This is a genomic window from Lacrimispora amygdalina (assembly GCF_900205965.1).
GTDB classification, from domain to species: domain Bacteria; phylum Bacillota; class Clostridia; order Lachnospirales; family Lachnospiraceae; genus Lacrimispora; species Lacrimispora amygdalina_A.
The window spans coordinates 173,015-230,685 of sequence record NZ_OAOF01000007.1 but is presented as its reverse complement, the minus strand read 5'-3'; the positions used below and the strand labels follow the sequence as shown (position 1 = coordinate 230,685).

Annotated in this window: 59 protein-coding genes and 1 riboswitch (2 of these 60 running past the window's edge); of the genes, 5 read left to right on the top strand and 54 right to left on the bottom strand. The window is 41.2% G+C overall.

Features of this window, described 5'->3' with window-relative positions:
* The 9 genes from CRO04_RS12175 to CRO04_RS12140 all read right to left on the bottom strand — a co-directional run.
* On the bottom strand, positions 1 to 143 hold the start of the coding sequence (locus CRO04_RS12175; protein WP_097004512.1) for a YciI family protein. It extends 163 nt beyond the left edge of the window; 143 of the gene's 306 nt are visible here — the first part of the coding sequence; the start codon lies at positions 141 to 143; its stop codon lies beyond the left edge, outside the window.
* Between the two features lie 36 nt (positions 144 to 179).
* Complete coding sequence (locus CRO04_RS26255) at positions 180 to 341, bottom strand: hypothetical protein (RefSeq protein ID WP_166432542.1); 162 nt, start codon at positions 339 to 341, stop codon at positions 180 to 182.
* Positions 328 to 606 carry a MarR family winged helix-turn-helix transcriptional regulator gene (locus CRO04_RS12170; protein WP_141400977.1) on the bottom strand — a complete coding sequence of 93 codons (279 nt, stop codon included), beginning with the start codon at positions 604 to 606 and terminating at the stop codon, positions 328 to 330. Before CRO04_RS12170 ends, CRO04_RS26255 begins: the two co-directional genes overlap by 14 nt.
* Positions 607 to 741: 135 nt before the next feature.
* Entirely contained in the window at positions 742 to 1,563 is an 822-nt protein-coding gene (locus CRO04_RS12165) for a sugar nucleotide-binding protein (RefSeq protein ID WP_097004510.1), read from the bottom strand.
* Positions 1,560 to 2,165: a GNAT family N-acetyltransferase gene (locus tag CRO04_RS12160; RefSeq protein ID WP_097004509.1), complete on the bottom strand. Its 606-nt coding sequence runs from the start codon at positions 2,163 to 2,165 to the stop codon at positions 1,560 to 1,562. The genes CRO04_RS12165 and CRO04_RS12160 overlap by 4 nt, the downstream gene beginning before the upstream one ends.
* A gap of 179 nt (positions 2,166 to 2,344) precedes the next feature.
* The gene (locus CRO04_RS12155; RefSeq protein WP_097004508.1) at positions 2,345 to 3,397 is read right to left on the bottom strand and encodes a Gfo/Idh/MocA family protein; all 1,053 of its coding nucleotides are present in this window, start codon (positions 3,395 to 3,397) and stop codon (positions 2,345 to 2,347) included.
* A gap of 21 nt (positions 3,398 to 3,418) precedes the next feature.
* Positions 3,419 to 4,384 carry a sugar phosphate isomerase/epimerase family protein gene (locus tag CRO04_RS12150; RefSeq protein WP_097004507.1) on the bottom strand — a complete coding sequence of 322 codons (966 nt, stop codon included), beginning with the start codon at positions 4,382 to 4,384 and terminating at the stop codon, positions 3,419 to 3,421.
* A 21-nt stretch (positions 4,385 to 4,405) separates the two neighbouring features.
* Positions 4,406 to 5,152 carry a sugar phosphate isomerase/epimerase family protein gene (locus tag CRO04_RS12145; protein ID WP_097004506.1) on the bottom strand — a complete coding sequence of 249 codons (747 nt, stop codon included), beginning with the start codon at positions 5,150 to 5,152 and terminating at the stop codon, positions 4,406 to 4,408.
* Positions 5,153 to 5,170: 18 nt separating this feature from the next.
* Positions 5,171 to 6,244 carry a Gfo/Idh/MocA family protein gene (locus tag CRO04_RS12140; RefSeq protein ID WP_097004505.1) on the bottom strand — a complete coding sequence of 358 codons (1,074 nt, stop codon included), beginning with the start codon at positions 6,242 to 6,244 and terminating at the stop codon, positions 5,171 to 5,173.
* A 155-nt stretch (positions 6,245 to 6,399) separates the two neighbouring features.
* Here CRO04_RS12140 and CRO04_RS12135 point away from each other — a divergent pair, with 155 nt between their 5' ends.
* Positions 6,400 to 7,281: a helix-turn-helix domain-containing protein gene (locus CRO04_RS12135; protein WP_097004504.1), complete on the top strand. Its 882-nt coding sequence runs from the start codon at positions 6,400 to 6,402 to the stop codon at positions 7,279 to 7,281.
* A gap of 110 nt (positions 7,282 to 7,391) precedes the next feature.
* Here the strand turns inward: CRO04_RS12135 and CRO04_RS12130 are convergent, their stop codons facing one another.
* The 7 genes from CRO04_RS12130 to CRO04_RS12100 all read right to left on the bottom strand — a co-directional run bounded on the left by CRO04_RS12130 (position 7,392) and on the right by CRO04_RS12100 (position 13,693).
* On the bottom strand, positions 7,392 to 8,957 hold the full coding sequence (locus CRO04_RS12130) for a nitrite/sulfite reductase (RefSeq protein WP_097004503.1): 1,566 nt from the start codon (positions 8,955 to 8,957) through the stop codon (positions 7,392 to 7,394).
* 93 nt (positions 8,958 to 9,050) lie between these two features.
* On the bottom strand, positions 9,051 to 9,590 hold the full coding sequence (locus CRO04_RS12125) for a flavodoxin family protein (RefSeq protein ID WP_097004502.1): 540 nt from the start codon (positions 9,588 to 9,590) through the stop codon (positions 9,051 to 9,053).
* Between the two features lie 74 nt (positions 9,591 to 9,664).
* Complete coding sequence (locus CRO04_RS12120; RefSeq protein ID WP_097004501.1) at positions 9,665 to 10,525, bottom strand: damage-control phosphatase ARMT1 family protein; 861 nt, start codon at positions 10,523 to 10,525, stop codon at positions 9,665 to 9,667.
* A 4-nt stretch (positions 10,526 to 10,529) separates the two neighbouring features.
* The gene (locus tag CRO04_RS12115; RefSeq protein ID WP_097004500.1) at positions 10,530 to 11,066 is read right to left on the bottom strand and encodes a GNAT family N-acetyltransferase; all 537 of its coding nucleotides are present in this window, start codon (positions 11,064 to 11,066) and stop codon (positions 10,530 to 10,532) included.
* A 37-nt stretch (positions 11,067 to 11,103) separates the two neighbouring features.
* Complete coding sequence (locus tag CRO04_RS12110) at positions 11,104 to 12,384, bottom strand: S41 family peptidase (protein WP_097004499.1); 1,281 nt, start codon at positions 12,382 to 12,384, stop codon at positions 11,104 to 11,106.
* A gap of 46 nt (positions 12,385 to 12,430) precedes the next feature.
* Positions 12,431 to 12,838: a VOC family protein gene (locus tag CRO04_RS12105; protein ID WP_097004498.1), complete on the bottom strand. Its 408-nt coding sequence runs from the start codon at positions 12,836 to 12,838 to the stop codon at positions 12,431 to 12,433.
* 24 nt (positions 12,839 to 12,862) lie between these two features.
* Positions 12,863 to 13,693 carry an aminoglycoside phosphotransferase family protein gene (locus CRO04_RS12100; protein ID WP_097004497.1) on the bottom strand — a complete coding sequence of 277 codons (831 nt, stop codon included), beginning with the start codon at positions 13,691 to 13,693 and terminating at the stop codon, positions 12,863 to 12,865.
* Between the two features lie 258 nt (positions 13,694 to 13,951).
* Here CRO04_RS12100 and CRO04_RS12095 point away from each other — a divergent pair, with 258 nt between their 5' ends.
* The gene (locus tag CRO04_RS12095; RefSeq protein WP_097004496.1) at positions 13,952 to 14,971 is read left to right on the top strand and encodes a ComEC/Rec2 family competence protein; all 1,020 of its coding nucleotides are present in this window, start codon (positions 13,952 to 13,954) and stop codon (positions 14,969 to 14,971) included.
* A 51-nt stretch (positions 14,972 to 15,022) separates the two neighbouring features.
* On the opposite strand, the gene CRO04_RS12090 is transcribed toward CRO04_RS12095, so the two are convergent.
* From CRO04_RS12090 to CRO04_RS12055, 8 genes are all read right to left on the bottom strand, one after another.
* Positions 15,023 to 15,523, bottom strand: a complete 501-nt coding sequence (locus CRO04_RS12090; RefSeq protein ID WP_097004495.1) for a GNAT family N-acetyltransferase — start codon at positions 15,521 to 15,523, stop codon at positions 15,023 to 15,025.
* A gap of 42 nt (positions 15,524 to 15,565) precedes the next feature.
* Positions 15,566 to 16,240: an HAD family hydrolase gene (locus CRO04_RS12085; RefSeq protein ID WP_097004494.1), complete on the bottom strand. Its 675-nt coding sequence runs from the start codon at positions 16,238 to 16,240 to the stop codon at positions 15,566 to 15,568.
* A gap of 77 nt (positions 16,241 to 16,317) precedes the next feature.
* Positions 16,318 to 16,839 (bottom strand): adenylate kinase, encoded by a 522-nt coding sequence (locus tag CRO04_RS12080; RefSeq protein ID WP_097004493.1) that lies wholly within the window; start codon positions 16,837 to 16,839, stop codon positions 16,318 to 16,320.
* 15 nt (positions 16,840 to 16,854) lie between these two features.
* Positions 16,855 to 17,637 (bottom strand): sugar phosphate isomerase/epimerase family protein, encoded by a 783-nt coding sequence (locus CRO04_RS12075; RefSeq protein ID WP_330400841.1) that lies wholly within the window; start codon positions 17,635 to 17,637, stop codon positions 16,855 to 16,857.
* Positions 17,638 to 17,780: 143 nt separating this feature from the next.
* Complete coding sequence (locus CRO04_RS12070; RefSeq protein WP_097004492.1) at positions 17,781 to 18,473, bottom strand: MBL fold metallo-hydrolase; 693 nt, start codon at positions 18,471 to 18,473, stop codon at positions 17,781 to 17,783.
* A gap of 132 nt (positions 18,474 to 18,605) precedes the next feature.
* Positions 18,606 to 18,815, bottom strand: a complete 210-nt coding sequence (locus tag CRO04_RS12065) for a hypothetical protein (RefSeq protein ID WP_097004491.1) — start codon at positions 18,813 to 18,815, stop codon at positions 18,606 to 18,608.
* 301 nt (positions 18,816 to 19,116) lie between these two features.
* The gene (locus tag CRO04_RS12060) at positions 19,117 to 19,416 is read right to left on the bottom strand and encodes a nucleotidyltransferase domain-containing protein (protein WP_207654441.1); all 300 of its coding nucleotides are present in this window, start codon (positions 19,414 to 19,416) and stop codon (positions 19,117 to 19,119) included.
* On the bottom strand, positions 19,400 to 20,548 hold the full coding sequence (locus CRO04_RS12055; RefSeq protein WP_207654440.1) for an HNH endonuclease signature motif containing protein: 1,149 nt from the start codon (positions 20,546 to 20,548) through the stop codon (positions 19,400 to 19,402). The genes CRO04_RS12060 and CRO04_RS12055 overlap by 17 nt, the downstream gene beginning before the upstream one ends.
* A gap of 482 nt (positions 20,549 to 21,030) precedes the next feature.
* On the opposite strand from CRO04_RS12055, the gene CRO04_RS12050 reads away from it, so the two are divergent.
* On the top strand, positions 21,031 to 21,744 hold the full coding sequence (locus CRO04_RS12050; protein WP_097004489.1) for a ferric reductase-like transmembrane domain-containing protein: 714 nt from the start codon (positions 21,031 to 21,033) through the stop codon (positions 21,742 to 21,744).
* Here the strand turns inward: CRO04_RS12050 and CRO04_RS12045 are convergent.
* On the bottom strand, positions 21,719 to 23,056 hold the full coding sequence (locus CRO04_RS12045; protein WP_097004488.1) for a hypothetical protein: 1,338 nt from the start codon (positions 23,054 to 23,056) through the stop codon (positions 21,719 to 21,721). The genes CRO04_RS12050 and CRO04_RS12045 overlap by 26 nt on opposite strands.
* Positions 23,057 to 23,178: 122 nt before the next feature.
* Complete coding sequence (locus tag CRO04_RS12040; RefSeq protein WP_097004487.1) at positions 23,179 to 23,442, bottom strand: CD3324 family protein; 264 nt, start codon at positions 23,440 to 23,442, stop codon at positions 23,179 to 23,181.
* Positions 23,443 to 23,770: 328 nt separating this feature from the next.
* On the opposite strand from CRO04_RS12040, the gene CRO04_RS12035 reads away from it, so the two are divergent.
* Positions 23,771 to 24,490 carry a GntR family transcriptional regulator gene (locus CRO04_RS12035; RefSeq protein ID WP_097004486.1) on the top strand — a complete coding sequence of 240 codons (720 nt, stop codon included), beginning with the start codon at positions 23,771 to 23,773 and terminating at the stop codon, positions 24,488 to 24,490.
* A 54-nt stretch (positions 24,491 to 24,544) separates the two neighbouring features.
* Here the strand turns inward: CRO04_RS12035 and CRO04_RS12030 are convergent, their stop codons facing one another.
* From CRO04_RS12030 to CRO04_RS11895, 28 genes are all read right to left on the bottom strand, one after another.
* On the bottom strand, positions 24,545 to 27,196 hold the full coding sequence (locus CRO04_RS12030) for a translation factor GTPase family protein (RefSeq protein ID WP_097004485.1): 2,652 nt from the start codon (positions 27,194 to 27,196) through the stop codon (positions 24,545 to 24,547).
* Between the two features lie 91 nt (positions 27,197 to 27,287).
* Entirely contained in the window at positions 27,288 to 27,728 is a 441-nt protein-coding gene (locus CRO04_RS12025; protein ID WP_097004484.1) for an N-acetyltransferase, read from the bottom strand.
* A 100-nt stretch (positions 27,729 to 27,828) separates the two neighbouring features.
* A complete protein-coding gene (locus CRO04_RS12020) occupies positions 27,829 to 28,452 on the bottom strand; it encodes a DUF4397 domain-containing protein (RefSeq protein WP_097004483.1) in 624 nt (207 codons plus the stop codon).
* Between the two features lie 74 nt (positions 28,453 to 28,526).
* Entirely contained in the window at positions 28,527 to 29,345 is an 819-nt protein-coding gene (locus CRO04_RS12015) for a GGDEF domain-containing protein (protein WP_097004482.1), read from the bottom strand.
* Positions 29,338 to 29,970, bottom strand: a complete 633-nt coding sequence (locus tag CRO04_RS12010) for a chemotaxis protein CheC (RefSeq protein WP_097004481.1) — start codon at positions 29,968 to 29,970, stop codon at positions 29,338 to 29,340. The genes CRO04_RS12015 and CRO04_RS12010 overlap by 8 nt, the downstream gene beginning before the upstream one ends.
* Positions 29,957 to 30,337, bottom strand: a complete 381-nt coding sequence (locus CRO04_RS12005; RefSeq protein WP_097004480.1) for a response regulator transcription factor — start codon at positions 30,335 to 30,337, stop codon at positions 29,957 to 29,959. Before CRO04_RS12005 ends, CRO04_RS12010 begins: the two co-directional genes overlap by 14 nt.
* A gap of 206 nt (positions 30,338 to 30,543) precedes the next feature.
* Complete coding sequence (locus tag CRO04_RS12000) at positions 30,544 to 31,374, bottom strand: undecaprenyl-diphosphate phosphatase (RefSeq protein ID WP_097004479.1); 831 nt, start codon at positions 31,372 to 31,374, stop codon at positions 30,544 to 30,546.
* A 169-nt stretch (positions 31,375 to 31,543) separates the two neighbouring features.
* The gene (locus CRO04_RS11995; protein ID WP_097004478.1) at positions 31,544 to 33,505 is read right to left on the bottom strand and encodes a methyl-accepting chemotaxis protein; all 1,962 of its coding nucleotides are present in this window, start codon (positions 33,503 to 33,505) and stop codon (positions 31,544 to 31,546) included.
* Between the two features lie 99 nt (positions 33,506 to 33,604).
* Complete coding sequence (locus CRO04_RS11990; RefSeq protein ID WP_242974448.1) at positions 33,605 to 34,801, bottom strand: Acg family FMN-binding oxidoreductase; 1,197 nt, start codon at positions 34,799 to 34,801, stop codon at positions 33,605 to 33,607.
* Positions 34,802 to 34,806: 5 nt separating this feature from the next.
* Entirely contained in the window at positions 34,807 to 35,460 is a 654-nt protein-coding gene (locus CRO04_RS11985) for a TetR/AcrR family transcriptional regulator (protein ID WP_097004477.1), read from the bottom strand.
* A 62-nt stretch (positions 35,461 to 35,522) separates the two neighbouring features.
* On the bottom strand, positions 35,523 to 36,323 hold the full coding sequence (gene thiD / locus CRO04_RS11980) for a bifunctional hydroxymethylpyrimidine kinase/phosphomethylpyrimidine kinase (RefSeq protein WP_097004476.1): 801 nt from the start codon (positions 36,321 to 36,323) through the stop codon (positions 35,523 to 35,525).
* Complete coding sequence (gene thiE, locus CRO04_RS11975) at positions 36,320 to 36,958, bottom strand: thiamine phosphate synthase (protein WP_097004475.1); 639 nt, start codon at positions 36,956 to 36,958, stop codon at positions 36,320 to 36,322. The genes thiD and thiE overlap by 4 nt, the downstream gene beginning before the upstream one ends.
* Positions 36,939 to 37,769 carry a hydroxyethylthiazole kinase gene (gene thiM, locus CRO04_RS11970; RefSeq protein WP_097004474.1) on the bottom strand — a complete coding sequence of 277 codons (831 nt, stop codon included), beginning with the start codon at positions 37,767 to 37,769 and terminating at the stop codon, positions 36,939 to 36,941. Before thiM ends, thiE begins: the two co-directional genes overlap by 20 nt.
* Positions 37,770 to 37,835: 66 nt before the next feature.
* A riboswitch (TPP riboswitch) is annotated at positions 37,836 to 37,942 on the bottom strand.
* A gap of 42 nt (positions 37,943 to 37,984) precedes the next feature.
* Complete coding sequence (locus tag CRO04_RS11965; protein ID WP_097004473.1) at positions 37,985 to 40,474, bottom strand: HD domain-containing phosphohydrolase; 2,490 nt, start codon at positions 40,472 to 40,474, stop codon at positions 37,985 to 37,987.
* 177 nt (positions 40,475 to 40,651) lie between these two features.
* Positions 40,652 to 41,821: an aldo/keto reductase gene (locus tag CRO04_RS11960; protein WP_097004472.1), complete on the bottom strand. Its 1,170-nt coding sequence runs from the start codon at positions 41,819 to 41,821 to the stop codon at positions 40,652 to 40,654.
* A 74-nt stretch (positions 41,822 to 41,895) separates the two neighbouring features.
* Positions 41,896 to 42,333 (bottom strand): RbsD/FucU family protein, encoded by a 438-nt coding sequence (locus CRO04_RS11955; RefSeq protein ID WP_097004471.1) that lies wholly within the window; start codon positions 42,331 to 42,333, stop codon positions 41,896 to 41,898.
* A gap of 54 nt (positions 42,334 to 42,387) precedes the next feature.
* The gene (locus tag CRO04_RS11950; RefSeq protein ID WP_097004470.1) at positions 42,388 to 43,515 is read right to left on the bottom strand and encodes a substrate-binding domain-containing protein; all 1,128 of its coding nucleotides are present in this window, start codon (positions 43,513 to 43,515) and stop codon (positions 42,388 to 42,390) included.
* Between the two features lie 53 nt (positions 43,516 to 43,568).
* On the bottom strand, positions 43,569 to 44,555 hold the full coding sequence (locus CRO04_RS11945; RefSeq protein WP_097004469.1) for an ABC transporter permease: 987 nt from the start codon (positions 44,553 to 44,555) through the stop codon (positions 43,569 to 43,571).
* Positions 44,536 to 46,059, bottom strand: coding sequence for a sugar ABC transporter ATP-binding protein (locus CRO04_RS11940; RefSeq protein ID WP_097004468.1), 1,524 nt, complete (start codon positions 46,057 to 46,059; stop codon positions 44,536 to 44,538). Before CRO04_RS11940 ends, CRO04_RS11945 begins: the two co-directional genes overlap by 20 nt.
* A 124-nt stretch (positions 46,060 to 46,183) precedes the next feature.
* Positions 46,184 to 47,158 carry a substrate-binding domain-containing protein gene (locus CRO04_RS11935; RefSeq protein ID WP_097004467.1) on the bottom strand — a complete coding sequence of 325 codons (975 nt, stop codon included), beginning with the start codon at positions 47,156 to 47,158 and terminating at the stop codon, positions 46,184 to 46,186.
* Positions 47,145 to 48,911, bottom strand: a complete 1,767-nt coding sequence (locus CRO04_RS11930; RefSeq protein ID WP_097004466.1) for a cache domain-containing sensor histidine kinase — start codon at positions 48,909 to 48,911, stop codon at positions 47,145 to 47,147. The genes CRO04_RS11935 and CRO04_RS11930 overlap by 14 nt, the downstream gene beginning before the upstream one ends.
* Entirely contained in the window at positions 48,901 to 50,493 is a 1,593-nt protein-coding gene (locus CRO04_RS11925; RefSeq protein WP_097004465.1) for a response regulator transcription factor, read from the bottom strand. Before CRO04_RS11925 ends, CRO04_RS11930 begins: the two co-directional genes overlap by 11 nt.
* 136 nt (positions 50,494 to 50,629) lie before the next feature.
* The gene (locus tag CRO04_RS11920; protein ID WP_097004464.1) at positions 50,630 to 51,637 is read right to left on the bottom strand and encodes an aldo/keto reductase; all 1,008 of its coding nucleotides are present in this window, start codon (positions 51,635 to 51,637) and stop codon (positions 50,630 to 50,632) included.
* A 20-nt stretch (positions 51,638 to 51,657) separates the two neighbouring features.
* Positions 51,658 to 52,539, bottom strand: a complete 882-nt coding sequence (locus tag CRO04_RS11915; RefSeq protein ID WP_097004463.1) for an aldose 1-epimerase family protein — start codon at positions 52,537 to 52,539, stop codon at positions 51,658 to 51,660.
* 2 nt (positions 52,540 to 52,541) lie between these two features.
* Positions 52,542 to 53,477 carry a 1-phosphofructokinase gene (gene pfkB / locus CRO04_RS11910; protein ID WP_097004462.1) on the bottom strand — a complete coding sequence of 312 codons (936 nt, stop codon included), beginning with the start codon at positions 53,475 to 53,477 and terminating at the stop codon, positions 52,542 to 52,544.
* Positions 53,478 to 53,486: 9 nt separating this feature from the next.
* A complete protein-coding gene (locus tag CRO04_RS11905) occupies positions 53,487 to 54,533 on the bottom strand; it encodes a galactitol-1-phosphate 5-dehydrogenase (RefSeq protein WP_097004461.1) in 1,047 nt (348 codons plus the stop codon).
* Positions 54,530 to 56,056 carry a xylulokinase gene (locus CRO04_RS11900; RefSeq protein WP_097004460.1) on the bottom strand — a complete coding sequence of 509 codons (1,527 nt, stop codon included), beginning with the start codon at positions 56,054 to 56,056 and terminating at the stop codon, positions 54,530 to 54,532. Before CRO04_RS11900 ends, CRO04_RS11905 begins: the two co-directional genes overlap by 4 nt.
* A gap of 18 nt (positions 56,057 to 56,074) precedes the next feature.
* Positions 56,075 to 56,926: a class II fructose-bisphosphate aldolase gene (locus CRO04_RS11895; protein WP_097004459.1), complete on the bottom strand. Its 852-nt coding sequence runs from the start codon at positions 56,924 to 56,926 to the stop codon at positions 56,075 to 56,077.
* 190 nt (positions 56,927 to 57,116) lie between these two features.
* On the opposite strand from CRO04_RS11895, the gene CRO04_RS11890 reads away from it, so the two are divergent.
* Positions 57,117 to 57,671, top strand: partial view of an AraC family transcriptional regulator gene (locus tag CRO04_RS11890; protein ID WP_097004458.1) — the 5' portion only. The gene runs 318 nt beyond the window's last position; 555 of the gene's 873 nt are visible here — the first part of the coding sequence; it begins with the start codon at positions 57,117 to 57,119; its stop codon lies off the right edge, out of view.

Genomic DNA, 57,671 nt, shown 5'->3' with positions numbered 1-57,671 from the left:
GCTTTAGGTCCTGAGGCAAGAATGAATTTTTCCTCAAACCCCTTATCCAAATATACAAGATGATCTGCAATCGCTATCTGCAATTCGCTTTTATCAATGGTAATCGTATCTCTAAATGTTCCTTCTACAACAAAATATCTCATAATGAACCTTCCTTTCAAAATAAACTTTATTATTTTTTATTCATAGTTGCTGTCTGCTATTGTTATTTTCTTTAAACATAAAAAAAGAATGATTGCGATAAATCCAGATAAATAAAAAGGTGCTCTTATATTATCTAAGGCTCCTGACATAACCGTTATTAATGAGAGCGACAGAATAACGATTTTAACTTTCTTCATGTGGCTCACCTCTATTCATAATTTTTGCGTTGTTTGCCATTAACATCAGATTATCAATGATAAACTCCACCATCTCCTTGTCCATACCAATGGATAATATCTCTGTCCAGTGTTTCAGCTTGTCTATTATGACTGGCTGCATCGCTTTCCCTTTTTCTGTCAATCTTACGTCATATGCTCTCTTATCTACTATGCTCTTTTCTCTTATTACTAACCCTTTATTTTCCAAACTTCTGATTACCCTTGTCAAGTATTTTAGAAGCATAACAATTAGAGCATAATGTAGGATAATTATCAACGTTGCATTTGATTATGGATTTTAAACTTCATGATTACCACGAAATGGTGGGCAGCTTATTTTTTAGAAGTTGCCCACTTAGAATAGTCGAAGAAACTAATATTATTTTTGCACACTTTTCAGATACTCAAGTATGTCAGCTACACTCATTTGCAGCTTCTCCGGTATTTCCGTTCTGCCAGGCAGCACTGCCTGAAAACATTTTCCGCAACTTACTTCTTCCTGGAAAACAGGCTCCTTTAGTCCCAGTGCACTGATAAGATCTGTTTGAAACTGCATATAACTATAAGCATCCTTTGTTCCGATGTGAAAGATTCCGTCAAGATCTTCTATGATGATAGTATCAATCCATTCTGCGATCTGTAAATCAGTTGTGTAGTTCATATAAAGATCAGGGTAGGTAATAATTGGTGTATTGTTTTGTATATCCTCCCCCAGCTTCAATATCCTGGGACAATTTTTCCCGTAAATCTGGGGTATCCGGACAATCACACATTTTTCTTTTAGTTTGTTTTGAAGCATTTGTTCGCATGTAATTTTATAATTCCCATAATCCGATTGTGAACTTGTTTTATCGGATTCATAATGTGGCTTTTTCATTGCTGCATCAAACACATTGGAGGAAGATATGAATATTATTTTACCTGCATCATTAGTTAATAAATAATCAGCAACAAAGCTGTGGAACTTTAGCTGTAATTGAAAATCACCTCTCAAACTGGAAATGATTATTTGTGGGCGTATCTGATCCAGAATATGTTTAATGTAATCGTAATCGTCAAGCTGCAGCCGAAACAGCTTCTTTTCAGGCAAACAGCTATTCTTCTGTACATGATAAGTACCATATACATCATGGTTTTTAATAAGTAATTTTGCAATTGCCTGACCGGCATAACTGCTTACACCTAAAATCAGAATTCTCATTTACCTGCTCCTTCGTCTAACTGCTTCCTCATAACAAGCCCCTGTTGTGTATCAGGCAGCACATAAAACCCCTCTTTTTTGTACATCTCAAAATGTCCGCCAAAGTCTGAGGACTGATAGCTTGATTCCTTATAGGGATATGCCTCCACATAGTCGAATCCATCTTGTGCCGCATCTTTACAGATACGTTCCAATAACCGCGTGGCAATGCCCTGTCTTTTCATTTCCGGAGCAATTACGAAACAGAAAATAGATTTTATCCTTATGCCAGAGCCAGGTTCCTCCAGCGGTACATATGACATAAATCTCTGCCAGCTGATGCATTTCTGACAATCTGATTTCGTATTAGAGTTACACCAGCCAACGATTTTATCACCACTATAGGCAAGATATCCCTGAATGTTATTGCCTTTTACATACTGAAACGCATATTTTCTACGATTTTCTTCAATTGAAAAATCTTTGCCTGCATAATCATCATTACTCCAACATGCACAATAACACTTATTACCAGCCACGTTATCGTCGTGAGGTGTGATATCAAAGAAATGTATATAATCTTCTGCAAGGTCTGGTGTCAGCCTGCGTATTTCAATCTCCATTTATTTCCCCCTTTCGTATTTATTTCCTTCTTGTTGTCAAGAGTATACCATATCTGACAGCAAACAGCCAGAAATCACAGGTTAATTTAACAAAGTGACCTGTGGTAAAAGGGCTGGCAGAAGCAATCATTTACTTCTGCCAGCCACCATATTTAACCCAGGCTTATCTATTGAGTTCCCTATAAGTATACTACACAGTTCTGCTCTGCCGAACGGAAAACAGCCTCCATAATATGCATGACTTCCATAACCTCATCCAGTTGAATAAATGGCTTTGCCCCTTCATGAATGCAGGCATTCACATTGCGGTAAAAATCCCTGATATCGGCATGTACTTCCGGCAAAGGATATTTCTTTACTGTTTCATCCGTGCGTGGAGCCATGGTTTTTGTTAAACCTGCTGCTGTTACGACCGGTACTGCATCTCGTTTTTCCCAATCAGAAACCATAACAATCTCGCCGTTTAGCTTCCAGTCATGAATAATTGCGGTACCATTTTCTCCCTGTATGTACCAGCGGGGCATGGAAATAAAATTGCTGGTTCCTACTTCCACTAAAAAAGTCAGCTGGTTATCAAATTGAAATAATGCGCGGAAGCCATCATCTACCGCTTCGTTGGTAACATTCGTTAACTGTGCAAATACACTTTTAGGTTTGCGGCTGCCAAGCATCATCGTCATCTGATCCAGAAGATGCACGCCCCAGTCCAGTACCATGCCGCCCCCATGCTCTTTCTGGTTCCGCCAGTCTCCCGGTATTCCCCGGGAACCATGCACCCGGCTCTCTATATTAAATATTTTTCCAAGAGACTGCCGTTCATACAGCTGTTTTATGATAAGATAATCCTCATCCCAGCGGCGGTTTTGATGTACTGTGAAAAAGACCCCCATCTTTCTTGAATAATCGGCCATCTGTGTCAGTTCTTCACTGTTTAATGCCACAGGTTTTTCACAGATTACATGCTTACCTGCACTCATGACCGCAAGTGCAACAGGTAAATGAGTATCATTTGGTGTAGCAATGGTTACTGCTTCCACTGTTATGTCATTCAGCAAATCCTGCTGCGACTGATAGACATGTATACCGTCCGAAGCCGCTGCTTCCCTGCGGACCGGATCTATGTCCCAGATACCACACAGACAGGTTTCCGATATTTTATTCAACATACGGGCATGCCAGCTGCCCATGCCACCGTATCCAATTAAGGCAATATGTAGTTTTTTCTTTTCCATAATCGAATGTTCTCCTGACTTTCAGTTCCACCACGCGTTTGCCGGCTGATCGTGAATGATTATATCTTTTAGGAAGTCAATAGCTTTTTCAAGACCCTCCTCAACAGACATGAAAGCATCTTCATGTTCAATACTGATGGCCCCGTCATAACCACTCAGCCGCAAAGCAGAGATGATCTCCTTCCATTCATCAGCATCATGGCCCCAGCCAACGGTACGGAATGACCAGCTGCGTTCTGATAAATCACCATAGTTTCCGGTATCCAATACACCATTGATCTGTGTATTGACCGTATCCACTTTTGTATCCTTTGCATGAAAATGATAAATTGCGCCCTTAAGTGCCTTAATTGCCTCAGCCGGACGAATTCCCTGCCAGAACAGGTGGCTGGGATCAAAATTGGCACCGATTGCCTCACCGACTGCTCTTCTTAACCGCAGCAGCGTAGCAGTATTGTATACACAGAATCCTGGATGCAGCTCCAATGCTATCTTTTTTACACCGTAATTGGCGGCCTCAGCAACCGCACCCTGCCAGAAAGGAATCAATACCTCATTCCACTGATAATCCAGAACATGCTGATAATCCGTGGGCCAGGAACATGTCACCCAGTTGGGATATTTTGCACCTTCATAGTCACCGGGACACCCGGAAAAACTCACCACCGTATCGACTCCCAGTTTCTCTGCCAGGCGCAGGGTCCTGGTAAAATCAGCAGCAGCCTGGGCACGGATATCTCCATTGGGATGTACATGGTTGGAATGACAGCTCAATGCACTGATTTCTAAATTATATTTTTTAAACAAATCCTTATAAGCCGATAATTTACTTTCACTGGAAAGCAATTCCTCTGGATTGGAATGTTTGCTGCCTGGTGAGCCGCCGGTACCAATTTCTACTGTCTGTACCCCCAGACTGCTCAGATAACGGAATGCGTCCTCTGCACTCCGGTCATATAACGGAACGGTTAATACTCCTAATTTCATATGAATACCCCTTTCAATAATCTACAGATTCATAATGTGTTTATACCCTTTTTCTATGCTTTGGTATGGAGATACAGCGAATTCTTCCTGTTCCAAAATAAAGTGCATTACTCCGGTTTCCAGTCCTTTGCATATAATCGTATTAAAATCCAGAACACCTTCATCTAAATCCACACACTTCCTGCTTTCAAAATCGGCCATCTGCTTTAAATGCAGCAACCGGATACGATTCCTCTGTTTTTCCATGTATGCCAGCACATCCACACCTGCATACGCAGCCCAGTATACATCTAATTCCAGCACCATATCCAGCGGATCAGTCAGCTGCATCAATAAATCCAGAAGAACTGTTCCGTCTTCTGTTTTTATAAATTCATGGGCATGATTATGATAACCAAATATAAAACCTGCATTACTCACAGCCCTGGCAATCGGTGCTAGCTGCTCTGCCAGAATCTTTACATCCTGGATTGTTTTAACCGGATAATATGGCACAATAATTGCTTCTGTCCCAATCTCCCGGTTATAACTCAGTTCCTCATCCAGATTATTGATCAGCCGTTCCAGCGGTACGTGGCTGCTTATGGACTTTAGTCCGTTTTCTTTCAGCAAACTTAACATCTGGCTGGCAGCCAGACCTCCATAACCGGCAAATTCCACACCGGTATAGCCGATCTCTCCGACCCGTTTCAGGACACCTTTAAAATCCTCTCTGGTCAGTTCACGCAGTGAATAAAGCTGAAGACTGAATCTCTCAATTAAACTCATAGGATGCACCTCTCTGTTTTATAATAAAATCTGCCGTCCTTCTCTGGCAGACTGATAAACCGCATCTAAAATCTGTGTAACAACTGCAGCCTGCTCTGGCAAGACAACCAACGCTCCATTGTCAAGAATCGCATCAAAAAATGTTTGCTGCTCTAATACCTCAGGGGTGATCACATCCCCGTCATAAAAAGCAACTCCTCCTGCTTCCAGGTTCGGCTTCAGCTCATACAAGCGGTCATTTTTGGTACCGTTAATCGTCAGCCCATTCATCATATCCGCACCTGCTTTGGTACCGCATAGAACGGTTTTGGCCTCATGAACATCCAGGGAATTAAGTGCCCAGCTTGCCTCCAGGGTAATTGTGGCTCCATTCTCCATGATGACAAATCCAAAAGCACTGTCTTCCACTGTAAATTTGTCAGGCTCCCATGGTCCCCAGGCATTGGCAGGCTGTCTCTCACCATTGAGTTTATGATATATAGTACCTACCACACTTTTGGGCTTATAATTGTCCATCATCCATAACGTCAGGTCAAGTGCATGGGTGCCAATATCAATCAGCGGTCCGCCTCCCTGCTCGTATTCGTTTAAAAATACCCCCCATGTTGGAACTGCCCGGCGGCGGATTGCTTTTGCTTTCGCATAATAGATCTCACCCAGTTCCCCATTGGCACATTCCTGTTTGAGATAAATGCTGTCGGCTCGATAACGGTTCTGGTAGCCAATGTTTAACAGTTTACCGGTTTTCTTCGCTGTTTCCACCATTTCCATAGCCTGGTTATAATTGATAGCCATGGGCTTTTCACACATGACATGTTTGCCGGCATTCAGTGCGGCTACCGTGATTTCACAATGGGAACGGTTTGGCGTACAAACATAAACCGCATCTAGATCCAGCTTAATGAGCTCCCGGTAATCCGTAAATACCCTGGCATCTTTTGTGCCATATTTTTTTGCAGCTTCACAGGCACGCTCTTTTACAATATCACAAAAAGCAACAACTTCTGCCCTGCCTTCTTTTCTGACAGCCGGCAGGTGCTTGCCGTTTGCAATGCCTCCGCACCCTATAATTCCAAGCTTTAATGATTTCATAAACCCCTTCCTTTCAATACTAAATGATGAATAATCTGTTACTTGTAATTTTTTACAATTTGATTATAATATAATAAAACAGTATCCGCTTGCCGTAACAAACATATTTTGTGCCATATTTGGCTACGTTTCTTTTGTATGAAAGGAGGCTTGCTATGATCGATTCAAAATATATTTATGAAATATCCCGTGACAGCCAGGCTGACTCTTCTTCCTGGTATTCTATCAATAACAACTGCGCTCCCCATTTCCACAGTGCATTGGAACTGGTATATGTGCGCAGAGGAACCATGGAAGCAACACTGAATGGGAAATTTTACTGTATTAATGCCAGGGAACTGCTGTTGGTGCCCAGCTATACCGTGCACCGTTATCTAACGCCTGAATACTCAGATACCATAGTGATGACGATACCCCTTTCCTATATACCTGTTTTTCAAAAGATATTGAAAGGAAAGTCCTTTTCCTTAAGCCATATATCGAATAAAGCTTTGACCCGGGAAGTGGCCCGCTGCATGCGGTGCTGTTGTGACCTGCAGCGAAAAACACCTGGCTCCCTGGCTACCAGAGGATATATTCATGTAATTCTGGCTTTGCTGACAGAAAACATTCCGATGGAAAATACGTGTACAAAGGATGATGATGCTTTGGTGCGCAATGTTCTTACTTATCTTCATAATAATTATAAAAATACATTATCCCTGAAATCCATTTCTGAGGAATTCGGCTACAGTACCAGCCGTTTTTCCCATATATTTAACAAACATGTAGGATGCAGTATCAGTGAATATGTTAACTCTCTTCGCTGCAGGCATGTCGCAGGTATCTTGTTAGAGAGCGGAGACTCCACGATTACAGAGGCAGCCATGAGTGCGGGATTTAACAGTATGCGCACGTTCTACCGGGCCTTTATGTGCATATTTGGTGTCAGTCCCCACAAATATACTGATGTATATAAAGAAAACGATACACTGAAACACTGTCAGAAGGAATGTGTTCCCTGGAACGACAATAAATGTGCATGCTTACTTAAGTAAATCTACATATGGGCAGAATTCTTGCCCAAAACGAAAAAATCAGGTCGACGGCATATTTCCCTGCCTTCAATCCTGATTTTTTCGTTCCAGCTCAAACCGTTGTAGATCTTTTATGGAATCAGATATGGTTTTGTCAAATTCTCAAACTCTTCCCGGTATTCGTTCAGATAGTCCATAAAATACATTCCTTTGGCATTTAGTGCCTGAGATAGTTTTATCATAAAATCCGGAATATCCTCTTTTTTTACTGCACCCAGGCATTTCCCCAAATGGGTGTGATTGTTCCCTGCCGCTCCCCCTATATGAAGTTCAAATGCATCTGCCGGAGCATCAGAAATACGTTTTTTACACCCGGCAAAGCCAATTTCACTTACCTGGTGCCTGGAACAGGAATTAAAACAACCAGATATGGAAACTCCCGGCAGATATTTTGTGTTACTCTTATTTTCCATCAGCACCCTGTTTATTTCTTTTAATAAAGTCTGGCTCTCTAAAACTCCTATCTGGCAGGTTGGTACTCCCACACAGCTGATACTCTTACCAATTGGGGTAACCTGATTGATCTCTTCCATTATTGCAAGAAGCTTTTCTCCTTCTTCTCTTGACAGATTGCGGATGTACATGCTTTCCGTCATACTAAGGCGTATGTCCTGTTGTTTATCCATGAGAAATGCAATGATTTCTTCAAGGGCTTTTACAGGCAGCTGTCCACATTGGGGATGAATGACTGCTGTATAGTATCCCTCTTGTTTTTGGGCTATCAGATTACCGCTGTCTGTATGGATACAGGAAGACTGCAGTTTAGCCGCAGGTTCACATACCCCGGCTGCATCCACATTAATTTCCAGTTCCATGGATTCTTTTACCTGGGAGAGATGCTTTTTATAACACTCCATAAATGCTTCTTCTCCCATCCTTTTGGGGATATACCTCAATCTTGCTTTTGCCTTGTTCTGATAATCCCCTTCCGCCGCAAATATTCTGGTAACAGCTTCCACATGGTACAGTACCTGGTTTAAGGGGATCAGCTCATCATACGGTAAAGCTACTGCCGGATTATTACCTAGTCCACCTGCAAGAAACAGTTTAAAAAAAGGGTTTCCCTGATGAAGGACTGACAGAAAGCCCAAATCATTAATGGTACAGTTTGCAGTATCCGCTTCATTGTTGGAAAAGGCTATTTTCAGTTTACGGGGCAGATGGTATTCCATGATCCGTTCCATGACATACCGGTTTACCTGCAGCGCGTATGGAGTAGGATCAAAGGCTTCTGCTTTATCCACACCGGACAGAGGAGACAGGGCAACATTCCGGGGAAAATTACCGCCTCCACCTCTGGTATACAAACCATGGTCAATGGCTGTTTCCATGATATCACATACAGAATCAATATCCAGGTCATGAAGCTGAATGGCTTGTCTGGTTGTAATATGAATTCGCTGTAAACCATATTGTACGGCAAATTTATGGATTAATTTCATATGGGCAAATGATAAGATACCGCAGGGTATCCTCAAACGGATCATAAAAGCTTTGCCGCCCCTTTGTGCATAAACCCCCATGCCTCCTGATTTGCCTTTAAATTCAGCAGCCGTAATTTCATTATTTACAAACTTATGACCGGCTTCTCTGAATTGGGCTATTTCCTCTTTTAGCTTTTCATTATATTCATTCATCGTATTTACTCCTATTAACCTATAGATTTAATTGTTTTATACTATAATAAATTATAAATTAAATAAAAGCAATACTTATCTCTTCATTTCCGACTAATATCCTGCTCCCAGTTTACGGGCTTCCACAAGTGCCGGATTACCTTTAATATCACCTTTTCCAGACACACCTGGTACTGTGATCACACCTCCATCTTTTAGTGAAAAATAGCTTAGTACAGAATGATACATGGTAATTAGAGAGTCAAAAACAGTCGGTATTGTATCAGCACAAACCGCTAATAATACAAGTTCTTTTACTTTGAACGTATTTCTTATGGGATTGTGCAGCCGGTCAATTATACATTTCAATTGGGAACTAACCCCATAAAAATAAACAGGAGTTGCTATCACCAGAACATCTGCATCTACAAGTTTCTCATAGATTTCCTGCATATCGTCTTTTAGGGCACAGTTATGATTGTTATCTCTGTAGCAAAAATTGCAGCCTGTACAACCGTTGACGCGTTTTCCCGATACAGAAATCACTTCAACCGTGTTTTCCTGTTTATTAACTCCATCAATGAACGTATTTGCAAGGATCTCAGTATTGCCATTTTTCCTGGGACTGCCTATTAACACTGTAATTTTTGACATTTTGTAAACCTCCATTGTATTATCTGCCCGCTTGTTTGAGTTAAGATTTGATCCTGTCAATATAGGTGACTGCTTTATTTTTTCATACAAATCATTTTCATTTCTGGAACTCCGATATCATTTGCGATCACACCGCATTTTGTCATAAGAAGAAAATAGATATTCTTATCTTCATCGCTCAGGCATTCATAGTTTGCCTGTCCTTTTGCAATTACGATATCTGCATTCTGATAAATCTCCTGGAACTGCTTTGAAGTTCTATATAAAACTGTGCCAAGAGAGGAATCTCCATTGCTAATCACCGTTGCATAATCTTCAATTCCAACGAAGTAAGCATCTTCTTCCACTGAGTCATTTACAACTGCTTCGCCTCTCGTACCAAAGTATAAGCGGCAGGAAGGATTTAATTCTTTCATTTTACTGAGCAGAATCTTATCAAGACAAATTTCACCACAATTGTCTCCTAAATAAAGAATACTGTCTGCTTTGACAATTTCCTGCTTCAGAAGCTTTGAATCGTCAATTCCCAGCGGTTCTTCTTTTAACCGTAAAAAGCAGGCATCAATATCGGAAAGTGACAGATTATGTATCGGATTAAAATCAATGATATTACCTATAATTGCATATTTAACAGCTTCCAAAAAGGGATCACCAGCACAATCAATTTCCGCTTCAAAATCAGGAATCTGCTCCAGAAACATTCTATTATAATGTCTTCTGGTTTCTTTATAAGGGTCTGCGTTCCCTGTTTCCTTTTTTAACATGGCAAAAATCTCACCAATCAGTTCTGGCGTCGAAGATGAATTAAAATCCACCCGGCTTAAATAGGAAAAAACGTTTCTTAACAATTCATTTTTATCTTCCAGCCCCACCATATCAGCGACCTTAATCGCCTGATTCACAATGCATGGTATGCACTTTTCCTGTATTTTCATATATTTATCCTTTGTAGATAAAATTATATTCTGCTCTGGTAATGGAATGTACACTCGTCTTTGTGTTTTTTTCGTCTGCATATTCCCCTCGCAATGACATCCCTATTTTCTCAGCCACTTTTCTTGAGGGAATATTGGTCCACTTTTGATAGGAAAAAACCTCATTATAATCCGTTTTCTCAAAAATATATCTCAAACAAGCTTTTGCTGCCTGAGATGCATATCCATTATTCCAGAATCGTTTGTTGATATGATAACCTATTTCCGGAAGCAAATTGCCATCACCATAGATATTCTGCATGGTAATACCGCAATCTCCTATAAACTCATCTGACTTTTTTAAAATAACTGCCCACAATCCAAAACCATCTTTGTTATAGTTGATAAGATTCCACTCAATCCATCTTCTGGTTTGATTCTTGTCAAATGCGCTTGGATAGAATTGCATGGTTTCCTGATCCGATAATATCTGATACCATGCCTCAAAATCATCCATAGTCAGCTCTCTTAATATCAGCTGTTCTGTTTCAATTATATTCATTGGTCCATGCTCCTTCTGGCTACTAACAAACCTTCAATTAGTTAGACAATGCGTACTCAAGCATCTCATCCGTTCCGTTCTTATAAGCTTCTATTGTTTGTTCAATAGTTATATCTGGAAGAAATGTACCGACTCCATTATTTTTATAAGTAAAGGACTTACTTAACTCAAAATACTTGGTACTATAACTAATTGGCAGCTGAGAATTAGGCAGATTAAATGTCTTTATATCACCGTAGCAATCCAGTGCGCCGCCCGTGGGTTCCCCTATGGCAACTGCATCAGATACTGATTCCTTAATTCTATAAATTGCAATCATTCCTGACGAAAAAGTTTCCCGTCCTACTAATATGTAAGTCTTTACATTACCATGCTCCTTAATATAACTTTTCAGACGATCTGTAAAGGGATTCAATATCTCAGAATTGCCACCAGAATTATTTCTTAAATCAATTACCACTCTCTCTACCTTATTATTTTCCATTGCATCAAACATTTTTTGGTTGAAATCAGTAAATTTAAGGTCAGCCATATCAGCACATACATTATATTCAAAGTATAGTGCTTTATTATCGGCTAAGAAGTGGTAGTCATAATATTTATCATAATATCCTGTGATAACATCTTTTGTATTGTTGTTAACAAAATCAGCCTTTTCTTCATAATTAAGTGCTGAAATAGTAAATTCCTGTACTTTTCCCTGTTTTTCCACAGTAAATGCAGCTTTGCTTTCATCCTTTATAATGCCGAGTCCATACATATAGACAGGTGACTGAAGATACTCTGGCAGCCGGGCCAGCACCCAGCTATCATTTTCATGGGATATTAATTTTTTTAATTTTCCCGTAATCTCATCTATATCAACTCCATCTATTTTTATTACCTTTGAAAACATCATTTCTTCAAGGCTTGTATCAGTATTTACAATATAAACTTCACCGTTGAACAGATAAAACTGGAGCGGATAATGGAAACCATCCCAGTAATTAATGTTTGTATGGGCATCTCCAACTGACGCAATGATCTTATTCAGCTCTGTAAAAACCTGCTCGTTACTTAACTGACCGATCTGACTTATTAACTTATCTGTCTGATCATTAAATTCATTTTTAGTAATTACAGAAAATAAATTTTTGTGTAGCCTGGGAAGTTCTTTCTTAAAGTACTTTATATCCTCCGTTAAAAACTGATTACGCTCCTCGTTCGTATTACCATTTTTTAATATCACATCCCGGTTTAAGGAACGGTCTTTTGAACATGCAGAAACACAAAGTAATAAAGCAATACAGATCAGCAGGATAAAACGTTTTATTTTCATTATTCTATTCCTTTTACCCTTCTAATTGATACCATCAGCCTTCTATTTAGTGATCTTCATTCCAGTAATCATAATCCTCAGGTGGACGATGAGAGTCTGAAAATATATACCAGCAAACGCCAAATCTATCAACGATTGAAGCCGCACAGGCGCTCCATGGCAGTTCCCCTATTGGCATATCAATTCTTCCGCCTTCTTTTAGCAAATCATAAGCACGTTTTACTTCCTCCTGACTATTAAATTCGTAGCCTAATTGGACGATACTTCCATCCGCATTATCCTTTTTTGTTTCTACTACGGACAAAAAGCATTCCCCATTTCTACAAAGCTCAGAATGAAAAAAAGAACCATCTGGATTTTTAACATGATACCCCAATTCTAATCCAAATACCTGTTGGTACAGTTCAACCGCCTTTGCACTATTTTTCACATACACTCCAATACCAAATCCCATGTTTTTTTCCCCCTAATTTTTGCTTTATAAATCATTTAAGAGTTTTGTTGCTATTACTATTTGATGCATATCAGGCTTTACTCCGTCCTCGATATACCAAACATTACCTAACATTACTTCCATAAAAAACAGCTTTATTATATCAGTAAATGGATACTTTGTCTCCTGACTTATCATTTCTGCAACCTCAAAGATATGATTCTTGCTTTCACCATCAGATACAAAATCCATTTCATTTAAAATAAATCTGGGAATGTCAAAAATCTTTGGACCAATAACACCTTTTGGATCTATTATACAATAGATTCCTTTATCATTCAGAATTATATTGTCATGATGTAAATCGCCATGCAGCAATACCCTGTCATTATATTTGTGAAACAACTCTTCTCCCATACCATATGCTTTATGCATATTATTTATTATTGTTTCATCTTGCTTATGACTCATGCAGAAGGCATCTGCATTCTTGAACCAATCCAGATATGTCATGGGACTATAAACATGATCTATTGTTTTATGGATTTCTGAAAATAAACTAAGAAACTGATTCACTCGTATCACCATATTATCTTCACGTCTCAGCGTAGTTCCTGGTATAATTCGTTCCTCAATTAATACTCCTTGCTTCACATCATATCCAAACACTTTACAGCATCTATTACCATGCATCTCTTTTAACATGTTGTATTCGCTGGTTAGTTCAGCCTCGTCAGTATTTACTTTCAAAATCACATGTCCCCATTCAACCGACTCAGATGCATATACCGCTTTATTATTTCTCTCATATATGACAATAGTGTTTTTCAAATCCCACTGTTCAATAGCCCATTGAACTTTTTCTTGTATTGTCATGATACCTCCTGAAAATATATGATTAACGATTCTTAAGCACGGGATAACATAGGAAACATTAAAAATAGCATTTTTCAAACCTCCTTATTTAATACGTTAAAACAACTGCTATTCATCATCTCCATAATACAACATATAATAATAGTATTACTAAAGATAAGATGTCCATTTAATAAGATATGCAATTAGCAAAACTACAGCCGATACACTAAATAATAATATTAGATTGGCTGTTTTATATCAATAGGAGTAATAATTATGAAATCAACAATAAATGTATATGATACTGATACCGCATCTTTTTTTGCCCATTTTATCAAAGTGGGGGATGCGGATAGCATTATTTTGGAACAAAACGAAAAATACATCCTGGTGGATACCGGCAGATATTCTGATGCAAATACCGTAAAAGCTGTAATTCAGGAAAAACAAATATCTCATTTGGACGCTGTTATCATCACTCATTATGACAGCGATCATATGGGTGGAATTAATGAAATTATACAGAGTATTGACTATAATGTGGATACTGTTTATGCACGCTTTTATGATTTACCGATTTTAGAAAGGTTAAAAAGGTATCAGGATGATACGAATACCCAAAATACCAGTGTATACAGGAATTATGTAAACTTTGTCAATACTATGATCAGCTTAAAGAACGGTACAAAAACATTTAACTATACCTCCACCCATAGCCCAAATACCATCTATGCTGCCGCCACCGATATTTATCAGAATGGAGGCAGCTGGATTTCTCCAAATCGTTCCCGTGGAAATACAAAGTTCTATTTCGGAAATACCAATTTTGTCTTTAAGAACAGAATCGGTTCTTATCTTAATTCCTCAACCGAGGATGATAAAATAAATGGCAATGTAAATAATGACTCTTTAGTGTTCCGATTAACTACAGCATCGGATAATAAAATACTTTTTCTTGGTGATCTGGGTACAACCGGAGGGGAAAATCTGGCTGCTGAAGCGGGCACCTATCCAATCAGCTCTGATATTGTAAAAATTGCTCATCATGGATACAAAGGCAGTACACCTGAAAATTTACTTGCAGAAATATCACCTGGATATTCTGTTATCACATGTGCTACCTCTGTAGCTACAGAAAGAATTGAGGCTTTACTTGAAGTTCCCGGAAAGTTTGGACTTATTTATTTTACGGGAAGCAGTGATTTTACTGGAGATTTTAGCACATTAAAAATTGATGGCAGCGGTGAAATTGATTTTGACAGCAATTTTAATTATTATTGGAATGATACGAAATAGTTTAAATGGGGTGATATGCTTTTCTGGCATAATCACCCTTTATTATTTTAGTTATAAACATTTTCCGTATATACACATATCATATATATTATCATTTTTGTAGACAGCATTTCTCATAATGCCTTCCAGCGTAAAATCATTTTTTTCCAGTACTCTTTGGGAAGCTATATTCGGCTTATAGACAAGCCCAGTGATTCTTATAATATTTAATTCCTTAAATGCACATAAGCAAATTTGTTTTACCGCCTCTGTCATGATCCCCTGTGACCAATTATCTGTTAATAAAAGATATCCGATCTCAGCATCCTTACACTGCACATCATCCTTTTTTTCAACTGTTATATTACCTACGCACTCACCATTAACAATAATCGCTCTGAAAATCCCATCTTTTGCTTCTTTTTCCTGGACCATATTAAGCCACCACTGTGCATCGCTTTCCGTATATGGAAAAGGTAATCTGTTTGATAAGTATTGTCTGTCAGCTTCATTGCATATTTTAATCAAGGCATTTTTATCGGTTATTTCCCATTTTTTTAATATTAAATTCAAAAGAATCCCTCCTTAATTTGTTATTATTATAAAATATCTGATTTACATCTCGATATAGTTAAATAATTCTAACGGTGTTTCCACATGTAAGAAGTCTTGTTTACGCTTAGCAGGCTGTTTTGTCCCTTCCTGTAAATACCAAACTGCCTGAACCGCTTTCATCCCTAGTTTTCTGGCGGTTTCCAGTTCTTCGCTGCCTCCGTCTCCCACATATATACATTCCTCAGGCTTTACAGATAAGTCAGCCATACATCTTTTAAAAATCTCCTCGTCTGGTTTTTGAATCCCCTGCTCGTAAGAAAGATAAACCGCATTAAAATAGGAAAACAATTCACTTCTTCGTATAACCCAGGCTTCCTCAGAAAAACAGTTACTTATCAGTCCAATCAAAAATCCCTTTTCTTTCAGCGCTGAAAGCATTGGTATGATCTCAGAATGTAAATTTCTGAAACACGCTTCCTTTGCCGTTATGCGTTTTTCCACAATTTTCTTTAGTAGTGCTTCGGAATAACATTGATTTTCTCTAAGTATTTTTTCCAATACTTCCTCCAATGTTAATTTTCCTATCGTACGTTCCTCTTCCGTAGGACGCCAGATTGACTGAAGTTTATCTTCTGGAATTCCTGCATCCTCCGCCATATGCGCACCAAAATACAGAGGACTGTTATAGTGCGTAATCAGCGTTTCAAACATGTCAAAAATCACTGCTCGTGTCATTATTTCCCTTTCTGTAGATCTTGAAATTTAGCAAAATCACCCTTTTTGTTTTGCAGTCAGCCACACATTTACTCATATCATATAGAGCTGAAGTCAATATCAATTCTATATTCATCATCAATTAAGATATATTCACAATCATATTTTTGGCACATCTCTAAACTATTCAGATTATCCCTTAACAATAATTCCTTTTTGCAATAACTGTCTTCTTTTCGTTCTTCAATTATACCAGCATATTTTTTTATATCATCAAAATGTTCATTAATATACTTTGATGACATTACTAAACATACGTATTTAATATGTTTCGAATACTCCAGGTCAAAATAGTTCTTCCAGTCATATGGGAAATAGCAGCCCTCTATTATCATATTCTGGCCATTCTCTATTGCAGTTTTAACCATTTCTTTTACTATTGGCCACAGCAAACCGGTCAATTTATCGTCGTCATCTGGCGTAAGATCTGTTAAACCACTTCGAATCAGACCCATTTTCAGATGATCAAGTGACATACATGGATAATAATATCTCTCGATTAATTTCTGAGCTAATAACGTTTTTCCAGTATGTGTGCTCCCACCAATTAGTATAATCATACGTTTACCTCTCAGTTAATTATATAAACAATTACGCCAGTTATCCAATTCTTTTGCCTTGCTATATGCACTGCTAAGAAATCCCTGAATTGACAAGTTTTCATATCCCCAATTCATCGGCTCTAATGTGGTTGCACCTTTATAATCTGTAAGTACTATTTTTTGCATGACCATTGGCCAGTCTACACTCCCGCTAAAAGGTAATTGATGTTGTTTTCTCTGCCCGCCGTTATCATGTAAATGCAATGCCATTAAACGTTTACCATATTTTCCTAACAGATCATTTGTAATCGCATAATTTGCATGATGACAGCAGTCGTAGCAAAAGCCGATTTTCTTAGAATTATTATGGTTTAAAACAAGAGCCAGATTATGAATATTTTCCAGATTTTCAAAGGCAACATTCACATTGAACTCCTCTGCCTGATTTGTTATTCTTTCAACTCGTTTCATCCCTAATTCATTTATTGGATACTTATCATTTGGTAAATGTATAACCATTGTAGGTATATGGAATTCCAAACAGTCTTTAATGCATTGTAGATAACACAAAATTACGCGTTCTCCAGCCAGATTATCCAAGGAAAGATTATTCTGGTCCTGTACTGGTGTATGTATATTTTCAATAAATAGTCCTGCATCTAAAGCATATTGCACGCTGCTTTGATAATCATTCCCTCTATTGAAACCCTCGCTCCACCATAGCATCACAGTATCAAAACCAGCCTCTTTTATGAGTTTATATCTGTCTTTAATTGATATATCATATCCGAACCAATCATATATTCCTACCATCATTTAATACCTCTGCAAATTCATATTTTCTGGTTTCAATAGAAAAAATACCCCCTAACCTTGTGCCTGGCATATATTTCTTTAATGATATTCATCGTTCGTTCATCTGTCTGCGCTAAAAATATTGTAATTATATAGTCAACATTTTAAGGCATCAAGATACCTCCATGATAGCAGATAATCTCTTTTGCTCCATATGTCATAATCTTACGCAGTGATTCTCCAGCCTCTTTAATATCCAATGCATATTGAGGATTACAAATTACTAATTCTCCTTTTTCAGGTGTTGCTGCATCTCCTGTAATCATAACTTGTTTCTGATTCACATAAACAGATATGTGTCCCGGTGTATGACCTGGAGTTCCAATGATGGTACAGCCTCCACACCAATCAAAAACATCTCCGTCGCTTACTTCCAAATCCACTTTGACAGGCTGAACATTTTTTAAAATATTACAAAATGCCAATCCGAACGGCTTTTGTTCTTCAGGTAAGTTTGTCTGCATTTTCTCAGCTTGTTCCAGTCTCAAAGACTTTATTTTTCCAGAAATATACGCTGACTCCCTTTTACTTGCAATAACTTGTATATGTGGATACTTCTTTTTTAAATCAGATAATGCGCCCATATGATCATGGTCTTGATGTGTAATTAAAACATGAGTTAAATTTCCACAATTTAGATTGTTTTCTTCCATTGCCCGTTCGATTGCAGGTAGAAATCCCGTGTATCCACAGTCTATAAGTACCATATTCTTATCATCTAATAATACGACTGGGTGGACTACACCCTCTGACTTATCAAACTTAAATTTTATATTTAAAACGATTATTCTATTCATTGCTATAAATCCGCCTTTCTGCAAAAGGTTCCAATGGGGTTATGAAACCTGATTCAAGTCTTTCACTAGTCCTTTTTACTTGTTATACAATTGAAAGTAATGGTATACTACAGAACCCGAAGTGATCGGCATCTATTTTTTGTTTTTCTTCATATATAAATAATACATACTCACATTTCCCATTGAACCGGTTCCTCTATGACTCCGTTGATTGTTAACAAATTCTGTTCGGGTTATAATCCCCTTATTGGTCAATTCTGCTTTTAATTTCATATATTTATCTATATCATCGGTTACAAGTATTTCTTCCCAGCCAAAAATTATATTCCATAATCTGCTCATAGTTAACCATCCTCCTTTTTTTTGCTGATCCATTTATAATTTTTTTTTGCATATGGATTAAAGTCACTACTACTAAGAAGAACTTATCTCTATTTGATATTAATTCTTATTTTAGTATTATTTTAAATATAATGAGAAGCTGATTTATTAGATATCCTATAATAAATTACTTAGCAGAATTATATAAGTAATTTAATCTTTATAGTGTACATGACGGTGCCAATTTCTTTATAAATATAATTAGAAGTTAATTTATCAAACATTTCGTCTACCTCCAACTTTTTTCTGCTATCACGTAGCTTTATTTAATTTTTATATAATGGTGTTTAATTCTTTCTAAAAAAGCAATGTCTCTTTCTTCTTCGATACTCAATGCTGTCAAATCAATAATCATACCACTTTCTTTTTCCAACTCATCCAAAATCACTTGTAAATTGTTTCCTATTTCATCTGAGTACTTTGCATAGATAATCAATATATCTATATCATTATGGGCAATATTGGGTTCTATTACAGATCCAAATAAATATACATATGTGAACGGATCAAATAGTGCTATGTGTTCTTTAATAATTCCTAAAATACTATTTTTTGATCTCATTGATATACCTATAAAATTCATTCATGGTTAATAGCCTTACATTCATGTCCTCTGCCAAACTATATGCTTGATGGGATATACAACTTTCCCCATTCCAGTTATGTAGATTGACGATGACACTATTTTCTTCGGGTGATAGTTGTGTTAAAAATGCCTGGCTTAAACAATATTCGTATACAAAAATCATTTTCTGTTTTTGAATGATAATTTCTCTTAGATTAGCTTTAGTTAAGAACTTATAGCTGACACTTCTTGACCGAATATATCTTAACGCAAAATTGAGACTGTCCAAGCGAACTTTTGGACTTCTAAAGCATTTATAGTCATAGTACATTTGTCTTAATCTAGGAGTATCATCTAAAAATACAGAAGTGGCTTTTCCGTTTTCATAAATACAGATGTATGGATGCTCGACACCCATAACTATTCTTTCAAATTCATTTTGTTCAATTAGTATTTCTATTAAGAGTTCCAATGACTCCACAGATGGTATAATAGAATCCACAACAGGGGCAATACCAAATATTGAATTGATTTCCACAGGAAAAAGAATTTCTCTAGTTTTTTCAGCATCAGAACGAGTTGCTTGAAATTCTTCCACATGAGCTATAAACACCCGAATATATTCCAAATTTGAATAAGATTTATTTTGATTGCTTTGAATCAAACTCAGATTTGATGAAAATAGAAGCTGTAGTTTTCGATTATTTTGCAGCATCTTAATTTCAAACTTATTCCATAGGCTTTTATTTTCATGTAAATAATAATTTTCATATATAGCTTTGTTTTCTTCAAGCAATGGGACAACCGCTTTTTTTAGCTCCTCAAAGCTCGAAAACTTTTTACTAAATATCCGCTCAACTTCTTCGCCTCTTGTTTTCTTCCAGCCCAAAACTTCTTCAGGAGTAAATGCATGGTTTTTATCAAAATTTGTGTGGCAATTAGGACATAACAGAACCAAATTTTCGAATGTATTATCTGCTGTTTCACAGTATGGATCAATGTGCGCCTTTTCAATTATGTCACCATTTTCACTAAACAACTTCTTCTGACATGCCGGATTCATACACCTCCCCATCGATTCTGCATATAATCTCTTTTTAATATCTTCCGCTATATATCTGCTATTCATCGAATGTTCTCCTTACTTATAATTAATCTATAAACTTCCCATTATTGCTATAACATTCAAAAGTTTTCTTAATTAATCCCCCATCTTCTTGTTCAGAATACTAATTACCATTTTATGACAAATTGTAAAATAATACAATTAAATAATGATAATTTATGATTCGTTTTTCCAATTATCATATATCTTTTTTTATGTTATCAGTTTAAATCTTAAAATCATCCCACACACCGCTTAACATCTATCCACTGCATCAATAAATCTACCAATAAAATAACCTTCTCAAAAATCTCACTCCCTTCCCTAAAAGCAACTAATTATCATTACCCCAACAACCAAAGCTTTGAGAAAAAAACGCCATAAAGCAATCTTGACACCTTATCATTTCTTATGTTATAGTTCGTGATGGTTAGTTTTTGCTAACCATTGTGTAACAATCCGCATCCCCCCCCAACTATAACAAGAAAGGTTAAAAGGCACATAACATGATTTTCTTAATTGCATTACTGGAAGCCATATTATTTGTATTCTTTTTCAAAAATGCCATCCGTAAACACCCCGCTGTATTCTACGTACTATCCATAGCAATCATCGGATTTATCGTATGTTACACAAAACTAAATCTATACGAGGTATTTCCGGTATGGACCTACCAATATATCATTTCCGTCTTTTACAGAGGTGCCTTCTCCACTGCATTATTTGTAATTGTAATGTATATTGGTGCCTTAGATCCTAAAGGGAAAATTGTTCCGGCATTGATGCCTATCAGAGGCTATCTGTCGATCATTGCCTGCCTGATCACATTAGCACACTCCTTTGCTTACGGTATCTATTACATAGCAGCTATTTTCCAAACACCAGACAAACTGGATCTTCGTCAGACCCTGGCATTGATCCTGACGATACCGCTCTTTTCCATTATGATCATTTTAATGGTCACCTCTTTTAAAGCAGTACGAAAAAAGATGAAACCAAGGGTTTGGAAAAAAGTGCAGCGGCTTTCCTACCCCTGGTTTGCTATCCTTTACGTATACTTAATGGTGCTTTTGGTTCCCAGTTTGGTGGAAGCCCTCAGCCCTTCTTCCGATATGGTGATGCTTTATCGGGTAAATTACATGTTATCTGTTATTTTATACACACTAGTATTTGGAGTTTATTTTGTCTTAAGAATCAGAAAATTTCAGAAGTCCCGTTAATCTGATACCCCTTCCATATCTTTGCAGCCGCATCCTCCAGCCGTTCTGCCGTATCCCGGTTGAGAGGCATGACGCGGCCATGATATCGGTAATAAAGAACATTGGACCACAGAACTTCATAACCGCCTCTGTCATATTCTGCAGCAGTAGGGAGATAGCTGGTGCAGCCATTCGTATAACCATTGAAAAACACCATGGGATTACTGGTCTTTTTCCAGATCTCAACTGCAATATCTGTCATGACTTCACTTGGTACACCGCTCAGACAGCCGTCATTGACTGCAAAAAACTGTATTTCAATTTCTGCAGTCTGTCTGCTTTCCTTATTTTTCAAAAGCCTCTCCACTTCCCGCAGCCAGTCTGATCCATTGATTCTCCCCATCTTCCATGCTTCATCTGCAATTTCACGTGCACGGTCCAAATCGGGCACATCAGAATAAAATGTGGATTTGCTGGAAAACATGGATAACCTGGAGACTGGCTGTGGAATAATCCCGTCTACCACCGGACTCAGTGACTCACATATAGCATCTGCCATATCTTTCAATGCCTTCTTTCTCTGTTCCCCAAATCGTTCCTTCATCTGGCTGCTGATGTCCAAAAGATGCACCTCTGCCGGATGGATCTCCAGATAATCGGCATTTTCCTGACGATATCTGGGTCTTACGTCTCCGGATGCCCCCTGCACCAGCATTACTCTGCAGTCATATCTGCGTTCCAGAGCTTCCCTTGCCTCTCCGAAATAATCCGGTGAAATCTGGTAATTATCAGGCATCAGTACGTTGCAGTGGGCGGTTACTCTGACAATTAATACCTTTATTTCTTCCCTGTCACCGCATATTTTTAAAATCCCGATCCGGGGATCAATGGAATGGCCCACTCCTCTTCTGTTAACTCCCACGGTATTTTCAGCAATTCCCCATCCGGCGCGAACAGGAACCTGGGATTCCCACGCCTTCTTAGCCCCTTTAAGAATTGTCTCACAGACCCTTTCATAATAATCCGGCTCTACGGCGGCATTCGGCGCAGTGTGTGTATGGGAAAAACAGATCATAACCTGCTCCATACTGACTGGCAGACTCCGTGATATCCTCTGCCGCAAAAGACTGGTTAACTCAACGGTAAATCCCAGGCTGTCAATTGTTACAAGGCAGAATCGTTCTTTGTTTCTTTTTCCCACAAGAATCTGTGCCTTTAAATCTTTCATAATGCCCCTGGAACGATTGTCCGGCCGGGCGTCATACCCTGCTAACTGCACGGAATATTCCGGTGTTATAATTCGTTCCTCAAATCCCATATAAGTCAGTTCCATACTTATTTTCCTCCCGCAAAACGTTTGAGTCTATTGTATCGCCTGCGGCAGAAATTGCAATTCCACAGAATCGTTCTGTATTATACTGTATAAAACGGAGCTGCCACTGCAGCTCCGTCCGTTTATGACTGATATATGATTTTTCTGATAGCAGAAAGGGAAAGGCAATATTGTTCTGCCAGGTCATCCATGGAACCTCCATTATAATACTGGACTCTGATGTCGTTATTTCTCTGTTTTAATTCCTCCCGGTATCCGCTTTTTTCTCCCCACTGCTTTCTCTGTTCACTAAGGGCGGGTATATAAACATATTCGCCCTGAATATATTGCTGCAATTCCCTGACCAGTTTATCTGGCAGAATTGTCTTTGCATTTACATATTTCATGCTGGCTTCCTCCTGTTTCATTGGATCAGAAGGCAAAACCGGCTTTCATTCAGTGACTGAACTTACTCCATGCAAATGTCACTGAGACCGCCGGCTTTGCATGGAGCCAGTCATCATTTTTTCTTTTCTTATTGATACACATAAATTCTCCTTAAAATCATAATTTATTACTAACTATTTAATAATTATTAATAAATATGCAATATTCTTTTACATTTATTTGCTATAAAAGAAACTTATGATATAATGAATGTCAGTTAAATGAATATTTTTAAAGAAAGGAGGATTATGAAAATCGCTGCCCTATGATTTTCATAATTACTTTACTATGGGGAAAGTTCCTGCTTATATGGTCGTTCATGATTCAATAAAAATGAAAATTAAAGATGGAACCTATCCTGTTTCAGAATTCCTTCCAACAGAACCAGAGCTTGAAAAGATCTATCAAGTGAGTCGTACCACGGTAAGAACTGCCATGGAAATTCTTAAGGATGAAGGTTTTGTTGAAATCAGGCAGGGAAGAGGTACGATCGTACTGGATTCAAGAGCTACACAATCTTTAAACAAAGTCACCTCAGTTACAGAATGTCTCCGCAGAAGGGGATTTGATGTCCGCACCAAAAGCATGTATATTGACATCATTTATGCAACAGAGAAGCTGGGAAAAGAACTTCATCAGACTGCTGGAACGCCAATAGCCCGTATACAGAGAATCCAACTGGTTAATGAAAAACCCATAGCAATCATAAAAGACTACATACCATATGCACTGGTTCCAAATATTGAACACTTTTCAGGCAAATTCAACGGTCTTTACGAATTTCTGGAACAGCAATATCACCTGGATATTCAGTCAGCAGCTGACAAAGTCTTTGCAAAATCTGCAGATTTTGCAGAATCAGAAATGCTGGCAATACAGCCGGGAACTGCTCTCTTGTGCATCCAGCGTGTCTGCTATAAAGATGAGAATCCGCTTTTTTCCGATGATATATGCATCGTGGGCGATAAATACGAACTTTCCATCTCATCAAGCGGCCGTTATAAATGACAGCTCTCAGGTCCTTTCTGTATCAGCCGCTGCGGATCTGCAGTAAGGACCATTTTAATTATGATTTTCTCTGCTCACATCTTTTAACTGTTCTTTTGTCTCATCTGACAGAGAATCCAGAAGATAATTCCGGTCTTTTGGAGTGGAATCCTGATAGTCCCCGGTCACTCTTTCATTGGCAGCTTCCATCTCGATCTTTAATTCTCTGGCTGATAACAGCGCACACCCGGCACCTCTTACGATCATCTGCTGCAGGCCATCAGAGGTAGCAACGGTAATCCGGTATTTTTGATTGTTATCATGGGCGAATTTTTCAATATAATGATCTGCTGTCTGTGCTTCTCTCGTATACACCAGTTGAATGTTATGGTAGGCAATAACTTCCTCCCGGTGCTCTTTTACCCGGTAAGCATCAAATACTGCAATGATCCGGCATTTGCGGATTGCCTGGTAATTACACAGCTGATCCAGAAGTTTCATTCTCGCCCCGTCCATATTATCCTGAGCCAGGCTTGCAAGCTCCGGCCAGGCAAATACGATATTATAACCGTCTACCAGAAGATATTCCTCCCTTTGTTCCGGCTGCCTGATTTCATGATAAACCGGCTCGCGGTTCGATACATATAACGGGCGTTTCCTTTTCCATTCAGTTTTTTTCCCTTTGTTGGAGTAGAAGGTACTTTCAATAATCCGGTCTATCTCTTCCAGACTCATAAGCGGTTCATCCCTTAAGGAAGACCGGACTTGTCTTTCCCTCTCTTCCCCAGCCAACTGGGGCAATTTTAGAAATGATTCCAGATGCATGTGGTTTTTCACCTGATCCCAGGGAACCACAAATCCTGCACCATGAGAGCAGAATACGGAGCCGGCAGGATTGTCCGTATCACTTTCAGAATCATAACCAATTTCGGTCATTACAGCTTCCGGATTATGACATGGCTCATAGCCTTTTAAGGTACAAAACAGCCTTCCCATGCCTCTGGAATAGGCAGATACCTCCTTCTGGTAATTCCTCATGGTGGCTACCGGAGCACTGCCGGTAAGAACTGATGTCTCTCCGTCTGTATGGGTTATCTCACATGTTCCGTGCATCTTTTCAATATCTGTCATCGCTCTCCCCACCAGACTCTCAGGCAGCTCAAGTGTGAAACTGTAATAAGGCTCCAGCAGGATGGAATGAGCCTCTTTTAAACCCTGGCGCACTGCACGGTAAGTCGCCTCCCTGAAATCCCCGCCTTCCGTATGCTTTTGATGGGCCCTGCCTGATACCAGTGTGATTCTCATATCTGTAATTGCAGATCCGGTCAGTACACCTTTGTGATCTTTTTCTTCCAGATGGTTCAGCACAAGTCTCTGGTAGTTTTTCCCCAGCAGGTCCTCGCTGCAGGCCAGGCAAAATTCCAGACCGCTGCCTGATTCTCCAGGCTCCAGTAAAAGATGTACCTCAGCATAATGCCTCAGCGGCTCAAAATGGCCTACACCTTCCACAGGATTATCTATGGTTTCCTTGTACACAATTCTTCCCGTATCAAAAGAGACAGACACTCCAAACCGTTCCAGAATCAGGCTCTTTAATATCTCAATCTGTATCTCTCCCATGATCTGTGCCTGTATCTCCTGCAAGTTCTCATCCCATATAATATGAAGTTCCGGTTCCTCTTCCTCCAGCTGGCGAAGCTTAGGAAGTATCTGCCTTGGATCACAGCAATCCGGCAGAGTGATCTGATAAGACAACACTGGTTCTAATACCGGAGACTCATAGGCTTCTTCAATTCCCAGACCCTCCCCCGGCTTTGTCTGACTAAGACCGGTCACAGCACAGATGCATCCGGGAGTGATTTCATTCACTGCCTCATATCTTTCACCGGAATAAATACGGATCTGGTTCACTTTTTCCTGCCAGGTTCCATTGGTCAGCGTATTCTTCACCGTGAGGGAACCACCGGTAAGCTTTAAGTGTGTCAGCCGGTTTCCCTGATCATCTCTTGTTATTTTAAAGATTTTTGCACCAAACTGGGCAGGATATTCTGGTATAAGTGCGTATTCACTGATTCCTGTCAGAAGTTCTTCTATCCCCTGCAGTTTCAGTGCAGAACCAAAAAAACAGGGGAACACAGTTCGGCTTCTGATCCCCTGCCTGATTAAATCTCTGCTTACGATTCCAGACTCCAGATATTCATCCATCATGTCTTCCCTGCACATGGCAAGCTGGTCATAAAAACTGTCTGTGCCAGTCAGGGAAAATTCGATACAGTTATCATGAAGCTGCTTTCTGACCTCACTCATGAGCCGGTCCTTATCAGCAGCCGGCTGATCCATCTTATTAATGAAAAGGAAAACAGGAATCCGATACATGGATAAAAGGCGCCATAGAGTTCTGGTATGTCCCTGAACCCCGTCTGCACCGCTGATCACCAGTATGGCATAATCAAGCACGCGGAGCGTCCGTTCCATCTCCGCACTGAAATCCACATGTCCGGGAGTATCTAAAAGGGTGGCTTTCATTCCTCCCAGATCAAATACCGCCTGTTTGGAAAATATGGTGATTCCTCTCGCTTTTTCCAGCTCATAGGTGTCCAGAAATGTATTTTTATTATCAACTCTTCCCGGCTTTGTGATCTTCCCGCTTATATAAAGAATTCCTTCTGACAGCGTGGTCTTACCTGCATCAACATGAGCCAGTATTCCTATGGTTAATTGTTTCATAATCTTTTTTAAATCCTTCGTGCCATTCAATTCGTGTCTGATTTGTCTTTATTATCATACCAGTTTCCCTCAGTTTTGTATACGGAAAGATTTATTTGCTTTCTGATTCTATTCGGGTCCATTTCATCTCGTATTCCACTTCTGCGGTTTCCTTATCCTCCTGTTGTTCAGTCACAAGAAACCCTTCTCTCAGATAGAAATCAACCGCCCGCTTGTTCTTTTCATAGACCTTTAAGGATAATTGTGTGTGATTTTCTTTTACATGATTCAGAAGCTGGCTTCCGATTCCTTTTGACTGCTGGTCTTTTGAAATAAAAATTCCGGCAATGTAACTGTCCATCAGACCAATAAACCCCTGTATGATTCCTTTTTCTTCGTATACGGAAACAGAAGCACTGGGCAGTATCTCCTTCACTTCCTGGAAATGTTCCTGCCAATAGCTTTTATGAATGAAATCATGTGCCTGTATATTGGTATCCAGCCATAGCTCCATAATCCGGTTTAAGTCATTTTCCTGAAATTCTCGTATCATTTTATCATCTCCTGGTTCTTCATTCTATTATTAACAGAAAAACAGATAACTCCTCCACAAAGAGCTATCTGTTTTTCTCCTACTAATATTTAGTTATACCCTAAACTTCATCCGTTGTCAAGAGAACCTCCAGAGGCGGATTTCCCTGCAGAAGACCTACTGCATAAATCGTATTGAAATAATCTTCACTTAAAGGAACATCGGGTATTTCCAATACAACGTCTGTTGACCCGGCAGGTCTGACCTGCAAGGTTAAATTTGTAGGATCTGCTGCGATATAGGGGGTAATCTGCTTAAATGCAACATTGGGGAATACCACGGTGCCGTCAGGCAGTGTGATATCAACTGCAGGTGCATCCGGAGAGAGATGTATAAAACGTACCATAGCTTTTCCCTGGATCATTTCTCCATTGGCATCGGTGATGGATAATAGTCCGATGTTATCAGGAGTTCCTACTGCCACTACTGTGAGCATCTCGCCTGGCTCTACCGGCAGCATGTTTTCAACGACAGGTGTATCCTGGGATCCGGATACATAGACAGAAACCTTATAGGTCCCTTCCTGCACCGGTAAGTAATCAGTAAAATCCCCGTAGGCAAGATTTTCAATAATCATCTCATCATCCACGTATATGTCAACATTTGGTGCATTAGGTACTGTGTGCATGACTCGCACATAACCTACCTGTACTTCATCCGACGGTCTAGCTGTGTACTGATCCATATTATACCTCACGATTAAATATATACGGTATAATATATGCTCGTTAGAAGGGATGTGACCGGATAATCCAGCTTTTAATCCATACGGTAAAAATAAGTTTCCATTCCCTTCATCTGTTTTGCAGCATACATGGCAGCATCTGCTTTTGCAATCAGCTGGTCGATGGAATCTGCGTCGATAGGATAAAAACTGATCCCTCCGCTTATGGACAGGGGAATTGTGATGTTCTGGATCCTGACTGCTTTCCTGGTCAGTTCCTCGATTCTGGAAGCCACAATATCATAATTGTCAATCTCTTTTATATCAGGCAGAAGTATAAGAAATTCATCTCCTCCATACCGGCATACCACATCGTTTTTCCTGACTGCCTTTTCTAACAGCTTTGCGACATGTATCAGCACTTTATCTCCAAATTCATGGCCATAGGTATCATTGATGGACTTAAACTTATTCACATCACAAAACATCAGTCCCAGAAGGCTTTTATTTCTTTTTGCCTGTGCCAGCAAACTGGCGGAGACTTCATAGAACAGGCTGCGGTTTGCGACACCCGTTAATTTGTCATAGTATGCCATCTTCTGGATTGTCTTCTCCTTCTCCTTTAGATTCCTGTTGGTGTCCCATAATTGGTTCACATAGGATTTCAGCTGTTTAATCTGATTAAACTGGCTGGTAACATTGATAAATTCCAACTGAATAAAATGTTTCCCTTCATTCTCAATTCTGGTTACCTTCATGTTAAAATAATCGGAATTATTCAGCAGCCGCTTATGTATCGCACAACTGGTCACATCCTCCATGTAATAATTCCAGTACATGATTTGTAAATATTCATTTAATATGACAATCCCCTCATTGAGATTATCCAGTACCTGATATAATAATTTATTCATATAGAGCTTCCTCTAGCTGGTTAATCTTCGTCAATAAATCATTCAGGGAATTCAGCAATAAATCAACAATAACCGCCCCTTCGATTTCCGTATCACCAATCACAAAAGTAATATATAGAAACAAAATATGGGAATTACCTGTATTCTGATAATCAAACTTAAATTCAGACAGATTAAAAAGTCTCACCTCCGGCAGTGTGTATTTAAAGCTGATGTTTAGAAGATTCCCTGTTTCTCCCAGGATGCAGTTTAATAAAATGTTTCCGATTTCTTTTATAATATCAAAATCCACGTCATTAAAATCCATCTCTTCACTGTCCTGCTGTTCTTCCTGCAGGCAAAGACTGATAAATTTTTTCATTTTCTCTGCTGAAAATATCAGACTGGCTTTACCAGTATAATTTTCCTTAAACGACAGGGTGGATACCATAAGAGTTCCTTTTTTTTTCATTGATATATACTCATCGATGGCATAAGTTTCTGAAGAGACATCCAGAATTCTCACATTCGGCACAGTTAAATGTATTTTTTGCTGTACAATATCCGATAAGATACCCGCTGCACGCCCTACACTGATATTAAACAGCTCCTTTAAGATATCCTGCGTCATATCATGGTTTTCCATTGTCCCTCTCCTTCATCATATTACAGATTATTTGTGCTTTTTCCTCAGTAAAAGGCTTATTAATAAATGTTATAATATGATGCTTTTCCATCTCTTCTCTGACCTGATTCTGAACATCAGCGGAAACCACGATAATATTTGCAGACGGATCATATTCCTTAATAAGTTTAATTAACCCATGTCCGTCAAGTCCTGGCATCAGAAGATCCACAAATATGTAATCCGGCTTCTTTTCCTGATACTTCTTTAATCCCTCCCAACCGTCACCAGCAAAGTAAACCTCTGACTGGGCAAGACATTTTTTCAATACATTAGAAGTCATTCTTTGTGAAAAAACAGAGTCGTCCACAATTAGTATTTTTATCATTTAAGTTCTCCCTTTTATGTATATCCTTAGATTTCCATGTCCCCTGTATACAAGCTGAGCCTTTTGTCTGTTTCTATTTTAATAAATGTGCGTTCTAATTACAACAAAATAATTTAGAATTAACTGGAAATATAGATTAAACAGAAAGGAGACCACATTGTGGCCTCCCGTTATAGAGCAATTTTAATTTTCAGAGTTATCTCCCATCATGAAAATGGCCATAGCAGTACCAAAATACCAAGGATGATGCGGTACCAGCCAAATACCTTAAAATCATGTTTCTTTATATAGCTCATGAGAAACTTTATAACCAGTATGGAAACGGCAAATGCAACCGTCATACCAGTCACCAGAATAAAGAGTTCCTCTCCTGTAAAGAACAGACCAAATTTTAATACCTTTATGGCACTCAAACCGAACATCACAGGTACTGCCATGAAAAACGTGAATTCAGCAGCAGCCGTGCGGGATACTCCGATTAATAAAGCTCCAATTATGGTTGCACCGGAGCGTGAGGTGCCTGGGACAATGGACAGAACCTGAAATAACCCAATAATAAATGCCGTCCGGTAACTGATATCCTGAAGTTTCCTTACCGAAGGTGTGCGCTCTTTATTCCAGTTTTCAATGATGACAAAGGCCGCACCATAAAAAATCAAGGCTGCTGCGATAACACCGGGAGTATGAAATCGTGCCTCAATATAATCATCGAAAAGAATTGTTACAATTGCTCCAGGAACACAGGATATCACTACCTTTATCCAGATCAGAAACGTTTCTTTTATAAGGAAAGGCCTGTTACTGTCTCTCCACTGGAAAGGAAACATCTTATCCCAGAATAAAAGCACAACAGCTAAAATTGCACCCAGCTGAATCATCACAAAAAACATTTCCTTAAAGCCTTCACTTGCATTTAACTGTAAAAACTGATCCACAAGGAGCATATGACCGGTACTGCTGATGGGGAGCCATTCTGTAATTCCTTCAACAATTCCTAAAAACAGCACCTTAAAAAATTCTGTTACAATGGAATACATACTTATAATTCCTCCTGCCTTTATAGTTTTATTACTATCCATATTTTCCTCTATTATGATTAAATGAGCAAGACACTTACCGTAACACCGTAAAAAAGCCAGTGACACGAATCGTGTCACCGGCTTAATATCACAATAACGTACCAAATAAACAGCACTGACAGATATTTTATTTATTTTCCTTCTTCAGATCAAATCTGGAAACCAGATCTGTCATAATTAAGGATTGTCCGGACAGCTCCTGCGCATACGCAGCACTTTCTTCTGCAGTGGCCGCATTGGACTGTACTACTCCGGAGACCTGTTCCATTCCGGACTTTAATTGTGAAACTGCCTCTGACTGCTCCGAGGATCTGCCTGAAATCTCGTTCACCAATTCTGAAACCTCACGGGTACTCGTTACAATCTGTTCCAGAGAATGGGAGGTCTCTAATGCAATTTCATTTCCGTTTTTCACTGCTTCGATTGATTTTTCTATTAACGCTGTCGTATCTCTGGCTGCATCTGCACTTTTGCCTGCCAGACTGCGGACTTCATCTGCCACTACAGCAAAACCTTTTCCTGCCTCTCCTACTCTGGCTGCTTCCACAGCTGCGTTCAGTGCCAGAATGTTGGTTTGAAATGCAATGTCTTCCACCACTTTTATAATTTTACCGATTTCAGCAGAAGTCTCACTGATCTCAGTCATTGCACTTACCAGTCTTTCCATCTCCTGCTGACCGCTACTGACCTGTTCCACCGCATGCAGTGACATGGTTCCGGCCTTTTTCGCATTCTCAGCATTGGATCTGATGTGATGGGAAATATCAGAAATTGTAGCGGCGATTTCTTCGACGGAGCTTGCCTGCCTTGTGGCTCCCTCAGATAACTGCTGGGAAGACTCTGCCACCTGTTCGGAGCTGCTGCTCACCTGGCTGGCCGAAACAATAATATCTCCAAATGCTTTGTTTAACTGATGTGTGATCTGGTTTAATGATGTCTGGATTTCAATAAATTCCCCCTTGTATTCCACATTGGAAGATACATTTAAATTACCGGCGGACACCTGCTGTAAAATATAGGCAATCTCCTGAATGTAGGATTTAAGGGAGCTTATCATATCAGCAATGCTTCTTGTCAATACACCAATCTCATCCTTACTGTTATGTATATAGACTTCACTTTCCAGATCACCGTTGGCCAAAAGCTCCATACGGCCGGTAATCTTCTTTATTGGATTGGAAAGTCTGTTGGCCAGAACAAAACTTGCGATAATACCTGCTATGATCATAATAGCGGATGACGCCAATAACAGGATAACTGTATAAATGATAGAAGAGGTCATTTCTTTAATCGGTGCCACCACACCATAGGACCAGCCGTCGGAATTCGTTACGGGGCCATATGCGCAGATTCTGGCTCCTGTTTCATATTCGTATTTGTCTACACCCTTTTCCCCTTTTATCATTTTGCCATAAACCTTTGATGCGTTCGCCAGGGAAGAATCTGTCTTTGCTTTTTCAATAAAATTCTGCCGTTCCTCAACCAGATTTGGGCGCTTATTGGCGATGAAGGTACCTGCTTTGTCAAGCATAAACACATTGCCGGTCTTTCCGATAACAATATTTTCTATGATTCTGCTGAAATAAAGACCGTCTAATACGCCGACAACCACACCGGAACCAGAGGATAAGGGGGAACACACATAAAACACCTGCTTGTTATCCAGAGTTTCCGTAGAGGAGATGGTAGTTTTCCCACTAATACTGTCTGCGAAACAGCTTTTTTGTGAGAAATCCTGACCATTCAGGGTCTGATCTGAGCTGATTATTTTTCCATCCGGACCAGCAATCCCAAAAGCCTGAAACTTTGTATTTTTCAGGGATGAATCCAATAATTTCAGCTTTTTACTCCAGTCCCCCTGTGATACTGTTCCAAACTGATCTGCAAGATTATCTGCCTGCTCTTTTAACAGGTTAATCTCTGCAGCCAATGCAGTATCCGCAATTTCTCCCATGGCTTTCATGTCGTTTTTCGTATTTTCCGTAATACTGAAATAACTGGCACTGATTCCTGTAATCACATTCACTGCTGAAGTCGCAACTAACAAAAGAACTATAACAAAAAACAATTTCCCTTTTATCGTCTTCAAGTGCGTATGTCCCCCTTGTCATAATATTTATGTATATTATACATGGGATTGTGGTTTTTATAAATATATATCTTACAAAAATCGACTAAATTTTACATTTTATTCCTTAATCAGACTTAGTACATCACGCCTCATGGAATATGGAGCAGGTTTTACCGGTTTGCCGATCCGCAAGAGCATCTGTACCGTCTGCCCCCGGGACGCATATTCATGATTAAAATTTTCATATGTCTGTTTCATCTCAGGGTATTCCTCCAGCACCTGGCTTAAGGGCTGCATAGTTAGATCTAAGGTATGACCGGTGAGAACCAGCCTGCTGTAAAGCATGCCGCTTCGTACCTGATCTGTCCGGCTGTTATCCCTGGAAAGTATCATGGCGTAGGAGGGCGTATGGGTGACGGCTGTCTTCGTATAACGAATGAAATTCTCTGATGCACCTTTCCCTTCTTTGAGGGTGGGGAACAATGTGATGATTCCCTGCAGCATACATTTTTTTAAACCGGAAACCCCCTGCCCTTCCAGGGAATAGCCAAAACGATATTGATTCTTTTCTTTTTCATTTGTACGAAAAATTGCATTAGATTCGTCCATTACCCTGGTTACTCCAGCTTCAATCTCAGCTCCTTCCATAACATACTTTCCGATTTTTTTCAGATTGTCATGATCAGTATAAAATTTCATGGACAGACCGTTTTCATCTGACAAGTTTAAAAGTACTGAGATCTGAGACGGATCAGGAGCTTCCTTTTTATAATTACCACGGTTTGTATCTGCCAGAAACATCTCAGGGTAGAGCGGACTCTCTTCCATGTTTCCAGGAGAAAGTAAAATTCTTGCCACAGGCTTTTGATCCATACTTTGTAAAATAGAATCTTCCTCATAATCGCCCTCAGGAAAAATCGTGATGTCTGTATGAAATCCTTCCTTCTCTCCTGCCACTTTAACATACTCCAGAAATGTTCCCTGTGTGATCATCAGCTGCCGGTAAAGTGGATCCACTTCTTTTGTCGCGCGGGAGCCGTCTGCATATAAGTAAAATACCATGGGGTCTTCCTGATCAAGCTTTACCTTCCATGGCTGCATATTATGGTTATTTGCCGCCAAAAGACCGGCAGCTGCCAGACGTACTCTGGGATCTGCCATATGTGATGCATAATCTCTGTTCCAAGGTTCCAGATAAGTCTGCTTCATAAATCCTCCGCCAAGAATAAATAATAGAAACATCATAGATATACCTGCGCCTAAAGCACAGGTCAGAATCTTAAAAAGAGTTTTCTTTCCTGAACTGCATTTCATACTGTTTACCCCTTTGCGGATACGAGCTGTATTGCCATTGTGAAGGACTCCTCGAAAAATTCCTCCACAGTAATATTGTGATAATTCTTCAGATACTCCTTTTTCTTACCGCCTGCATTAAAAACCCCTATGGTAAATGCCCATAAGATCAATGCAGTTTTTTCACATTCCAGATCTCTTTTAAAGCTTCCATCCTTCTTTCCCTTTTCTAATGCCTGCGTAAGAAAGAACAGGACCTCTTCCCCCAGGCGGTAGCACTCGTTTCTGGAATCTATGCTTACTCCGCTCTGGTCCTGGTCATCCTTTGTCTCATACTCCATAATAGCTTTAAAGTAATTTCCATGTCTGTCTCGAAAGGACGATAACGTATAAAAAATACAGCGAAGCTCTTCCAATGCACCGGACGGCTTCTCCTTTTCAAATCCTTCTTTCAGCATCTTAAGAAGCTGCCTGTAACCTCTGATCATAATCTCAAAATAGATCTGTTCTTTACTGTTAAAATAAACATAAACAGTCCTCTTACTGAATTCTGCCTCCCTGGCAACCGCATCCATCGATGAATTCTCATAGCCGTTTGCAAAAAATACTCTTTCAGCAGCAGCAATAATATCATTCCTCTTAATTTCCTTCTCCTGCTGCCTGCGTTCTTCTGCTCCCAATTTTCTGACCTCCTGTAATTGCACCTCAGTGAATCAAAGTATACTTGTGGTTTACTTTGATTCTATAACAGATTACAGTTCGTGTCAATCCCCCACATATGATTCAGCGGACCGCTGCCTTTCCCCAGATCTAACTGTGCATTTAAAGCGCCGGTAACATATGCTTTGGCATTTCTGACACTCTGTTCCATAGAACATCCATTGGCCAGACTGCAGGCAATGGCAGAAGATAATGTACAGCCTGTACCATGTGTATTTTGATTGTCAATGCGTTTGCCACGAATCCAGACCATATTCTCTTTTGTATAAAGAAGATCGTCAGAAGTCTCCGTTAAATGACCGCCCTTGATCAGGACAGCACTGTTTAACTGTTTAAATATTACCTCTGCTGCTTTCTCCATATCATTTTTATTTGTTATTTTTATATTACAAAGTGCTTCTGCTTCCGGAATATTCGGTGTAATAAGACAAGCAGCAGGGAGCAGTCTGCTGACAAGCGTATCCATTGCCTCTTCGGATAACAGCTTTGAGCCGCTGGTTGATATCATAACAGGATCCACCACCAGATTTGTGGCGTTGTATTTTTCCAGTTTCTCTGCAATCACCCTGATAATTCCGCTGTTTGAAACCATGCCGATTTTTACCGCATCCGGAATAATATCTGTAAAAATACAATCCATCTGCTGCCCTGCAAATTCAGGTGTCACGTCCATAATTGATGTTACACCTGTGGTGTTCTGGGCCGTCAGAGCCGTAATTACACTCATTCCGTATACCTTATGGGCAGTCATTGTTTTTAAATCTGCCTGAATACCTGCACCTCCGCTGCAGTCAGAGCCGGCGATCGTCAGTACTTTTTTCATATAACAACCTCCTTTACCAGCGATAACAGGGTTTTCACTGCTTTTTTCTTATCCCTGGCAGCAAATACTGCAGATATCACTGCGACTCCGTCAATGTGGCTCCCTTTCAGTTTTTGGATATTATCTTCATTAATTCCACCAATTGCAATCACCGGAATGGATACGGAGCTGCAGATTTCCTTTAAAGTATCATAGGAAACAGGCTTTGCATCGGTTTTGGTGGAAGTCTCAAAAACCGCTCCCACTCCGATATAATCCGCACCGCTTTTCTCAGCCAGAAGTGCCTGTTCTTTTGTCTGGGCTGATACTCCCAGTATCATATCCTCTCCGATCAGTTCCCTGCATTTTCTGGCTTCCAGATCTTTTTGCCCTACATGAACCCCATCTGCGCCTACCGCCAGAGCGACATCAATATTGTCGTTAATTACAAAAGGTATGTTGTACCTGTCCGTAATTTTCCGAATCTCTCTCCCCTCTGCAACAAAACTGTCGTAATCAAGATTTTTTTCACGAAGCTGGATAAACGTGGCACCTGATTGTACAATTTCCTCCACCTGCTCATAAAGCTTGTTATTGCCAAGCCAGGTCCGGTCAGTGACTACATATAGAAGCATATTATCTTTCGATACATTCATATTCTGCACCCTCTTCCAGTATTTTCTCGTCCAGTCTGCTCATTTCATCAATCAGAAGCATGCGGTACATGCCGGTACCACCCTGAAGCTCACGCAGCCTTTTATGCGCCAGCTCCCCGCACAGCCCCATTCCACATACTGCCGCTGCCGCTGCACGTAAAATATCTCCGGGATTCGCTCCGATATAGCTGCCGGTTACCGCAGAAAGCATACAGCCCGTCCCTGTGATTTTGCTCATCATAGGGTGGCCGTTTCGGATTGCATATACATGCTCGTGATCTGCCACAAGATCAATGGCACCGGTAATTACAATGACGGAACCTGTTTTTTCAGAAAATGCTTTGGCAAAATCTGCCACGCTGCCTAAATTTTCCTCTGTTACTTTATCCGCCTCACAGGCATCAACTCCTGATATCTTTCCTTCTCCTGCAGCCAGAAATTTAATTTCAGAAATATTGCCTTTTATTACGGAAAACCTGACCTCTTTTAAAAGCTGCAATACTGTTTTATTCCGGAATGCCGATGCCCCGGCTCCCACCGGATCCAAAACAACAGGAATACCGCACTGATTTGCTGTTGTTCCTGCTGCAAGCATGGATGCAACCGTCCGTTCATTGAGCGTTCCCATATTTAAAACCAGAGCAGAGGATATAGCAGCGATATCACGTACCTCGTTCATATCATCAGCCATAATAGGCGATCCGCCGCTTGCCAGTATGATGTTGGCACAGTCATTTACAGTCACATAGTTTGTGATTGCATGTACCAGCGGTACATTGTTTCTTACATTTGTAATGATTTGTTCAAACATTTTCTTGCTCCTTTTCTTTGTTTTGTGAGAAAAAAATGAGACATGCCTGTAAAGACACATCTCATGATGGTGAAAGATCAGCTGTCCCTACGTTGGCATTACCCAAATCAGGTTAAACGGGTCGAAGTTCTTACTTCCTCTCAGCCAGGTCACCAGCTCCCCAAAACGATATTAATTTTTCTCGATTTTAACACAACCGGCTGACACTGTCAATTCTATCCCATTACCTGTTTCACAAAAAAATCAACCAGCTGCGGATCAAACTGCTTTCCTGCACCCCGGATCAGTTCCTCTCGTGCATAGGAGGACGGCAGTGCCTTCCTGTAGCTTCTGTCACTTGTCATGGCATCATAGGCATCGGCAATGGTTATAATTCTGGCAAAAAGCGGTATATCCGTTTTACTTCTCCCCTTGGGGTAACCTTTGCCATCCCAACGCTCATGATGGCATAAAACAATCTCCGCGATCTCCGACATATTGGGGGCAGTATTTAATATACGGTAACCGATTTCCGAATGTCTGCGGATCTCCTGAAACTCATCCTCTGTTAATGCTCCCGGCTTATTCAGCAGTTCTTCCTTAATTCCTATTTTACCGATGTCATGCAGCAGACCGGCAGCTCTGATTTTCTTAATGTCACTGTCAGACATCTCCAGGTTCTTTGCCATTAATTCACAGATTTCTGCTACTCTCTGGGAATGCTGCTCCTCTCTTGGATTCTTCTCATGAAGGGTATTTAAGATAATCTCAAGAGTTTTACTTCTTCTGCTGTATGCCTCATATAATTTGTTTTGATACATCTCATCTTCTGCCAGCTTAACAGCATTCTGAACGGATAGACTGGAATCCTTTATAATACAATATCCAAACGAAACTGACAGCTCGATTCCATTGATGGTCTCTCCTTTGCATTTCTCCTTTAATTCCCGGATATACTGTTCCGTATCTTCCTGATCAGACTTTTTTAAAATAATCGCAAACTCATCTCCTCCAACACGGCTGATCAGATCCGTATCTTTGCCTGAATTCATTAATATTCCGGCATAACGTTTCAGCATGCTGTCTCCGTATTCATGCCCAAAGGAGTCATTTACAAGCTTTAAGCCATTGAGATCCGAAAAAATAACACTCATGGGATAATATCCTGCCTGGTTTAATTCCTTCTCTTTTTTATCAAAATACCTTCTGTTATGAAGGCCCGTTACCTGGTCATAATAACTGATCTCTTCGATTTCCTTTATGTAATTATGCGTTTCTGTTATGTTTCTGGCTATTGCAATGACTTTATCATCAAACCATTTTACTACCCGCAGTTCATGATATTCTGTAGTCTGACCATTGATCCATTCATATTCAATTTTCTGGTTTTCTCCTGTAAGAAACACCTGATTGAGGATCTCTCTGCTCTTATTTGCTATATTAGTAGGAATCACATCTGAAATATATTTTCCAATAAACTCCTCTTTTGAAAAAAACAGATGCTCCCGATCTCCGATGCAGTCAAGAAAAATCCCCTCCTTAGAAATGACAAACACCGTATCCGGGATTGCCTCCATCAGGGAACTGGTATATTTCAGACTGTGGTACATCTGGGTTTCCCGCTCCGTTAAGATCTTATTCTGCCTGATTAATTGTTTCTGGGAAGCAACATTTTCTTTCAGGGACTGCTCCAGTTTTTCACTGCTCTGTTTTAATTCACTTAAAATAGCTTTAACCGGACGGTCAATGATATTTTCCGTAAGAAAAAAAATAGTAAGGGACATAAACAGAAGGGAAAGTCCGAAAATTAAAATGAATGTGTCTGACAGCTCGTGCAGCGGCATATGTATGGAACTCTCCGGAATTTCAAAAATGATCTTCCAGCCCAGATCATTGAGTGTCTTATAATACAGACTTATCCTTTGTTTAGCCCTGTAATATACAGTATTTCCCTCTTCACTGGACATGATCCTGGCAACAGCCTCCTGAAATGAAGAATTGGAGGAGTCATAGACACTGACTTTCTCCTTTACAAGATCTTCATTTTCCGCCGCAAGATATGTTCCGTCTTTGCTGATTATGCAGGTTGTTCCGTCATAACTGGCAATATAATCCGATACAAATTTCTGCATGGAAGACAATCCCACGTCTACCGTCACACAGCCGATATAATTCCCGCTTTGGTCTAAGACCGGCTGGGAACAGGTAATCATATACAGACTGCTGGTCTGATCATAATACATATCAGTCCAGACGGTCTTTTTATTCTTTTTAGCAAGAGAATAGTAATCCTGGGAAAAATAATCGTAATCAGAGTTGCTGTAATCGAACGTTGGGATGATACGGTCTTCTTTTTTGTATACATAAGGTCCCATATATTTCCGGGACGGATTGTAAAGGTATGGTTCATACCAGATCCCTGCCCCTAAAATGAACCGATTGTCCCTGACAACTGGTTCCAGAATATGAATGAAATAATCGGGAGAGTGCTCTTTATACCCAGTCCCCCCAAAGACAGCAAGCACCCGTGATATTTCAGCCGCAGCATTCATATTCTTCTCGATGATATTTTTTTGTATTTCTTCTTCAGCAGATATTCTTTCGCTGGTTTCACGATCGACGATCCTTTTTGCAGTTCTCACGCTGGCGTTATAACTCAGCATGATGACCACACATAATACCGGAATAACAATCAGAAGCATTTTTATTCGAATATGGCTAAACATACCATCACCTCTATCATATGTATTCTTGTATATCTATTATAACTGTCAATCCATTCCAGCATCCTTTCAAATATTTTAAATAAACTAATGTCCGCTTGTCAAGCTGAATTACTGCTGTAAGTAAATAAAAAATACCAAATGCAATTCATGCATCCGGTATTTTTAAGTATTTTTACGTTATTTATCTAATCTCATAACTTTTTTAATCAGGAACCTAAGTGGTTTATAAGTAACTCCTTCCATTGTTTTTGCAACCTTCGTCATTTCCTCACTGATTTTGATATGCTGCGGACAATGGGATTCGCATTTTTTACATTTCACACAAAGAGAAGCATTGTGGGGCTGGTTCTTAATGCTGGTCTGCATAATGTATTTCCCTCTGGAAGCTAATTTCCCCTCTATTTCCATGTCATTGTAGCAGGAAAAACAGGTTGGGATATCCACTCCTGCGGGACAGGGCATGCAGTAATTGCATCCGGTGCAGGGAACCTTAATTGTCTGATCCAGAATTTCCTTTACCTGCTGAAACAGATTAAAATCAGCATCGGTAAAAGCATTTACCTCCGTCTCTGATGCCACTTTGATGTTTTCCTTTAACATCTCCATGGAATTCATCCCGGAAAGCACAACCGTAACCTCCGGCTGGTTCCACAGCCATCTAAATGCCCATTCCGCAGGCGACCGTTTCACATGAGCATTGTTCCAGACAGACTCCACCTCTTTAGGGAGATTCGTCACCAGCTTTCCGCCCCGCAGCGGCTCCATAACCATGACAGGAAGCCCCTTCCCGGCGGCATATTTGATTCCTTCCGCCCCTGCCTGCCTGTTCTCATCCAAATAGTTATACTGCAGCAGACAAAATTCCCAGGGATAGGCATCCACCAGCTGGATAAATTCATCTCTTCCTCCGTGATAGGAAAAGCCGATGTTTTTGATCTGGCCTTTTTTCTTCTTTTCTTCGATCCATTCATGGACCCCCAGTCTTAACAGCCGGTTCCATGTGGTTATATCAGGAAGCATATGGATTAAGTAATAATCAATATAATCTGTTTGAAGCCGCTTTAATTCCGTGAAAAAGATCCGGTCAAAGTCCTCGTATTTTTTAATGGATTGAGGAGGCATCTTGGTGGCAATTTTCACCCGTTGTCTGTATCCCTTTGAAAGCACCCTTCCTAAAACTGCTTCGCTGTTCGGATAGATATATGCAGTATCAAAATAATTAACACCATGCTCGATCGCATAAATGATCTGCTTTTCCACTTCCTTTTCGTCCCGGCTAAACCTCATGCACCCAAAACCCAGTATAGAAAGCTCATCCTGATTTTGGGGATTGATCCGATACTTCATGGCATATCCTCCTGATCCGTTTTTTATTCCTATTATAACCCTTTTTGATGACATAGCAAGTAGTAAATTAACAGCTACTCAGTAACCACCCCTTTTTTCAAAATGATATTAGCATACAATTCACGTTCACCTGTCATAATGACAACGGATGAGTTATTTTTTGTTCTGTCGTAAAACTCCCACTTGTCTATTTCTTCAAAGCAGGCTGCTCCCCTCTTATCATGCTTTGCCACAATCTCTTTATATTTATCCCAGATCGGTGTCTGAACGTCATCCCCGGCGACTACTCCCATCAGCGTAACCGGGTGTTCCACATAAGTATCAAGGGGAAACAGCTGTAAAATCGCATCCAGAATTTCCGGTACTCCGTGCCCATCCATACGGATCACTTTTCTGCCGTACGTATGACCCGGAAAGTTTCCATCTCCGATGGTAAGCTCATCGGTATGGCCCATTTCGCACAAAATCTTTAATAATTCCGGACTGATAATTGATGGTATTCCTTTTAACATAATAATCTCCTTTTCTCAAAGAGCGCTCTCCTTTAAACGGAGAGCGCTTCATAATTAATCGTATAAGTTTTGTGATATCTCACTGCTTTCCATATTGTCTTTGGTGTACCACTGGCTTCCTGTATCTGCATCTTTAACGGCTTCCCCTTTTGCAGCAGCAACCGCCAGCTTTACGGTCTGGTAACCGATTTCCACCGGTGCCTGGGTTACGGCTCCAGCCAGCTTTCCGTCTTTGATTGCATCTTTAATCATGGTTCCTGAATCAAAGGCAACTCCAATTACATCTTTTCCTAATCTTCCTAAATTTTCATCACCGGTGATCAGACCTTCGCCGGTCTTTTGGTTGGAGGCAAAGATACAGATGGTATCTTCTTTATTTAATATGGTCTGGGCATCGGTGGTCATCAGGGAAGCCTCTACCTTTGCCGGAACAGCCACATCAAGTATTACGTCAGCTGAACTTCCTTTGTCTGTTTTGGAATCCGTTACAAACTTGTCATTACCTGTGATGCATACGGTTTTTCCATCTGCCTTTATTAACTCTGTTATTTTATCAATAAAGCCAAGACCACGGCTGATAATGGACTCTGATGTTGCATCCTGGTTCAGTACGCCGATACGTACGCTTGTTGATGAATTTGCAATTAAGTCTTTAATGAGGGGATAGGTGTTTTCTGCAGCAACTTCTCCTGCTTTGTAATTATCTGTGGCTGCATTGGCAACAACCGCCCCGTCTGGTGCATCGGGCACACCGGAGTCAAATCCGATAATCGGGATTTTTGCATCCTGGGAAGATTTAATGCTGTCATTAAGAGCCGAAACATCAAGTGCTGCCAGACCGATGGCTGCAGGCTTCATCTGAACTGCATTGTTCATCATCTGAACCTGCTGTGCAATATCTGATTCTGAATCCGGTCCCTGAAATTCCAGATGAACGCCCAGTTCTCCTGCTGCCTTCTGTGCACCCTTGTATACTGCCTGCCAGTACTGAGACTGAAATCCCTTTGCCACCATGTAAACCGTCATATCCCCACTTCCCTTGGCATCGGCGGCTGTCGTACCTTTTGCATCGGCGGCTGTCGTACCTTTCGCATCATTGGTTGAAGATTTGCTTGCGCAGCCGGCAGTCAGTGATGCCATCATAGCTGCTGTGAATAAAACGCCCCATACATTTTTTTTCATTATTGCTTCCTCCTGATTTTTTTCTATGTAATTTCTTACGAATTACACTGCGCTCAGTTCTTTCTCCTGTTTCGGTAAACATCGGCAAATACGGCTACGATGATTACCAGTCCGGTAGCAACCTGCTGATAGTGGGTCTGAAGTCCCACAAATGGAAGCCCGGTCTTTAATACGGAAATAATAAATACACCAATCATGGTTCCTGCTATGGTTCCGATTCCGCCTGACATGGAAGTTCCGCCGATTACTACACCTGCTATGGCATCCATCTCAAATCCGGCCCCGCCTCCCGGCAGCAGTGTGGAATAGATTGTAGAGTAGGCAAGACCTGCAATGCCTGCAAATGTACCGCTGATGACATAAGCAATGATTAAATATTTATCCACATTTACACCGGATAACCGGGTTGCCTCTTTGTTGCTTCCAAGTGATAAGATATAGCGGCCGGTTTTGGTTTTGTTCATTACCACTGCCATGACAATCGCCGCCGCAATCAGAAACAGAAATCCGGTTGGAATTAAAAGTCCGCTCTCCGTTTTGATTTTGAATATGGCGCGGTACCAGCCTTCCGGATCAGAACCTGATTTCCAGGTGACTGACTGGGCGCCTGTAATGATGGAGCCGATTCCTTTGGACAGCATCATGGTTCCAAGTGTTGCAATGAAGGGCGGAAGCCCAAGCTTTGCAACTAATAAACCGTTTATAATTCCGAATGCGGTTCCGATCAGGATGCAGATTATGATCACAAGCCATATTGGAAGTCCCATATTAACACTTAAGTATCCTGCCACCAGACCTGACATGGTTAACACGGTTCCGATGGACAAGTCAATGCCTCCAGTGGCGATTACAAAGCAGATGCCGATTGCCATAAAGCCAATATAGTAGGACGCATCGAAGATATTTACCATAGTGTTATAGGTTGCAAATCTGGGATTCATGACTCCGAACACCAGGTAGATTACGATTAAAGCCAGCAAAGCCACAAGCCTCTGGGTTCCTATTGCCTTAATAAGCGGGTTATTTTTCAGTTTTTCCATTGCTGCCCTCCTGATTTCTCATGGTCGCTGCAGCCATGATCCGCTCCTGCGACACCTTTTCTATTGGGATTTCATCGGTGATGCGTCCTTCGCACATTACCATGACCCTGTCACTCATACGCAGAATTTCTGTCATCTCCGACGAAATCATAATAATGGATTTTCCCTGTTTTACCAGGTCATTCATCAGATGATAGATCTCGCTTTTTGCACCTACGTCAATTCCTCTTGTAGGCTCGTCAAAAATCAGGATATCGCAGTTTCTGATCAGCCATTTGGCAATTACCACCTTTTGCTGGTTGCCTCCTGATAAATTCACCACCAGCTGATCCACGCCCGGAGTCCTGGTATTTAAAAGATGAACGTAATGTTCTGCCTGCCGGTGCTCCTTTTTCTTATCGATGAAGATTCCCTTCATAAAGGAAGAGAGGGAAGCCATGGTGGAGTTTTCCGCAACAGACTTATAGACCACAAGTCCAAAACGTTTCCGGTCCTCGGATAAATATCCGATTCCCTGATTTACCGCATCCTCCGTAGACTTTATCTCTGCTTTTCTGCCATTGATGAAGATCTCACCACCGTCTTTTTTATCCGCCCCGAATATTGCTCTGGCCGTTTCTGTTCTTCCTGCTCCCATTAATCCGGAAAAGCCCAGAATCTCTCCCTTTCTAAGCTCAAAGCTCACATCCTTTACCATTTTTCCGGCACTTAAGTGCTCCACCTTTAAAACCACAGGAGCATTCCCTTTCACACTGGCCGCCTGCTTTGGCTCTTCGTAAATCACCCGGCCCACCATCATATTGATGATGTCATCCTTTGTACAATCTTTGGTTGTCAATGTACCCACATACGTACCATCACGCATAACTGTTACCCGGTCCGTGATCACTTTAATTTCATCCATCCGGTGGGATATGTAGATGATGCCCATCCCTTTGGACCGGAGATCCCGGATGATTTTAAACAGCTCTAAAATCTCTGTTTCCGTAAGCGCTGCAGACGGCTCATCAAATACAATCAGCCTGGCTTCTCTGGATATTGCTTTCGCTATTTCACACATCTGCTGCCGGCCCACAGTTAAATTGCCCATCACCTCCGAAGGGTTGATGTCAATATTCAGCCGCTCAAACAGCTTACCTGCTTCTTTATTCATCATGGAGTCACTGATGAATCCTCCCTTCATCATTTCCCGGCCAATAAATAAATTCTGGGCCACTGTTAAGTGATTCATCATATTCAGCTCCTGATGGACAATGGCAATTCCGGCTTCCTGGGCCTTTTTGGGTGTGGAAAAATCCACTTCCTGTCCCTCGAATTCTATGGTTCCGGAATCCTTTAAATAGATGCCTGTAAGAATTTTCATCAGAGTGGATTTTCCTGCTCCGTTTTCCCCCATCAGCGCATGGACCTCTCCTGCCTTTACCTCCAGATCTACGTGATCCAAAGCATGTACACCAGGAAAGGACTTGTCAATTCCCTTCATTCTCAGCATAACCCTGCCCACATTCTCACTCTCCGCTTCTTTTTTTGTTTTAAACCATGTGCTTTGTTCTCATGATTCCATTATATCGGAATTGAAATTTTCTAATATAGAGGATCTTACAAAAAAAGAAGAAGATTTTACTTTCTTAAAAGGGGAAGAGCAGCTTCTGATTCTCATCGGTATAGATATTATCTGCAGTAATCACCTCCGTTTCGCAATAGATATTTTGAAGGGACTTTTTCCCCCGCACTGCTTCCACCGCGGTCTGAATCCCGATATATCCCATATTAAAAGGCTTCTGTACAATCAGGGTATCAATAATCCCTTCTTCCAAATACTGAATTCCTTCAATATCATTATCAAAACCCACCACATGAACCTTCCTGCTTAAATTCATCTCTTTAATGGCTCTGGCCACCCCTACTGTGGAATATAGATTCAGACCGGCGATCAGCGTAATGTCGGGATGTGTCTTCATAAGCTCTATGGTTTCTTCGTATGCCTGGTTATAATCGGAATTACTGTAAAGAACTGCCTGAATCCTGTTTTGATCCTCTCCCAGACCTTCCCTCAGTCCTTCCTCCCGCTCTATGGCAGTGGAAGATCCTTTTACATGGGAAACCACGGCAATCTTCGTATCCTTATTCACGTATTCCTTCATCTTCTGTCCCATCTGCAGCCCTGCGTTTCTGTTATCCGTACCAATGTAGGTTTCCTCCAGATCTTTATCCAGCTTGGAATCTATGAGGATGAGTTTAATTCCGGCATCTGTTATCTGCTTTACACAGTCCGTCATTTCTGAGTACCGTATGGGTGCAAGTGCGATCACATCCGGCTTCATTTTCACTGCCTCTTCAATGTATTTTTTCTGGGTTTCATAATCATTTTCCTCATCCGGAGCCAGAATCACCAGGTTCGCCTGATACTCCTTTCCAGCACTTTTGGCTCCGGATATCATGGACATCCAGAAGTCATTTGTCTTGTCCTGAACCTTGGGTATAAAGACGACTTTCACCGTTTTTTTCTCCCCCAGTTCATCAAGAAGAAAAACAGCAGACAGAAACAAAACCGCCAGGGCAGAAAAAAGAATCAATAATATTCCGTTTTTATGTTTCTTCATCCATATCCTCCATCAACCGGTAAGGTATGGTAATGGTAACGGTAGTCCCCTTCCCTTCCTTACTTTCCACACTTAAGCCGCAGCCAGGTCCGTAATACATCTTAAGGCGGTCCTGAATATTCTTCATACCTACTCCGTTATGCTTCTGATCGGTTTTTTTCTGAAAAATTCTGCTCAGAGCCTCCTGCGTCATCCCTGCGCCATCATCCATTACCTTTAATATCACAGTTTCTCCCTGCCTGTACCCGCAGATAAGAATATTGCCCTGCTCTTTTTTGTACTTCAGCCCGTGATACAGTGCATTTTCCACCAGAGGCTGTAATACCAGTTTTACAATGGCACACTCCATAACTTCTAAATCAACCCTGATATCAAATGCAACCTTGTCTTTATATCTCATCTGCTGGATCAGCAGATAATTTCTCGTATATTCCAGCTCCTGCCACACAGTCACATAGATGTTGGAATTGCCAATTGCCTGGCGGAAAAATCTGGCCAGTACAGAGGTCATCTTTATGGCCTGGTTCGAATCCTCCGTTTCGATCAGCCAGATAATGGAATCCAGAGTGTTATAGAGGAAATGCGGATTAATCTGTGACTGCAGCGCTTTTAATTCACTCTTTCTCTTTTCCGCCTGCTCCTTGCTGTTTTTCTTCATCAGCTCGTCAATCCGTTCCGTCATACGGTTAAAGGAACGTGTCAGACTGGAGATCTCATCATCTCCTGCTGCTTCAATGCTGACCGGTTTAAACTTCCCCTCCTGCACCTCCTTCATGGCAGCCTGAAGCTGCTTGATTGGCTCCGTAATTTTAGCCGACAGAATCACTGCAAACAGACTTGCCAGCAGTATCAGAACGAACGCTGCCGCACTGTACGTGGTTTTCATGGCAGATTCGTTGCCAGCCAGCTCTGAGGTATAAACCACACCCACAATCGTCCAGCCTGTTTTTTTTGAATGAAAGGGTGTATAGATCTTATTTTCATTGTTTTCATCGGTGTGGGAGAGACTGGTTTTGCTGTCTGATACTTCTTTTAAAAGCTCCTTTTTTACCCCGCTTAAGATCAGCTGCTGCTGGGGGTGATAGACAATTTCTCCCTTCGCGTCAAGGATATAAACATACCCCTTATTTCCCAGACTGATGGATTCACACAGATCATTGATGACGTCATAATTTAAATCAATGACCAGAAGCCCCTCCACACGGCCGTTTGCCGGATTGGGGATTCCCCTGCTTAGAGTTACCACCCATTTATAATCGTTTTTTACCAGGTTCTGCACGTGTGAGGAGGAAATAAGAATTTTGCTTTCCGCCATTTTTGCATCCTGATACCATTCCTTGTCCTTAAGCCGTGCCCGTAAATTTAAGCTGTCGCTTCCGTTATTGATAAAATATCTGCCATTATTTCCCAGGACAGCTATGTTATAGATATCCTTCCTTGCGTGAAGGATGGTCTGAAATGCATCCTTTAAGTTCTCTCCCGTTTCCTTTTCATCATCAAACAGATATCCGGTTATATCCCGGTTATTCATAATAACCTGGGAGATATTTTCCATGTAGTCAATGTAATTTTCAATGTTGAAATTGACCTGTTCGATCAGCTGGCTGCTGTTTTCCTCCGAATTATCCATGAGATTGCTTTTGGTAAACCGTATGGAAAAAAACAGGAACACAATTACGGTTAAAAGAACCAGGAGGGAAAAATATATGATCATATTGGTCCGTATGCTTTTAAACCTGACTTCAATTCTCATAGGTGCCTTTTCGGTTCTTTCTTAAACCCGCATATTCTTTTGGCGTTTTTTCCGTAGCCTTTTTAAAAATCGCACTGAAATAGTTGGCATCGTTGTATCCGCATTTCTCTGCAACCTGGTAAGTCTTTAAATTTGTATTCTCCAAAAGCTCCATGGCTTTTTCCATCCTTTTTTTCGTCAGTGCTTCTACAAAAGTCATACCCGTATAATTTTTAAAAGCAGAGCTGAAATAGCTGACACTGATAGCCAGCTTTGTACAGATCTCCTGAAGGGACAGACTGCAGTCGGAATAATGGGTGTTAATGTATTCCAGTGCTGCCACCGCCTGATGCTCTCCGTAACTGCCTCTGTTGCTGTTCACCAGTTCCAGTGCAGTATGAAAGAAATCCAGCACCCTTTCCTCCATCTGTGAAAGGTAGGTACAGCCAAAAAGTCCTGAAATGATCTCCTGTTCTTTTAAGAAAAATTCGTCTTCTACAAGATTCAGCCGCTCCAGGAAATTCATAACTGCAAGAATCAGACTCTGATAAATCACTACAACTTTGTTTTTTGTTACCCAGTTGGTTCTGCATTCTTCCCTGATATGAATAAGCTCCGTTTTTATCTCCTCTTTAAGATTGCTTCTGACTGCCAGGACAATCCGTTTCTCCCGTTCCCCTTCATTTAGTATTCCATGGGCACCCAGCCTGTATTTCTGGAAGCTGTCCCACTCATAGATTCCAGGCTCCCTCTCCAGATAAAGATATTCCTTCATCTCCATGGCTTTTTCATAGGAGAAACTGAGCCCGTTTAAATTAAAAACACAGGTGCCGACCAGACAGTATATGGTTTTGCCTGTCTTTTGCAGGATTCTGTCTGCTGACTCATTGCAGATCACTGCCATCTCCTTTTTCATCTGAGAGCTGTTTTTCTTCTTCACATAAAGAAGTATCTGGCCGTCATCCTCTTCCGTCACAAGCACATCTTCGGTCCATTCCTTCCGAATTAAACCCGCCATCAAAGACAATTCCTTTTTTTCCGTTTGCTCCCGCAGGCACAGAATTGCTGCACAATAGCATTCCCCCGTAAAATCAATGTGAAACTCCTTTAGTTTATCCCCAATCTGGTCTTCGTGGATCCGCCCCTGTCCCAGCTGAAGCAGAAACTGGTTTTTTAATAAGGGATAGCTTCCTTCGTAATACGATCTGACTTTTAAATTTTCCGCTTCCCCATCCAGGATTTTTTTTGCGTCCTTCAGCTTTTCAATCAGTTCCACCGCAGTTACCGGTTTCAATACATAAGAAAGCACACGATATTCCACCGCTCTTTTTGCATATTCAAATTCATCGTATCCCGTTATAATTACTGCTTTTGTACTTTTCCTGTTTTCATATAAATACTTTGCAAGTTCAAGACCATCGACATAGGGCATGCAGATATCGGTAAGCACAAGGTCTACCGGTTCCTTCTCCATAAAGCCGATGGCCTCCTTCCCGTTTTCACATGTCCCTGCCAGTTCGTAACCCAGTGATCCCCATGGTATTCTTTGAGAAATCCTCTCTCGTATGAGAATTTCATCATCAACCAACAATACCTTATACATAGTATGATCCCCTCAAATCTCATTAAGTGTTACAGTAAGTATGCGCAGTTTCCAGCAAAGAAAATATTAATAAGGCCGGAATTTCTGAAGTAATCTGCTGTGCTCCAAAAATTCCGGCTGTTTCGCTGGTACCTGGTTATTTTACAATCACGCCATCCTCATCCCAGAGATCATGCCAGTCATTCGCGCCTTCCCAAAGGAATACCTGGCCTTTCACCAGACGGTTGTTCCTCTCTAAGGTTGCGATCCGGCTCATCTCCTCTGCCGTAAGCGGATCTTCTGTCATTGCTTTTAAGTTGCTTACGTATTCCATCTCATGAATGGAGAAGGGAATGGGAATCTGTCCTCTCTGGCGGGCCCATTTAAGAGCGATAACAGCAGGATGAACGCCGTGAGCTGCTGCAATTTCCTTCATTTCCGGTGTCTGTAAATCTGCCACATCCTCCGGACACATATCTCTTTCCGGTCTCTGCGGAGAGCCTAATGGCATGAAACCGATTGGCTGGATCTTATGAGCAACCAGATAATCAAACAGCTCCTGCTGCTGGAAACAGGGGTGAAGCTCCATCTCACAGGCTGCAGGCATAATGTTCATGTGAGGAAGAACTGCTTTCAGCTTTGGAATGGTCATGTTGGAAATACCGATATTGCGGATCAGTCCTTTTTTCACCAGTTCCTCACACTGACGGTAGGTTCTTAAAAATTCATCCGGAGAAAATGGTCTGGAATCCGGATTGCGGGAATCTACGTCACAGTGAGGTGCATGATAATTTGGAAATGGCCAGTGAATAAAGAACATATCCATATAATCACACTGTAAGTCTGCAATGCTCTTTAAGCAGGATTCCTCTACCCTCTCGTGCATGTCGTTCCATACCTTTGTCATAATGAAGAGGTCTTTTCTTTCCACTACACCCTCTGCAAATGCCTGCTGGAATACTTCGCCGATCTGATCTTCATTTCCATAGCATGCCGCACAGTCAAACATGCGGTATCCACAGCGGATCGCTCCCCCAACAGCCGCGGATACTTCATCTGGAGTAAAACGGTCGGAACCGAAGGTTCCCATACCCACACAGGGAATTTCCTCTCCTGTGTATAACTTCACTTTTGGCACCAATGCCGGATTTACAGATTCTTTCATTGTCATATTCTCCTTCTCTTTTATAGGATTGTTATAATATAGCTCAGCCGTTTTTCTTCCCCTGGCTTTACAATTGCTGCATTTCGTTTCTCTTCAAATACATCATTCTCGTCACTGCAGGTGGACAGCCCGGTCCATGGTTCTAAAGCAAGAAACGGTCCGTCGTTGGCAGCTGACCAGATTACAAGATAGGAGAATGACCCCATCTTAAGCTCTACTCCATGTCCGGTTTCATTGTGACAGAGTGTTACTTTTTTCGATTTCAGCCGGTCAAATATAATTCCGTCTTCATAGAAAAGGGAATGGGTGAGAGGAAGGACGGTACCGTCAAAGGCAATCTCTTTCCTGTGTCCCATGTCAACCAGCCCGGTCTTTAAGTCCGGTGTGGGTGCAGTCTTCTCTTCATTGACCTCAAAGATCACCTGATAATCCTCATAATTTTCTGTTGGTAAAAGAGGACAGTTAAATGCCGGATGACCTCCGATAAAGAAAGGCATATCCTCTGTCCCTGTATTCGTTACCCCATATGTCACATGAATGCTGTCCCCTTCCAGCCTGTATTCCATGGTGAGAGTAAAGGGATAAGGATATTTTTCCATCATCTCTTCATTTTCTGAAATGGAAAAACAAATACTGTTCTCTTTTTCTGACTCCAGCTTAAATTCTTCCCTGCGGACAATCCCATGTCTTGGCATCTGAATCTCTTTCCCATCTTTTGTGACCGCCCTGTTGTCTCTTAAGCTGCCGCAGATGGGGAACAGAACAGGCGCCTGCCCGCTCCAGTACTCAGGATCTCCCTGCCATAAGTACTCCGTACCTGCTTCGTTCTTAATCGATGTAAGCGCACCTCCCAGGGAGGTGAAACCCACTTCCAGCCGTTCATTCTTTAACGAGTATATCATTTTCAACCCCCAATTCTTGTGATTTCTATCTGCGGCAGCAGTCTTTCCATATCTTCCATCAGGAAAAAGCCTGTTTCCGCTCTTAATGCGGAAGCTGCTGAGACAGCACTTGCATTTCTTAATATCTCTTCTATAGACAGCTGTCTTGAAAGACCCAGAGCATAACCGGCAATCATGGAGTCACCGCATCCCACCGTGTTTACCGCATCTATTTTAGGTACTCTGGCTCTGTAAATACCGGAGCTGCATACCACGAAGGAACCTTCCGAACCAAGGGAAACGGCTACAATCTCCACACCCCTTTTATGAATATCCTTTGCAGCTTCGATCATCTCTTCCAGGCTGTCACAGCTTTTTCCTGTCAGCATACGGATCTCATCTAAATTGGGCTTAATCATGGAAGGCTTGGCTTCGATCCCCATCTTAAGTAAATTTCCGCTGGTATCTAAAATCACCTTTTTTCCGGCTTCCTTTCCCACCTTCACCATTCTCTGGTAAGCAGTGCCGTCAAGTCCCCTGGGTACGCTTCCTGATATGGCTATAACTTCGGCATCTTTCGCAAGCTTTTTAAAATGTTCCAGGAACTTAAGAAAATCTTCCTCATCTACTTCAAAACCAGGTTCCAGAAATTCTGTCTGGATCTTGTTTTTTTCATCCCATATATTAATACAGGATCGGCTCTCTCCATTCAGATGATAAAATGAGCCTGTGATCCCAAAGGAACTTAATGCTTCTTCAATATAACCACCTGCATGACCACCTACAAAACCGGTTGCCACAACGCTGCCTCCTGCAATAACTGCCGGCTTTGAAACATTTAAGCCTTTGCCTCCCGGGGTATAAGAACAGGATTTTACACGGTTTACTTCCCCCTGTGAAAATCCATCAATTACATACCGTTTGTCAATGGCTGCATTTAATGTTACGGTCAGTATCATACCTTCCTCCTATTCGTTTACCAAAAGAATCTTTCCCTTAACCAGACCCGGTGTCTTAAAGAGCTGGAATGCCTCCTGCGCCTGACTCATGGGCATCTTCTTATAAACAAAGCCAGGATCAAATTTCAGCTGTCCTGTGGCAAAGTAATGAGCCGTCAGCTTCCATTCTTTTCCAGGGAAAGGGGAGCTGTATGACATCCAGGACCCGGTCAGTTTAAATTCTTTCCGGTTCATGTTTTCCCACATGGAAGGAGTAAAAGATAAATCCACATGAGGAGTTCCGATGAAGCAGACATTTGCTTTATTGGCTGCCAGTTCAAATGCCATCTGCATGGTTGGCACCTGTCCCGCCGTCTCAAATACATAGGAAAAGCCTTTTCCTTCTGTAAGAGCCATTGCCTTTTCATTAAAACCCTCCTGCGTGGTATTAATTGCTTCATCTGCGCCCAGACGTTTTGCCAGCTCCAGACGTTCTTCACTGATATCAAATACGACCACTTTTTTCGCTCCGAAAATCTTAGCCCACTGCATGGTGAACATGCCGATGGTTCCGCCTCCTAAAACTGCGGTATACTCACCGCCCCGGTAGTCATTCTGAAAAAGACCGTGAAGGGCAACGGTAGATGGCTCAAACATTGCACCCTGTTCATAGGAGATGCTTTTATCAAATGCAACTGCGTTCTGTTCAGGAATTACCACATACTCTGCGTTGCTTCCCTGCTGCCTGGAACCGATAAAACTATAGTGTCTGCAAAGAGAGAAGTTTCCGTTCTGGCAGTCATCGCATTTCATACAGGGGATTAAGGGTGCTCCGGAAACCCGGTCTCCCGGCTTTACTGATGTAACCCCTTCTCCCACTTCCACCACATCTCCTGAAAATTCATGTCCCAGAACGATTGGGTAAAAATGTACTCCGTTATGCAGCACTCTGGGAATATCTGATCCGCAGATTCCTGATGCCTTTACCCTGATCTTTACCAGTCCGGGGCCTGCCTGCGGCTCCTCATAGTCCATATATCTTACGTCTTCATTTGCACAAACAACTGCTGCTTTCATGACTCATTTTCTCCTTCCTGAACCATCATATCTTTTAAATGCTCATATAAGCTTAAATACTTCCGGTAATTCCTGTCATAGATTTTATTGTCTGCCTGATTGGGAACATGATACCGTTTGTTTTCCACAGTCAGCTTTACCGCCTCTTCAAAATCCTCATAAATTCCAACTCCTACTCCTGCCAGGATTGCCGCTCCCAAAGTCGTAGCTGTATCGGAAGATGGAACGATCACAGGCTTGCCTGTCACATCGGACTTGATCTGGGTCCACAAAAGAGAATTTGCAGATCCTCCCATGGCTCTTAATACATCAACCGATGCTCCTGCCTCTGCCGCCACTTCCAGGTTATGTCTTAAGGACATGGCCACTCCCTCCATGGCAGCGCGTATGAAGTGGCCTTTTGTCTTTCCAAAATCCATTCCGTAATAAACGCCTTTGGCATAGGGATTCCATAAGGGGGAACGTTCCCCAGCCATATAGGGAAGGAATATCAGACCGTCACAGCCTGGAGGGACGCTTCCGGCTGCTTCGTTAAATAGATCCAGAGAGCTTTTCCCGGTTCTTTTTCCTTCTTCTCTTTCAAATGCGCCAAACTCCTTCTCCAGCCACCGCATGGCTCCGCCGCCTCCGGTTGTACCGCCCTGCAATAACCATTTGCCAGGTACAACATGACAGCTTAAAATCAGCCTCGGATCTGCTTTGTAGCTGTCAATGCAGATGCTCATTCCGCCAGCCTGACCGCCCTGCTCCTGGGTTTCCCCGGCATGTATCACTCCGGCTCCAAGGGTTCCGCAGGCTGCGTCAAGACCACCAGCTGCCACTGGAGTTCCCTCTGCCAGCCCGGACTGGGCAGCTGCCACTTTCGTCACTTTGCCAATCACTTCATGACAGGGGTGGATATCCGGTAGAATCTGAACCGGAATTCCAAGTGCTTCGCACATCGCCTCATCCCAGGTTCCGGTATGCATGTCAAAGCAGTGAAGCCCATATCCCTGGGAGATATCCTGGGTCATCTGGCCGGTGAGTTTATATGCAATATAGCTGTTGGACTGGAGTACCTTAAAGATCTTATCATACACCTGGGGCATATTTCTCTGGTACCAGATGATTTTCGCAGTGCTGTAGGATGGCTGAAGGGAATTGCCGGCTACTTCAAATATCCGCTTTTCTCCCACTTTCTCATTCAGTTCCCTGCAGATATCATCGGCCCTGGTATCCATCCAGATAGGCGTATTGGTTAAAACGCTGCCTTCTTTGTCTACCGCTATGGCTGACCAGCTCTGCCCGTCAATTCCGATTCCTGCGATTTCTTCCGGCTTTATCTGGGATTTGGAAAATATGTATTTCATGGTGCTGCAGATCACCCGCCACCATTCGTCGGGATCCTGCTCTGCCCAGCCTGTCTGGGGATAATAAACCTCATATTCCCCGGTTGCAGTCTCTAATACGGTTCCATTTCTATCAAAAATGGCGATTTTACAGGCGCTGGTCCCTACGTCAATCCCTAATAAATATGGTTTCATGTTTTCCTCCTGAACCAATTAGTCCGCTTTATGGTCACATCCGCAGACCAGAATTCGGTTCTTAACGAACTGCTTCACTGCTTCCATTCCCACTGTGCCCAATTTCTTTGGATCAAAGGTGTCCGGATGCTCTTTTAAAAGCTTCTTTCCTGCATCGGTATAAGCCACTCTTAACTCTGTTGCAAAATTAACCTTACACATTCCTCTGCTCACACATTCTCTTACATCTTCGTCGCTTAAGCCAGATGCACCGTGAAGAACAAGGGGCACAGACACTAACTTTTTGACTTCACTGATCCGCTCTTTGTCTAAAACAGGAGTGGTTGCATAAAAGCCGTGGGCAGTTCCGATTCCGATTGCCAGGGAATGAACTCCTGTCCGTTCTACGAATTCCTTTGCCTGCATGGGGTCTGTATTGTTGTCCGCTTCTGCCTCCAGATCATCTTCTTTGCCGCCAACCTTACCCAGCTCGCCTTCTACTGTGATATTGCAGGCTCTTGCCGCATCTGCAGCCCGCTTGGTTAATGCGATGTTACTCTCAAAGTCTAAGTGGGAGCCATCAATCATAACAGATGTATATCCGGCACGGATTGCCTGGAGAACAAGCTCGTAGCTGCTGCCGTGATCTAAGTGGAGACATACCGGTACGGTTGCTTTTTCAGCCTCGGCTGCTGCCATGGCATAGTATGTTTCCAGTGTTCCGTATTTAACCGTTGACGGTGTGGTCTGAAGCATAACGGGAGCCCGAAGCTCCTCAGCTGCAGCCACCACGGCTTTCAGCATTTCCATATTTTCAACATTAAAAGCTCCTACTGCGTATCCGCCTTTTTGAGCATCCAAAAGCATTTGTTCCGATGTAACCAGTGACATAATATTTTCCTCCTAACAATTTTACGATCATTTGGTTCTTTACACTTACCATTATACCGTTTCTGTTTCGAAAAATTAGAGGGGAACCAGACAGAAGCCAGGGCTGTATGTCGTGTTATCGAACATTCCTTGACTTGCATCAATCATGCTGATAAAGTAAAATATAGGATAGAGATCGGAGGGGGATATCATGAGGACGGGATATAAAGACTTAAATATAAAAATAGGGATCGATGATACCACATTTTTGGTCTTAAACATCGTATTTGAGCGGTTTCTCCGTTCCATGCCAAGACACAGCCACGGGAATAACAGTTATGAAATCCACTATATTCCCTACGGTCATGGCAAAGTAAATATTGATGACCAGATTTATAATATTACGCCCAATACTCTGTACATGACAGGCCCTCATGTGGAGCATGAACAGATACCTTTAAAGAATGATCCCATGGCGGAATATTGTATTTATTTTAAGCTGCAAAAAAATAATACTCACCTCCAGCCTGAGGTGGATACGGTGGCTTATAAGTTCGAGAAAACCCATTTCTGGTTCGGACAGGACACCCAGGAGCTGTATCCGCTGATGCAGCAGATCTTTTTTGAACTGGAACACCGTTATACGGGATATATGATTTTAGTGGAGGCCCTTCTCCAGCAATGTGTAGTTAAGATTGTACGGAATTACGAATATAAGGCTCAGTCTAAGGTTCATTTTTCGCCTTCCAATCTGGTGGATAGTAAA

Coding starts and splice junctions, on each gene's coding strand:
- CRO04_RS12010 (WP_097004481.1), bottom strand. CDS start 29,970: ATGGAAAACCATGATATGACGCAGGATATCTTAAAGGAGCTGTTTAAT.
- CRO04_RS12110 (WP_097004499.1), bottom strand. CDS start 12,384: ATGAAAATAAAACGTTTTATCCTGCTGATCTGTATTGCTTTATTACTT.
- CRO04_RS12095 (WP_097004496.1), top strand. CDS start 13,952: ATGAAATCAACAATAAATGTATATGATACTGATACCGCATCTTTTTTT.
- CRO04_RS12055 (WP_207654440.1), bottom strand. CDS start 20,548: ATGAATAGCAGATATATAGCGGAAGATATTAAAAAGAGATTATATGCA.
- CRO04_RS12125 (WP_097004502.1), bottom strand. CDS start 9,590: ATGTCAAAAATTACAGTGTTAATAGGCAGTCCCAGGAAAAATGGCAAT.
- CRO04_RS12100 (WP_097004497.1), bottom strand. CDS start 13,693: ATGACAATACAAGAAAAAGTTCAATGGGCTATTGAACAGTGGGATTTG.
- CRO04_RS11945 (WP_097004469.1), bottom strand. CDS start 44,555: ATGGAAAAACTGAAAAATAACCCGCTTATTAAGGCAATAGGAACCCAG.
- CRO04_RS26255 (WP_166432542.1), bottom strand. CDS start 341: ATGAAGAAAGTTAAAATCGTTATTCTGTCGCTCTCATTAATAACGGTT.
- CRO04_RS12085 (WP_097004494.1), bottom strand. CDS start 16,240: ATGACACGAGCAGTGATTTTTGACATGTTTGAAACGCTGATTACGCAC.
- CRO04_RS11900 (WP_097004460.1), bottom strand. CDS start 56,056: ATGAAACCATATTTATTAGGGATTGACGTAGGGACCAGCGCCTGTAAA.
- CRO04_RS12075 (WP_330400841.1), bottom strand. CDS start 17,637: ATGATGGTAGGAATATATGATTGGTTCGGATATGATATATCAATTAAA.
- thiD (WP_097004476.1), bottom strand. CDS start 36,323: ATGAAAAAAGTACTGACGATCGCCGGCTCTGACTGCAGCGGAGGTGCA.
- CRO04_RS12045 (WP_097004488.1), bottom strand. CDS start 23,056: ATGGAACTGACTTATATGGGATTTGAGGAACGAATTATAACACCGGAA.
- CRO04_RS11895 (WP_097004459.1), bottom strand. CDS start 56,926: ATGTCACTGGTTACATCGGAACAAATGCTTTTGGATGCTCAAAAAGGC.
- CRO04_RS11955 (WP_097004471.1), bottom strand. CDS start 42,333: ATGTTAAAAGGAATACCATCAATTATCAGTCCGGAATTATTAAAGATT.
- CRO04_RS11960 (WP_097004472.1), bottom strand. CDS start 41,821: ATGAAGTATCGGATCAATCCCCAAAATCAGGATGAGCTTTCTATACTG.
- CRO04_RS11990 (WP_242974448.1), bottom strand. CDS start 34,801: ATGAAATGCAGTTCAGGAAAGAAAACTCTTTTTAAGATTCTGACCTGT.
- CRO04_RS12070 (WP_097004492.1), bottom strand. CDS start 18,473: ATGAATAGAATAATCGTTTTAAATATAAAATTTAAGTTTGATAAGTCA.
- CRO04_RS12150 (WP_097004507.1), bottom strand. CDS start 4,384: ATGAAATTAGGAGTATTAACCGTTCCGTTATATGACCGGAGTGCAGAG.
- CRO04_RS12060 (WP_207654441.1), bottom strand. CDS start 19,416: ATGAGATCAAAAAATAGTATTTTAGGAATTATTAAAGAACACATAGCA.
- CRO04_RS12015 (WP_097004482.1), bottom strand. CDS start 29,345: ATGAATAAATTATTATATCAGGTACTGGATAATCTCAATGAGGGGATT.
- CRO04_RS12040 (WP_097004487.1), bottom strand. CDS start 23,442: ATGAAATATGTAAATGCAAAGACAATTCTGCCAGATAAACTGGTCAGG.
- CRO04_RS11950 (WP_097004470.1), bottom strand. CDS start 43,515: ATGAAAAAAAATGTATGGGGCGTTTTATTCACAGCAGCTATGATGGCA.
- CRO04_RS11925 (WP_097004465.1), bottom strand. CDS start 50,493: ATGTATAAGGTATTGTTGGTTGATGATGAAATTCTCATACGAGAGAGG.
- CRO04_RS11935 (WP_097004467.1), bottom strand. CDS start 47,158: ATGAAGAAACATAAAAACGGAATATTATTGATTCTTTTTTCTGCCCTG.
- CRO04_RS12115 (WP_097004500.1), bottom strand. CDS start 11,066: ATGAATATAATTGAAACAGAACAGCTGATATTAAGAGAGCTGACTATG.
- CRO04_RS12105 (WP_097004498.1), bottom strand. CDS start 12,838: ATGGGATTTGGTATTGGAGTGTATGTGAAAAATAGTGCAAAGGCGGTT.
- CRO04_RS12145 (WP_097004506.1), bottom strand. CDS start 5,152: ATGAGTTTAATTGAGAGATTCAGTCTTCAGCTTTATTCACTGCGTGAA.
- CRO04_RS11920 (WP_097004464.1), bottom strand. CDS start 51,637: ATGAAAGAATCTGTAAATCCGGCATTGGTGCCAAAAGTGAAGTTATAC.
- pfkB (WP_097004462.1), bottom strand. CDS start 53,477: ATGATACTGACCGTAACATTAAATGCAGCCATTGACAAACGGTATGTA.
- CRO04_RS11965 (WP_097004473.1), bottom strand. CDS start 40,474: ATGTTTAGCCATATTCGAATAAAAATGCTTCTGATTGTTATTCCGGTA.
- CRO04_RS12120 (WP_097004501.1), bottom strand. CDS start 10,525: ATGAAAATACAGGAAAAGTGCATACCATGCATTGTGAATCAGGCGATT.
- CRO04_RS12005 (WP_097004480.1), bottom strand. CDS start 30,337: ATGATAAAAATACTAATTGTGGACGACTCTGTTTTTTCACAAAGAATG.
- CRO04_RS12020 (WP_097004483.1), bottom strand. CDS start 28,452: ATGGATCAGTACACAGCTAGACCGTCGGATGAAGTACAGGTAGGTTAT.
- CRO04_RS12050 (WP_097004489.1), top strand. CDS start 21,031: ATGATTTTCTTAATTGCATTACTGGAAGCCATATTATTTGTATTCTTT.
- CRO04_RS12155 (WP_097004508.1), bottom strand. CDS start 3,397: ATGGAAAAGAAAAAACTACATATTGCCTTAATTGGATACGGTGGCATG.
- CRO04_RS12165 (WP_097004510.1), bottom strand. CDS start 1,563: ATGAGAATTCTGATTTTAGGTGTAAGCAGTTATGCCGGTCAGGCAATT.
- CRO04_RS12170 (WP_141400977.1), bottom strand. CDS start 606: ATGCTTCTAAAATACTTGACAAGGGTAATCAGAAGTTTGGAAAATAAA.
- CRO04_RS11905 (WP_097004461.1), bottom strand. CDS start 54,533: ATGAAAGCAGCAGTTGTTTGTGCAAATGAAGACGTAAGATATATGGAC.
- CRO04_RS12160 (WP_097004509.1), bottom strand. CDS start 2,165: ATGGAGATTGAAATACGCAGGCTGACACCAGACCTTGCAGAAGATTAT.
- CRO04_RS12080 (WP_097004493.1), bottom strand. CDS start 16,839: ATGATTATACTAATTGGTGGGAGCACACATACTGGAAAAACGTTATTA.
- CRO04_RS12030 (WP_097004485.1), bottom strand. CDS start 27,196: ATGAAACAATTAACCATAGGAATACTGGCTCATGTTGATGCAGGTAAG.
- thiM (WP_097004474.1), bottom strand. CDS start 37,769: ATGTTTGAACAAATCATTACAAATGTAAGAAACAATGTACCGCTGGTA.
- CRO04_RS12000 (WP_097004479.1), bottom strand. CDS start 31,374: ATGTATTCCATTGTAACAGAATTTTTTAAGGTGCTGTTTTTAGGAATT.
- thiE (WP_097004475.1), bottom strand. CDS start 36,958: ATGAATGTATCGAAAGATAATATGCTTCTATATGTAGTCACTGACCGG.
- CRO04_RS12035 (WP_097004486.1), top strand. CDS start 23,771: ATGGGGAAAGTTCCTGCTTATATGGTCGTTCATGATTCAATAAAAATG.
- CRO04_RS12025 (WP_097004484.1), bottom strand. CDS start 27,728: ATGATACGAGAATTTCAGGAAAATGACTTAAACCGGATTATGGAGCTA.
- CRO04_RS12065 (WP_097004491.1), bottom strand. CDS start 18,815: ATGAGCAGATTATGGAATATAATTTTTGGCTGGGAAGAAATACTTGTA.
- CRO04_RS12135 (WP_097004504.1), top strand. CDS start 6,400: ATGATCGATTCAAAATATATTTATGAAATATCCCGTGACAGCCAGGCT.
- CRO04_RS11915 (WP_097004463.1), bottom strand. CDS start 52,539: ATGATATACTCGTTAAAGAATGAACGGCTGGAAGTGGGTTTCACCTCC.
- CRO04_RS12130 (WP_097004503.1), bottom strand. CDS start 8,957: ATGAATGAATATAATGAAAAGCTAAAAGAGGAAATAGCCCAATTCAGA.
- CRO04_RS11930 (WP_097004466.1), bottom strand. CDS start 48,911: ATGAGAATTGAAGTCAGGTTTAAAAGCATACGGACCAATATGATCATA.
- CRO04_RS12140 (WP_097004505.1), bottom strand. CDS start 6,244: ATGAAATCATTAAAGCTTGGAATTATAGGGTGCGGAGGCATTGCAAAC.